The sequence below is a fragment of the Demetria terragena DSM 11295 genome (assembly GCF_000376825.1).
Classification (GTDB): Bacteria; Actinomycetota; Actinomycetes; order Actinomycetales; family Dermatophilaceae; genus Demetria; species Demetria terragena.
On the sequence record NZ_AQXW01000003.1, the window covers coordinates 1 to 56,356 of the forward strand.

59 protein-coding genes (1 of these 59 cut by a window edge) are annotated in these 56,356 nt (G+C 65.4%); 36 read left to right on the top strand and 23 right to left on the bottom strand.

The annotated features are described in order from the left end of the window. On the top strand, nt 1-582 hold a 582-nt coding region (locus F562_RS20695; RefSeq protein ID WP_026180925.1), incomplete at its 5' end, for an Ig-like domain-containing protein. Nucleotides 583-671: 89 nt separating this feature from the next. On the opposite strand, the gene F562_RS0101865 is transcribed toward F562_RS20695, so the two are convergent. Next, on the bottom strand, nt 672-1,814 hold the full coding sequence (locus F562_RS0101865; RefSeq protein WP_040385173.1) for a glycosyltransferase family 4 protein: 1,143 nt from the start codon (nt 1,812-1,814) through the stop codon (nt 672-674). A 94-nt stretch (nt 1,815-1,908) separates the two neighbouring features. Here F562_RS0101865 and F562_RS0101870 point away from each other — a divergent pair, with 94 nt between their 5' ends. Beyond that, on the top strand, nt 1,909-3,012 hold the full coding sequence (locus tag F562_RS0101870; RefSeq protein ID WP_040385158.1) for a mannose-1-phosphate guanylyltransferase: 1,104 nt from the start codon (nt 1,909-1,911) through the stop codon (nt 3,010-3,012). Nucleotides 3,013-3,070: 58 nt separating this feature from the next. On the opposite strand, the gene F562_RS17695 is transcribed toward F562_RS0101870, so the two are convergent. Next, nucleotides 3,071-4,150 (bottom strand): hypothetical protein, encoded by a 1,080-nt coding sequence (locus F562_RS17695; protein WP_018155218.1) that lies wholly within the window; start codon nt 4,148-4,150, stop codon nt 3,071-3,073. Between the two features lie 79 nt (nt 4,151-4,229). Between F562_RS17695 and F562_RS0101880 the strand changes: the two genes are divergently transcribed. The 9 genes from F562_RS0101880 (at nt 4,230) to F562_RS17710 (ending at nt 13,053) form a co-directional block, all read left to right on the top strand. Next, entirely contained in the window at nt 4,230-5,333 is a 1,104-nt protein-coding gene (locus F562_RS0101880) for a quinone-dependent dihydroorotate dehydrogenase (RefSeq protein ID WP_018155219.1), read from the top strand. Further along, complete coding sequence (locus tag F562_RS0101885; RefSeq protein ID WP_018155220.1) at nt 5,330-5,770, top strand: guanyl-specific ribonuclease; 441 nt, start codon at nt 5,330-5,332, stop codon at nt 5,768-5,770. Before F562_RS0101880 ends, F562_RS0101885 begins: the two co-directional genes overlap by 4 nt. Continuing rightward, entirely contained in the window at nt 5,767-6,072 is a 306-nt protein-coding gene (locus tag F562_RS19985; RefSeq protein ID WP_018155221.1) for a barstar family protein, read from the top strand. Before F562_RS0101885 ends, F562_RS19985 begins: the two co-directional genes overlap by 4 nt. 42 nt (nt 6,073-6,114) lie before the next feature. Then, entirely contained in the window at nt 6,115-7,362 is a 1,248-nt protein-coding gene (locus F562_RS0101895; protein WP_018155222.1) for an amidohydrolase, read from the top strand. A gap of 151 nt (nt 7,363-7,513) precedes the next feature. Next, nucleotides 7,514-8,560 carry a BMP family lipoprotein gene (locus F562_RS0101900; RefSeq protein WP_026180927.1) on the top strand — a complete coding sequence of 349 codons (1,047 nt, stop codon included), beginning with the start codon at nt 7,514-7,516 and terminating at the stop codon, nt 8,558-8,560. Between the two features lie 200 nt (nt 8,561-8,760). Next, entirely contained in the window at nt 8,761-10,230 is a 1,470-nt protein-coding gene (locus tag F562_RS17705; protein ID WP_281164087.1) for an ABC transporter ATP-binding protein, read from the top strand. Next, on the top strand, nt 10,227-11,360 hold the full coding sequence (locus F562_RS0101910) for an ABC transporter permease (protein WP_018155225.1): 1,134 nt from the start codon (nt 10,227-10,229) through the stop codon (nt 11,358-11,360). The genes F562_RS17705 and F562_RS0101910 overlap by 4 nt, the downstream gene beginning before the upstream one ends. After that, the gene (locus tag F562_RS0101915) at nt 11,357-12,628 is read left to right on the top strand and encodes an ABC transporter permease (protein WP_018155226.1); all 1,272 of its coding nucleotides are present in this window, start codon (nt 11,357-11,359) and stop codon (nt 12,626-12,628) included. The genes F562_RS0101910 and F562_RS0101915 overlap by 4 nt, the downstream gene beginning before the upstream one ends. Nucleotides 12,629-12,657: 29 nt before the next feature. Further along, complete coding sequence (locus tag F562_RS17710; RefSeq protein ID WP_342661911.1) at nt 12,658-13,053, top strand: cytidine deaminase; 396 nt, start codon at nt 12,658-12,660, stop codon at nt 13,051-13,053. 9 nt (nt 13,054-13,062) lie between these two features. Here F562_RS17710 and F562_RS0101925 read toward each other — a convergent pair whose 3' ends face one another. After that, entirely contained in the window at nt 13,063-13,638 is a 576-nt protein-coding gene (locus tag F562_RS0101925; protein ID WP_156822476.1) for a hypothetical protein, read from the bottom strand. Nucleotides 13,639-13,770: 132 nt separating this feature from the next. On the opposite strand from F562_RS0101925, the gene F562_RS0101930 reads away from it, so the two are divergent. The 4 genes from F562_RS0101930 to F562_RS0101945 are packed head-to-tail and all read left to right on the top strand — an operon-like array spanning nt 13,771 to nt 17,082. Then, a complete protein-coding gene (locus F562_RS0101930; RefSeq protein WP_026180928.1) occupies nt 13,771-15,069 on the top strand; it encodes a thymidine phosphorylase in 1,299 nt (432 codons plus the stop codon). 47 nt (nt 15,070-15,116) lie between these two features. Beyond that, nucleotides 15,117-15,473, top strand: a complete 357-nt coding sequence (locus F562_RS0101935) for a cupin domain-containing protein (RefSeq protein WP_018155230.1) — start codon at nt 15,117-15,119, stop codon at nt 15,471-15,473. A 2-nt stretch (nt 15,474-15,475) separates the two neighbouring features. Continuing rightward, nucleotides 15,476-16,597 carry an adenosine deaminase gene (locus tag F562_RS0101940; RefSeq protein ID WP_018155231.1) on the top strand — a complete coding sequence of 374 codons (1,122 nt, stop codon included), beginning with the start codon at nt 15,476-15,478 and terminating at the stop codon, nt 16,595-16,597. Further along, on the top strand, nt 16,594-17,082 hold the full coding sequence (locus F562_RS0101945; RefSeq protein ID WP_018155232.1) for a MarR family winged helix-turn-helix transcriptional regulator: 489 nt from the start codon (nt 16,594-16,596) through the stop codon (nt 17,080-17,082). The genes F562_RS0101940 and F562_RS0101945 overlap by 4 nt, the downstream gene beginning before the upstream one ends. Nucleotides 17,083-17,095: 13 nt before the next feature. Here the strand turns inward: F562_RS0101945 and F562_RS0101950 are convergent, their stop codons facing one another. After that, nucleotides 17,096-17,953 carry an RDD family protein gene (locus F562_RS0101950; protein ID WP_018155233.1) on the bottom strand — a complete coding sequence of 286 codons (858 nt, stop codon included), beginning with the start codon at nt 17,951-17,953 and terminating at the stop codon, nt 17,096-17,098. Nucleotides 17,954-17,975: 22 nt separating this feature from the next. On the opposite strand from F562_RS0101950, the gene F562_RS0101955 reads away from it, so the two are divergent. Further along, nucleotides 17,976-18,971, top strand: coding sequence for a stage II sporulation protein M (locus tag F562_RS0101955; RefSeq protein WP_018155234.1), 996 nt, complete (start codon nt 17,976-17,978; stop codon nt 18,969-18,971). Nucleotides 18,972-18,988: 17 nt separating this feature from the next. Here F562_RS0101955 and F562_RS0101960 read toward each other — a convergent pair whose 3' ends face one another. The 9 genes from F562_RS0101960 to deoC all read right to left on the bottom strand — a co-directional run bounded on the left by F562_RS0101960 (nt 18,989) and on the right by deoC (nt 28,402). Next, nucleotides 18,989-20,284: a DUF58 domain-containing protein gene (locus F562_RS0101960; RefSeq protein ID WP_018155235.1), complete on the bottom strand. Its 1,296-nt coding sequence runs from the start codon at nt 20,282-20,284 to the stop codon at nt 18,989-18,991. 49 nt (nt 20,285-20,333) lie between these two features. Next, nucleotides 20,334-21,377, bottom strand: a complete 1,044-nt coding sequence (locus F562_RS0101965; protein WP_018155236.1) for an AAA family ATPase — start codon at nt 21,375-21,377, stop codon at nt 20,334-20,336. Further along, the gene (locus F562_RS0101970) at nt 21,374-22,552 is read right to left on the bottom strand and encodes a DUF4350 domain-containing protein (RefSeq protein WP_156822477.1); all 1,179 of its coding nucleotides are present in this window, start codon (nt 22,550-22,552) and stop codon (nt 21,374-21,376) included. The genes F562_RS0101965 and F562_RS0101970 overlap by 4 nt, the downstream gene beginning before the upstream one ends. Further along, the gene (locus F562_RS19990) at nt 22,549-23,232 is read right to left on the bottom strand and encodes a DUF4129 domain-containing protein (RefSeq protein ID WP_018155238.1); all 684 of its coding nucleotides are present in this window, start codon (nt 23,230-23,232) and stop codon (nt 22,549-22,551) included. The genes F562_RS0101970 and F562_RS19990 overlap by 4 nt, the downstream gene beginning before the upstream one ends. 18 nt (nt 23,233-23,250) lie before the next feature. Next, nucleotides 23,251-24,168, bottom strand: coding sequence for a DUF7847 domain-containing protein (locus F562_RS0101980; protein WP_018155239.1), 918 nt, complete (start codon nt 24,166-24,168; stop codon nt 23,251-23,253). A gap of 282 nt (nt 24,169-24,450) precedes the next feature. Then, nucleotides 24,451-25,044: a uridine kinase family protein gene (locus tag F562_RS0101985; protein WP_018155240.1), complete on the bottom strand. Its 594-nt coding sequence runs from the start codon at nt 25,042-25,044 to the stop codon at nt 24,451-24,453. A 22-nt stretch (nt 25,045-25,066) separates the two neighbouring features. Next, a complete protein-coding gene (locus F562_RS0101990; protein WP_018155241.1) occupies nt 25,067-25,957 on the bottom strand; it encodes an aldehyde dehydrogenase family protein in 891 nt (296 codons plus the stop codon). Continuing rightward, nucleotides 25,954-27,417: an aldehyde dehydrogenase family protein gene (locus F562_RS0101995; protein WP_018155242.1), complete on the bottom strand. Its 1,464-nt coding sequence runs from the start codon at nt 27,415-27,417 to the stop codon at nt 25,954-25,956. Before F562_RS0101995 ends, F562_RS0101990 begins: the two co-directional genes overlap by 4 nt. A gap of 19 nt (nt 27,418-27,436) precedes the next feature. Beyond that, a complete protein-coding gene (deoC, locus tag F562_RS0102000) occupies nt 27,437-28,402 on the bottom strand; it encodes a deoxyribose-phosphate aldolase (RefSeq protein WP_018155243.1) in 966 nt (321 codons plus the stop codon). 18 nt (nt 28,403-28,420) lie between these two features. Between deoC and F562_RS0102005 the strand changes: the two genes are divergently transcribed. The 6 genes from F562_RS0102005 (at nt 28,421) to F562_RS0102030 (ending at nt 33,739) form a co-directional block, all read left to right on the top strand. Next, entirely contained in the window at nt 28,421-29,059 is a 639-nt protein-coding gene (locus F562_RS0102005; RefSeq protein WP_018155244.1) for a PH domain-containing protein, read from the top strand. A 93-nt stretch (nt 29,060-29,152) separates the two neighbouring features. Further along, the gene (locus tag F562_RS0102010; RefSeq protein WP_040385160.1) at nt 29,153-30,151 is read left to right on the top strand and encodes a sugar ABC transporter substrate-binding protein; all 999 of its coding nucleotides are present in this window, start codon (nt 29,153-29,155) and stop codon (nt 30,149-30,151) included. Beyond that, nucleotides 30,148-31,179, top strand: a complete 1,032-nt coding sequence (locus F562_RS0102015) for an ABC transporter permease (RefSeq protein WP_018155246.1) — start codon at nt 30,148-30,150, stop codon at nt 31,177-31,179. The genes F562_RS0102010 and F562_RS0102015 overlap by 4 nt, the downstream gene beginning before the upstream one ends. Then, nucleotides 31,176-32,009: an ATP-binding cassette domain-containing protein gene (locus tag F562_RS0102020; protein ID WP_018155247.1), complete on the top strand. Its 834-nt coding sequence runs from the start codon at nt 31,176-31,178 to the stop codon at nt 32,007-32,009. Before F562_RS0102015 ends, F562_RS0102020 begins: the two co-directional genes overlap by 4 nt. 66 nt (nt 32,010-32,075) lie before the next feature. Then, nucleotides 32,076-33,041: a hypothetical protein gene (locus F562_RS0102025; RefSeq protein ID WP_156822479.1), complete on the top strand. Its 966-nt coding sequence runs from the start codon at nt 32,076-32,078 to the stop codon at nt 33,039-33,041. Further along, nucleotides 33,038-33,739 carry a hypothetical protein gene (locus F562_RS0102030; protein ID WP_018155249.1) on the top strand — a complete coding sequence of 234 codons (702 nt, stop codon included), beginning with the start codon at nt 33,038-33,040 and terminating at the stop codon, nt 33,737-33,739. The genes F562_RS0102025 and F562_RS0102030 overlap by 4 nt, the downstream gene beginning before the upstream one ends. Here F562_RS0102030 and F562_RS17720 read toward each other — a convergent pair. After that, nucleotides 33,720-34,265 (bottom strand): TetR family transcriptional regulator, encoded by a 546-nt coding sequence (locus F562_RS17720; protein WP_018155250.1) that lies wholly within the window; start codon nt 34,263-34,265, stop codon nt 33,720-33,722. The two genes, F562_RS0102030 and F562_RS17720, sit on opposite strands and share 20 nt — an antisense overlap. 88 nt (nt 34,266-34,353) lie before the next feature. On the opposite strand from F562_RS17720, the gene F562_RS0102040 reads away from it, so the two are divergent. The 4 genes from F562_RS0102040 to F562_RS0102055 are packed head-to-tail and all read left to right on the top strand — an operon-like array spanning nt 34,354 to nt 36,569. Then, the gene (locus tag F562_RS0102040; RefSeq protein ID WP_040385183.1) at nt 34,354-34,944 is read left to right on the top strand and encodes a biotin transporter BioY; all 591 of its coding nucleotides are present in this window, start codon (nt 34,354-34,356) and stop codon (nt 34,942-34,944) included. Continuing rightward, nucleotides 34,941-35,624, top strand: coding sequence for an energy-coupling factor ABC transporter ATP-binding protein (locus tag F562_RS0102045; protein WP_018155252.1), 684 nt, complete (start codon nt 34,941-34,943; stop codon nt 35,622-35,624). The genes F562_RS0102040 and F562_RS0102045 overlap by 4 nt, the downstream gene beginning before the upstream one ends. Continuing rightward, nucleotides 35,621-36,211 (top strand): energy-coupling factor transporter transmembrane component T family protein, encoded by a 591-nt coding sequence (locus F562_RS0102050; protein ID WP_018155253.1) that lies wholly within the window; start codon nt 35,621-35,623, stop codon nt 36,209-36,211. The genes F562_RS0102045 and F562_RS0102050 overlap by 4 nt, the downstream gene beginning before the upstream one ends. Before the next feature lie 22 nt (nt 36,212-36,233). After that, nucleotides 36,234-36,569, top strand: coding sequence for a YnfA family protein (locus tag F562_RS0102055; protein WP_018155254.1), 336 nt, complete (start codon nt 36,234-36,236; stop codon nt 36,567-36,569). On the opposite strand, the gene F562_RS0102060 is transcribed toward F562_RS0102055, so the two are convergent. After that, on the bottom strand, nt 36,566-38,230 hold the full coding sequence (locus F562_RS0102060; protein ID WP_018155255.1) for a phospho-sugar mutase: 1,665 nt from the start codon (nt 38,228-38,230) through the stop codon (nt 36,566-36,568). The genes F562_RS0102055 and F562_RS0102060 overlap by 4 nt on opposite strands. After that, nucleotides 38,230-39,063, bottom strand: a complete 834-nt coding sequence (locus F562_RS20700) for a purine-nucleoside phosphorylase (RefSeq protein WP_026180931.1) — start codon at nt 39,061-39,063, stop codon at nt 38,230-38,232. The genes F562_RS0102060 and F562_RS20700 overlap by 1 nt, the downstream gene beginning before the upstream one ends. Nucleotides 39,064-39,093: 30 nt before the next feature. Between F562_RS20700 and F562_RS0102070 the strand changes: the two genes are divergently transcribed. After that, a complete protein-coding gene (locus F562_RS0102070) occupies nt 39,094-40,506 on the top strand; it encodes an NAD(P)H-quinone dehydrogenase (RefSeq protein WP_169333354.1) in 1,413 nt (470 codons plus the stop codon). Nucleotides 40,507-40,533: 27 nt separating this feature from the next. Here the strand turns inward: F562_RS0102070 and F562_RS20705 are convergent, their stop codons facing one another. After that, the gene (locus F562_RS20705; RefSeq protein ID WP_018155258.1) at nt 40,534-40,698 is read right to left on the bottom strand and encodes a hypothetical protein; all 165 of its coding nucleotides are present in this window, start codon (nt 40,696-40,698) and stop codon (nt 40,534-40,536) included. 117 nt (nt 40,699-40,815) lie between these two features. Here F562_RS20705 and F562_RS17725 point away from each other — a divergent pair, with 117 nt between their 5' ends. After that, nucleotides 40,816-41,115: an antitoxin gene (locus tag F562_RS17725; RefSeq protein ID WP_018155259.1), complete on the top strand. Its 300-nt coding sequence runs from the start codon at nt 40,816-40,818 to the stop codon at nt 41,113-41,115. 7 nt (nt 41,116-41,122) lie between these two features. Here F562_RS17725 and F562_RS0102085 read toward each other — a convergent pair whose 3' ends face one another. Next, nucleotides 41,123-42,895: an acetyl/propionyl/methylcrotonyl-CoA carboxylase subunit alpha gene (locus tag F562_RS0102085; RefSeq protein WP_018155260.1), complete on the bottom strand. Its 1,773-nt coding sequence runs from the start codon at nt 42,893-42,895 to the stop codon at nt 41,123-41,125. Between the two features lie 105 nt (nt 42,896-43,000). Here F562_RS0102085 and F562_RS0102090 point away from each other — a divergent pair, with 105 nt between their 5' ends. The 3 genes from F562_RS0102090 to F562_RS0102100 all read left to right on the top strand — a co-directional run bounded on the left by F562_RS0102090 (nt 43,001) and on the right by F562_RS0102100 (nt 46,682). Further along, entirely contained in the window at nt 43,001-43,849 is an 849-nt protein-coding gene (locus F562_RS0102090) for an aldo/keto reductase (protein WP_018155261.1), read from the top strand. Between the two features lie 179 nt (nt 43,850-44,028). Then, a complete protein-coding gene (locus tag F562_RS19995; protein WP_083915456.1) occupies nt 44,029-45,207 on the top strand; it encodes a serine/threonine-protein kinase in 1,179 nt (392 codons plus the stop codon). Nucleotides 45,208-45,302: 95 nt separating this feature from the next. Next, nucleotides 45,303-46,682, top strand: coding sequence for an NAD-dependent succinate-semialdehyde dehydrogenase (locus F562_RS0102100; protein ID WP_018155262.1), 1,380 nt, complete (start codon nt 45,303-45,305; stop codon nt 46,680-46,682). 68 nt (nt 46,683-46,750) lie between these two features. On the opposite strand, the gene F562_RS0102105 is transcribed toward F562_RS0102100, so the two are convergent. From F562_RS0102105 to F562_RS0102120, 4 genes are all read right to left on the bottom strand, one after another. Further along, nucleotides 46,751-48,016 carry a hypothetical protein gene (locus tag F562_RS0102105; RefSeq protein WP_018155263.1) on the bottom strand — a complete coding sequence of 422 codons (1,266 nt, stop codon included), beginning with the start codon at nt 48,014-48,016 and terminating at the stop codon, nt 46,751-46,753. A gap of 107 nt (nt 48,017-48,123) precedes the next feature. Further along, nucleotides 48,124-49,569 (bottom strand): VWA domain-containing protein, encoded by a 1,446-nt coding sequence (locus F562_RS0102110; protein WP_018155264.1) that lies wholly within the window; start codon nt 49,567-49,569, stop codon nt 48,124-48,126. Then, entirely contained in the window at nt 49,562-50,434 is an 873-nt protein-coding gene (locus F562_RS0102115; protein WP_018155265.1) for an AAA family ATPase, read from the bottom strand. Before F562_RS0102115 ends, F562_RS0102110 begins: the two co-directional genes overlap by 8 nt. A gap of 26 nt (nt 50,435-50,460) precedes the next feature. Beyond that, nucleotides 50,461-51,174 carry a GAP family protein gene (locus F562_RS0102120; RefSeq protein WP_018155266.1) on the bottom strand — a complete coding sequence of 238 codons (714 nt, stop codon included), beginning with the start codon at nt 51,172-51,174 and terminating at the stop codon, nt 50,461-50,463. A 54-nt stretch (nt 51,175-51,228) separates the two neighbouring features. Here F562_RS0102120 and F562_RS17735 point away from each other — a divergent pair, with 54 nt between their 5' ends. Genes F562_RS17735 through F562_RS0102140 form a run of 4 tightly spaced genes read left to right on the top strand, consistent with a single transcriptional unit; the run spans nt 51,229 to nt 55,149 of the window. Next, a complete protein-coding gene (locus tag F562_RS17735; RefSeq protein WP_083915430.1) occupies nt 51,229-52,425 on the top strand; it encodes a sensor histidine kinase in 1,197 nt (398 codons plus the stop codon). Beyond that, entirely contained in the window at nt 52,425-53,078 is a 654-nt protein-coding gene (locus F562_RS0102130) for a response regulator (RefSeq protein WP_018155268.1), read from the top strand. Before F562_RS17735 ends, F562_RS0102130 begins: the two co-directional genes overlap by 1 nt. A 60-nt stretch (nt 53,079-53,138) precedes the next feature. Continuing rightward, nucleotides 53,139-54,680: an alkaline phosphatase D family protein gene (locus F562_RS0102135; RefSeq protein ID WP_026180934.1), complete on the top strand. Its 1,542-nt coding sequence runs from the start codon at nt 53,139-53,141 to the stop codon at nt 54,678-54,680. Between the two features lie 58 nt (nt 54,681-54,738). After that, nucleotides 54,739-55,149, top strand: coding sequence for a VOC family protein (locus F562_RS0102140; RefSeq protein ID WP_018155270.1), 411 nt, complete (start codon nt 54,739-54,741; stop codon nt 55,147-55,149). Here the strand turns inward: F562_RS0102140 and F562_RS0102145 are convergent. Next, a complete protein-coding gene (locus F562_RS0102145) occupies nt 55,134-55,568 on the bottom strand; it encodes a MerR family transcriptional regulator (RefSeq protein WP_040385161.1) in 435 nt (144 codons plus the stop codon). The two genes, F562_RS0102140 and F562_RS0102145, sit on opposite strands and share 16 nt — an antisense overlap. A gap of 71 nt (nt 55,569-55,639) precedes the next feature. Here F562_RS0102145 and F562_RS0102150 point away from each other — a divergent pair, with 71 nt between their 5' ends. After that, on the top strand, nt 55,640-56,356 hold the 5' portion of the coding sequence (locus tag F562_RS0102150) for an acyl-CoA dehydrogenase family protein (protein ID WP_026180935.1). It continues 465 nt past the right edge of the window; the window shows 717 of its 1,182 coding nt (coding positions 1-717); the start codon lies at nt 55,640-55,642; its stop codon lies off the right edge, out of view.

Below are 56,356 nucleotides of genomic sequence, written 5' to 3' on the forward strand. Positions count from 1 at the left end.
GATGAGGATGGCGATTCGGCTGATTCGACGATCACGGTGACGGTGGAGCCTGGTGCTGATCCGGTGCCGCCGGTGGCGAACCCGGATGAGGAGACGACACCGTTGGATACTCCGGTGACGTTTGACCCGACCGAGAACGACACTCCTGGTGACACGCCGATTGTTCCTGGTGAGACCACGTTGTTGGATGAGGACGGTAATCCCACCGATGAGGTGACCATCCCGGATGTGGGCACGTTCACTGTTGAAGACAACGGTGAGATCACCTTCACGCCGGAGGATGGGTTCACGGGTACGACACCGCCGGTGGATTACCGGGTCTTTGATGAGGATGGCGACTCAGCTGACTCCACGATCACGGTGACGGTGGCCGACCCGGGTGGACCTGGTGACCCGGGCGATCCCGGTGACCCGGGCAATCCCGGTAACCCGGGCGGACCTGGTGACCCGGACAACCCGCAGGTTCCGACGGGCGACCCGGTGGCCCAAGGGCCGAACACCGGTCTGATCGCGGCTGGCCTGCTGGCTGTCCTGTTCGGATTGGTTGGCGGAGGTGTGGCTATCCGCCGATTCCGCGGATAGGAACGACAGTGGCTGTTGAAAACGGTCACTGAAGTGGGGCAGGAAACGCAGCGCGTTTCCTGCCCCACTTTCAATGCCAGGGGGTGGTCTTAGGCCACGCGGAGGCGGGCGCGTCGTGGCCGGGCTGACCTCAGCACCGAGTCGTAGTGCCCGAGCAGTTCGTCGGTCAGCGCTGACCAGGTCCGAGACTCCACGCGACGACGCCCGGAGGCGCCCATGCGTTCCCGGGCGGCCGGGTCGGCCACGAGGCCACCGACAGCTTGCCGCAGGGCGCCGTGACGGGTGGGATCAAAGAGGAAGCCGGTGACGCCGGGGCGCACGATGTCCAAGGGGCCGCCCACTGCGGGAGCGACCACGGGAAGCCCGCTGGCCATGGCCTCTTGGAGAGTCTGTCCGAAGGTCTCGTGGGTGCCGGAGTGCGCGAAAATATCAAGTGCGGCATAGGCCCGCGCCAGTTCATCGCCGGTGCGCATGCCCAGGAAGGACGCCTTGGGTAGGAGTTGTTCGAGGGAGCCCCGCGTTGGGCCATCGCCGATGATGGCCAGGCTGACACCGGGCATCGCTTCGATCGCCGCAAGCCGGTGGCAGTCCTTCTCTGGTGCCAGGCGTCCGACGTAGCCGGCGATGGTCTCGCCGTGGGGGGCGAGCATGGACCGCAAGTCTGCGACGTCGGCTTCGTCGCGTCGCCCGGGCCGGAACAGCTCGGTGTCGACTCCGCGCCGCCAGAGGGCCGTACGCGGAATGTCGTGCTCATCGAGTTGGCTCAGCGCGTGGGTGCTCGGCGCCAACGTCAGGTCAGCCAAGGAGTGGAACCGGCGTACCCAGTGCCAGGCCGTGGTCTCCACCTGGGGTGCAAGGGCGCCCGCGTGCTGAGCGAGGTAGCGAGGCATGTCGGTCTGGTAGACGGCAACGGTCGGGATGCCCAGGTTGTGCGCAGCGCTGAGACCCCGGGCGCCGAGCCCGAACGGCGACGCGGCGTGGACGACATCGGGGGCGAACTCGCGCAGGGTGCGCTCAAGGTCGGGGGAGGGCAACCCCACGCGGAATTTGCGGAGGGTGACGCCGCGGACGGCGTGGACCCGAAAGCCGGCGTACGTCGACGGCGCGGGAGCTGGTGCGATCACCAGCGCTTCGTGTCCGGCGGCGGCGAGGCACTCCAGGACGCGGCAGACACTGGTAGTCACGCCGTTGAGTGTGGGAAGGAACGACTCGGTGACGATCGCAATGCGCATGACTTCAGCGTGAGGGCTGGCTGTGGCGCCACGGAGTCCCTCATCTGATGACAGGGTGAGCGGCAGGTTAACGATGTGGACTACCGTCGCGTACATGTCGAACGTGGACGGGGAAATCGACGGCTTCTGGGCGGTCGTGCCCGCAGGTGGCTCAGGGACCCGATTGTGGCCGCTGTCACGCGCTGGCTCACCCAAATTCTTGTATGACTTCACCGGCTCTGGTCGCTCACTGCTGCAGGGCACGGTCGACCGGCTGGAGCCGTTGTGCACCAGCCGAGTCATGGTGGTGACGGGAGGCAGGCACGCCGAGGCGGCCCGCGAGCAGTTGCCCAATCTTCCCGACGATGGGCTGGTCGTCGAGCCATCCCCGCGTGACTCGATGCCAGCAATCGGGCTGGCAGCGGCGATCTTGGAGCGTCGCGATCCGGACGCGGTGCTGGGCTCGTTCGCCGCGGATCACCACATCACTGATGACGAGAGTTTCAGGGAGTGCGTACGCGAGGCCGTAGAGGTGGCGCGCACCGGTCGCCTCGTCACGCTTGGCATCGAGCCAACCCATGCCGCCACGGGCTTTGGCTACATCCACATGGGCGAGCCGCTCGAGGTTGACGGTGCGCCGCACGCCTGTGGGGTGCAATCTTTCGTTGAGAAGCCTGACGGTGTGACGGCGCAGCAGTACCTCGCGAGCGGTGAATATCGTTGGAACGCAGGAATGTTCGTCGTGAAAGCGACGGTGTTGCTGGACCTTCTGGCGACGTACCAGCCGGTGATGGCCACCCACCTGCGCGCGATCGCTGAGAACCCGATCCGGTTGGGGGAGCTATGGCCCCGGCTGACCAAGATCGCGATCGATCCGGCGGTCGCCGAGCCTGCTGCGGTGGACGACCGCGTGGCGGTCATCCCCGGTCGGTTCGGATGGGATGACGTTGGCGACTATGCCTCTCTCGCTTCGGTGCTCGGCGACTCACCCGACGTGCCGGGGGTCAAGATTCTTGGCGAGCGGGACCTGGTCGTCATGCAGGACGCCACCGGATTCGTTGCGCCCCAGTCGGGTCGCACGATCGTGGCGCTCGGCCTGGAGGACATCGTGGTGGTGGACACCCACGATGCCGTCATGGTGACGACCCGTGAGCGCGCCCAGGACGTGAAGCAGATCGTGGAACGCCTCAAGTTGGCCGGTCGCGAAGACCTGACCTGACGCACGACGGGACATAAGGATGCTGCCCAGCCGCACCAGGTGAGGCTGAACGGCATCCTTAAGCCGCGCGGGTTCGTCGAAACACCGCTGGGGCGCGGCACCCAGGCCGGCACTCAGTCGGTTCGCCACCCCACCCATCAGCCGCGAGTAGTGCGCTGATCTTGCCGGCCGTGAGGCACGGTCGATCGAAGACCTGCGCCCACCCGATGCGCGTACTGGCTAGACCGGCGAGTGAGGCATCAAGATCGCGCTCTAGGTCATGGTCGCGCCGGTCAGCGCCTTGATGAAATGCGCGGCCATCAAGTTCGATCGCCCGCCGGTCGGGGTAGAGCGCGTCACGCACTGCGACGCGCGGCCCGGTGGTGTCGGTGACCTGGCGAAGCGCTCGCGGAAGTCCGTGCGCGCGTTCGACTCGGTGGAGGTACCCGTGCTCGAGGACGGATGCGGCGCCGGTTGCGATGTCCTTGACTACCTCGGTGATCCAGCGGCGGTGGGCAAGACGTGCTCGCGTGTCGATTTCGTTCAGCATGCGCTCAGCGGTCGTTCGGCGCCCCTGCAACGGCTCGGCCAGGGCGGCGACTGCCTGCAGGTGGGCGTCATGGGCGCCGGAGCGCAGATGTGCCACGGCCACATCGATGGCGGCTGGTTCGGGTCGTTGCCGAGGTGGCGAACTCGCCCACAGCACTGCGCTCTCCAGCCTGGTGCATCGATGGAGGACGATCCATGGCGGCGCCACCAGGGCGCGCCCCGGGCCTACGAGTAGATGAACAGTGCCGTCGTCTCCCCACTTCCCCGGAAGTCGGGTGGGCTGACCGCTAGCGGCTCGTACGGCCGAAGTCCAGGCCAGTGCAGCGGGCGCGGCAAACAACACGGCTGCCCAGTCGCGCTGCAGGCGAGTCGGAGCACCGGTGTGGTTGGCGTATACCGATGGCAGGACCCTAGCCAGCTCCTTGCGCCGAAGCCATCGATCAATATCGTGACGCTGCGCTCCTGCGTCCAGCAGTTGGCTGCAGGCGATGACGATGACGCCCGATTGCCTCCCCAGGTCGGGCGTCACGGTGCTCAGATCCATCGGGTCAGCATCGCCTGCCGGAGCCAATTCGTGCCGAGTCGCCTGTGGATAGCGATGCACGTGCATTGATGGATGCTGTCCAGCCGCACGAGGTAAGGCTGAGGAGAACTCTTGGGCGCCGGTGGCCGCCGGGTAGGGTCACGGCGTGGTTCCTCGTCCTCGCCTTCGTACCCGCGCTCTCGATCTGGGTTATCGCGCTGTTGCGCGTCCGATCCTGTTCCGCAGCGGTGGCGGTGACGCCGAGTACGCCCACCACGAGACCTTGCGCCGCCTCCAGGAGGCAGGAGAGGACCCGCGGCGCCTCGCGCTGCTGTCGCGGCTGACGGATGTATGCGGCAGCGAACCGGTCGATGTTGCCGGTATCCAGTTTCCGCACCGTGTCGGCCTGGCGGCGGGTGTCGACAAGGACGGTATGGGCCTGCGCGCCTGGCCGGCGCTAGGCCTCGGGCACGTAGAACTAGGAACCGTGACGGGCGAACCGCAGCCCGGTAATCCCACGCCGAGGCTTTTTCGGCTCCGCTCCAGCCAGGCGATCATCAACCGGATGGGCTTCAACAACGCCGGGTCGCGGGCCTTGGCTGAGCGCCTTCGTGCGGTTGGCTCGGTCGGTATCCCAGTGGGCGTGAGTATCGGTAAGACCAAAGCCGTTCCGGTGGAGGAGGCCATCGCGGATTATCTTGCGAGTGTTCGCCACCTCGACGGGCTCGCCGACTATCTCGCGGTCAACGTGTCCAGCCCCAACACCCCGGGGTTGCGAAGCCTGCAAGACCGGGAGCCGCTGCGGGAACTGCTGGCCGCCATCACCTCGGAGGCCGCGACGCTGGCCCGTCAGCGCGGTGGGTCTCCGGTGCCGATCTTCGTCAAGGTCGCGCCCGACCTCAGCGACGCCGCGTTGCACGAGGTGATGGGCGTGGCCCAGGAAACGGATGTTTCTGGGTTGATCGCCACCAACACGACCGTGTCCCGGGATCGCATCGCGGATGCGGACCTGCCCCTGGCGAAGGAGGCCGGCGGTTTGTCTGGTGCGCCTTTGACGCGTCGGGCACGCCAGGTGGTCGGGTTGTTGGCAGGGGCCAGCGACCTGCCCGTCATTGGTGTCGGCGGCGTCATGAGCGCCGACGATGGCCGAGCGTTGGTGGATGCAGGCGCCTCGCTGGTCCAGATCTATACCGGGTTCATTTATCGCGGCCCCGCCTTGGTGCAGGAGCTCGTGCGGGCCTTGGACGTGGAGCCGCAGGAGGCTGCGTGAACGACCTCATCTCGACGCTGCGGCGGCGCTGGCCGGCCGTCGCTGTTGGCGTCATTGCCGCGATCCTGCTGATCGCGTTAGGCGTACAGAACAACCCGTCGTCGGACCGTACGGTGAACCCGAGTGGTTCCGCAGCCACGAGCGGGCAGACCTCCGGGGGCCTGCCACAGGTGGCGATTCAGGACCTCCCGCCAGAGGCGCGCACCACTATCGAGTTGATCGACCAGGGCGGCCCGTACCCCTATGACGAGGACGACTCGGACTTCCAGAATCGGGAAGGTCATCTGCCGCAGGCGCCCAGCGGCACCTATCGCGAATACACGGTGCGCACACCTGGCGAGTCCGATCGCGGCGCCCGACGCATCGTGAAGGCACGCGACGGAACGCTCTACTACACCGACGATCACTACGAATCGTTCACGCAGGTCAAGAGATGACTGAGGGCCAGCCAGACTCGACGCCGTGGTCGCGGATTGACCTCGACACCAGGGGCGTACGCGACAAGACGGAGTTGATGGATCGACTCACGGTCGCGCTAGACCTGCCGACCTGGTTCGGACGCAACTGGGACGCCTTGGCCGACTGCCTGCGCGAGGTGCGCGGCGAGCCGGGCGTCGAGTTCGTCTGGCGAGGCGAGCAGGACCTTCCCGAAGGTTTGCGCGAGACGCTGCACGACGTCCTGGACGAACGAGCCGAGGCGGGGCCGACACCCTGGCGCACCATCCGCGTCGAGGAGTAAACCTCGGCCCGACGTCAGCGTCCACGTGCCGGAATCTAGACTGTGGCAATTGTGAGCATCCCCCTCCCGACCGAGCACCTCGGCAGTGATCTGACCGAGCACGTCCGGGACCGTGTGCAGGCGCTCGAGCCGCTCCTGATCGAGATCCGACGCGACCTGCACGCCCATCCGGAGTTGTCGTGGAAGGAACACCGGACCACCGAGGCGGTGCACGAGCATCTCGACCGCGCAGGCATTTCTTACCGGCGCTTGCCTGGAACCGGTCTGGTCGCTGATCTGGGTGCGCCGAACCCCACCCGCCGCGTCGCCCTGCGTGCCGACCTGGACGCGCTCCCACTTCAGGACCGCTCCGGTGTGGAATTCTCGTCCGTCGTCGATGGTGTGGCGCATGCGTGCGGCCACGATGTGCACACGACCGCGTTGCTCGGCGCTGGCCTGGCGTTGCACGAGTTCCACGATGAACTCGTCGCCGCGGGCAGGGGAGTCCGGCTGCTGTTCCAACCCGCCGAAGAGCAGGTTCCGGGTGGCGCGCACCACGTCATGGACCACGGCGGGCTCGAAGGTGTGGACGAAGTCTTCGCGCTGCACTGCGACCCGAGCATCGACGTCGGGCAGGTGGGCTTGGTGTCTGGGCCGATTACCTCAGCGTGTGATGGGCTGACGGTCAATCTTTCTGGACGGGGTGGGCATACCTCGCGGCCGCATCTCACCCAAGATCTGGTCTACGCGCTGGGCAAGATCGTGACTGAGGTCCCGGCCGCGCTGACCCGACGGCTCGACCCGCGTGCGGGCGCCGCGCTCGTCTGGGGCCAGGTTCAGGCGGGGAATGCTCAGAACGTCATCCCTGCCGCGGGCTCGGTCTCCGGCACGTTGCGCGTCTTGGACGTCGGCTCATGGCGTACCGCTGCCGACCTCATCGAGAAGCTCGTCCATGAGGTCGCGGCACCGTACGACGTCACCGTCGACCTGGACTATGTCCGCGGCGTGCCGCCGGTGGTCAACCAACCGGCATCCGTGCTCGCGCTGAGTCGCGCCGCGACGACCACTATCGGGGCTGGAGCGGTGGTTCCGACGCAGCAGTCTCTTGGCGGCGAAGACTTCTCCTGGTACCTCACCGACCTCCCCGGCGCGATGGCTCGCCTGGGCACCCGCGCCCCCGGCGGCAAGACCTACGAACTGCATCAGGGCGACCTCGTCGTCGACGAGCGCGCGATCGGCTACGGCGCCATGGTTCTTGCCGGCGCCGCGCTGTACCACGGGTCTGGAGAGGGCACTTCTCCCGTTCGGTAACGGTTGGGTCACTACCCCTTCAGATGGCCTCGCGCTCGTACTTGGGAGTAGGTAGAGTTCGTTCGATTCGGGCCACTGTGGCCGACCGTTCGTCAGGGGCCTTTTCCTCTGCAACACCCCGTGAACGACCCTGCAAAATAAGGAGAACCCTGTGCGTCGAGCGCTCACAATGACGGCCGCGATGACCACCCTGGCCCTCGGTATGACGGCCTGCGGGTCAAGCGAGTCCACCGGTGGCGATGAGAAAGCCAAGACGACCGACCTGAAGGTCGGGATGGCTTACGACGTCGGTGGCCGCGGAGACCAGTCGTTCAACGACTCGGCCGCTAAAGGCTTGGACCGCGCCAAGGACAAACTAGGCGCCAAGATCAAAGATTCCTCGGCTCGTACCGGGGAGTCGGAGTCCGCCCGCGAGCAGCGACTACAGAGCCTGGTCGACGGTGGGTTCACCACGGTCATTGCCGTTGGGTACGCCTACGCCGAGGCAGTCGGCAAGGTCGCGAAGGCCAACCCGGACGTCAACTTCGCCATCATCGATGACGCGTCGAAGGCTTCGGCCGGCACCAACGTCGCCCAGATTACCTTCGCCGAGCATGAGGGCTCCTACCTCGCCGGTGCGGCTGCGGTCATGAAGTCGAAGAAGAAGCACCTTGGTTTCGTGGGTGGTGTGGAGACCCCCCTGATCAAGAAGTTTGAGGCCGGCTTCGTCGCAGGTGCCAAGAAGGCTGACCCGAAGGCCAAGGTCGAGGTCAACTACCTCACCCAGCCACCGGACTTCAGCGGCTTCGCCGACCCCTCGAAGGGCAAGACCGCGGCGCAGGGCATGTACCAAAAGGGCGCTGACATCGTCTACCACGCGGCGGGCGGCTCCGGCGCTGGTGTGTTTGATGCGACGGCCTCGGCCGGTAAGGGCAACTGGGCCATCGGTGTTGACTCCGACCAGGCCAAGACGGCCAAGGCCAGCGTCCGGCCGCTGATCCTGACTTCCGTGGTGAAGAACGTCGACGTGGGTGTCTACGACTTCATCAAGTCGGTTCAGGTCGGCTCGTTCAAGGGCGGCGCCAAGGAGTTCACGCTCAAGGATGGCGGCGTCAGCCTCGCCACCACCGGCGGCAACATCAAGGACATCCAGCCTGAGTTGGACAAGTTGAAGAAGCAGATCACCAACGGTGACATCAAGGTGCCGACCAGTCCCTGATCGTGACTGACCGGGCGCGTTAGGCGCGCCCAACCCATCTGACCTGGACGGCGCGCTACCGTGCCGTCCAGGTCGATGGTTTCTCAAGCCCCACGACAAGGCCCTGATCAGGAGCGTGTGTTATCAGCCAGACAGCAGCCGTTGAGCTCCACGGCATCACCAAGCGATTTCCCGGAGTCGTCGCCAACAAGGACATCGAGATTTCGGTCCGCCCTGGCACGGTGCACGCCCTCGTCGGAGAGAACGGCGCCGGCAAATCGACGCTGATGAAGATCCTCTATGGCGTCCAGCGCCCGGACGAGGGGACCATCACCATTAACGGGACGCAGGTGGAGCTACACAGCCCCACCGACGCCATCCAGGCCGGCATCGGCATGGTGTTCCAGCACTTCATGCTGGCCGACAATCTCACCGTCCTCGAAAACGTCGTCCTGGGCGCGGAGTCGATGCACGGCATCGGTGCCAACGCTCGACGAGAGATCGAGCGCATTAGCCAGGCCTACGGCTTGGGGATCCGGCCCGACGCGCTGGTCGCGAACCTCGGGGTCGGCGCCCGGCAGCGTGTCGAGATCCTCAAGGTGCTCTATCGAGGGGCCAAGATCTTGATCCTCGATGAGCCGACCGCCGTGCTGGTTCCGCAAGAGGTGGACGAACTCTTCGGCAACCTGGCCGAGTTGAAGTCCGAGAACCTCACGATCATCTTCATCTCGCACAAACTCGATGAAGTGCTGCAGGTCGCCGACGAGATCACCGTCATCCGGCGCGGCACCACGATCGACACAGTCGATCCCGCAGCGGTGACCGCACGCCAGTTGGCTGAATTGATGGTCGGCTCTGAGTTACCCACTCCCGACACCGAGGAGTCGACGGTCACCGACCGCGTCCTGCTGGAACTCACCGACTTGACCCTCCGCTCTGGCGAAGGACCAGCCCTTCTGAACGACATCGACCTTACGGTGCATGCCGGTGAGGTCGTGGGAATCGCTGGTGTCGAAGGCAATGGGCAAGAAGAGCTCATCGACATCATCATGGGGATGTCAGACCCTGACGAAGGACGCGTCACGTTCCTCGGCGAGGACATCACCGACTGGCATACCCGCAAGATCCGCGAGGCCGGAGTCGGCTACGTCCCCGCTGACCGGCACCGTCACGGTCTGCTGTTGGAGGCGCCGCTGTGGGAGAACCGCATCCTTGGCCACCAGACCCAGGCGCCCAACGTCAAAGGCCAGCGCATCGATGCCAAAGCCGCCCAGGCCGACACCGAGCGGATCGTCGAGACCTATGACGTACGTACCCCTGGCATTCATGTCACGGCCGGATCGCTGTCCGGTGGGAACCAGCAGAAACTGATCATTGGTCGGGAGATGAGCCACGCACCCCGGGTGCTGGTGGCAGCACACCCAACTCGCGGCGTCGATGTCGGCGCCCAGTCGGCCATCTGGGACCACCTACGCGAGGCCCGCCGCGAAGGCCTGGGAGTGCTCCTCATTTCGGCCGATCTTGACGAGCTGATCGGGCTGTCCGACACCATCCGGGTGATCCTGCGCGGTGCGTTGGTCGGCGAGTTTGACCCAGACACGGTGACGGCGCAGCAGTTGGGCTCTGCCATGACCGGTGCGGGCGACGAAAGCCCGGATGCCCGCCTCGACGAGCAGGAGCCGCAGGCATGAAGTCGACGCTCAAACTTGACCCCCGCGCGATCGGATTGGCCCTCGCTGCACCGGTTCTCGCGCTCCTGGTGGCCGTGCTGGTCACCTCCGCGCTTCTGCTGATCACCGGCGACCCCGTGGGCGAGGTGTGGCAGCAGATGCTGAAGGCGCCGCAACCCTCCCAGATGGTCGACATGATCAACTCGGCCACGGTGCTGTTTTTCTCCGCGGTCGCGGTGGCTATCGGCTTCCGCATGAAACTGTTCAACATCGGCGTGGACGGCCAGTACCGCGTCGCGGCGTTCGCTGCGGCAGCCGTTGGTGGTGAGGCCTGGCTCCCCGGCCCGCTCAACATCGTGCTGATCCTGTTGACCGCGATGGCGTGTGGCGCGTTCTGGGCAGGCATCGCGGGCTGGCTTAAAGTCACCCGCGGGGTCAGCGAGGTGATCTCCACGATCATGCTGAACGCCATCGCCACCGGAGTCGTGGCGTGGCTCCTGGCGAGGGTGGCGGCCGATCAGGCCGAAGGTTCCAACGAGATTGGCACCAAGGAACTGCCCGAGTCGTCGCAGATTCCCGGACTGAAGGTGTTCGCCTCGACCGAGAAGCGGGTCTACGCCCTGGTCATCCTGGCGATCATCGTCGGCGTGCTCTATTGGTACGTCATCAACAAGACCCGCTTCGGCTTCGACCTGCGGGCCACCGGCGAATCGGAGTCGGCGGCCGTGGCAAGCGGCGTTGACGTCAAGAAGATGGTTTTCGTCTCGATGCTGCTGTCCGGTGCCGTCGCCGGCCTAGTCGGTATGCCGCTGTTGTTGGGGGAGAGCTTCAACTACGGCACCGACTTCCAGGCAGGACTTGGCTTCTCCGGGATCGCGATCGCCCTGCTCGGCCGAAATACGGCTGGTGGCATGGCGCTCGGCGCGCTGCTGTGGGCCTACCTCGAGCGACAAGCAGTCACGCTACCGATCACCACCGACGTCGATGACTCCATCGTCGAGATCATCCAGGGCGTCATGGTGCTCGCCGTGGTGATCGCCTACGAAGTGGTGCGCAGAATGCGTCTGCGGTTGGAGCAGCAAGAAGTCACCAAGGAGTTGACCGCCAAGGACACATCACCTGAGGCAGCGACGAGCGGAGGCGACCGATGAGCGTCACGATGACGGGCAAGGTCGAGCAGCCGCATACCCCCGTGCAAGACATGGCCCGAGCGCGGAAGTGGCAGCTCATCTCGCTGGCGGTCTTCAGCGTCGTGGTGATGCTGTCGGCCCTGCGCGTAGTGACCGGAGCCGATGACATCGACTCTGCTGGTCTGATCAGCGCAGCGTTGGCCAGCGCGGTCCCGATCGGCTTGGCCGCGCTGGGTGGGCTGTGGTCCGAACGCGCCGGCGTCATCAATATCGGCCTCGAAGGCATGATGATCCTGGGGACCTGGGGCGCGGCCTACGCCACCCTCACCTGGGGGCCATGGATCGGACTCCTCGGTGGGATCGTTGCCGGGCTGTTGGGTGCGGTGATCCATGCGCTCGCAACCGTGGTGTTCGGCGTCGATCACATCGTCTCCGGTGTCGCGATCAACGTCATTGCGCCGGGCGCTGCGGCCTATCTCGCGTCGCGCACCTTCGCGACCATGGAGGGTGGCGGACCGACCCAGTCCCCGCCGCTTGAGCAGGTGTCGCGGCTGAGCGTTCCCGGCATCGGTGAGCCACTAGCGGACCTTGAGAAGCAAGACATCTTCTTTGTGTCCGATCTCGCGGGCATCCTGCGTGGCCTGCTCACCAACTTGTCGGCCGTCACCGTGATCGCCGTGCTGCTCGTGGTCGGATCCTGGTGGGTGCTGTGGCGAACGCCATTCGGGCTGCGCCTGCGCGCCTGTGGTGAGGGCCCCGTCGCAGCGGAGACCCTTGGCGTCAACGTGGCGCGATACAAGATCATCGCGGTCCTGATCTCCGGCGGAATGGCCGGTCTGGGCGGGGCGTTCTTGGCTCAGATTGCGGCGGCTGCCTATCGCGAGGGACAGACCGGTGGACGCGGGTATATCGGTCTCGCCGCCATGATCTTCGGCAACTGGCGACCCGGTGGCCTGGCCGGTGGGGCACTCCTGTTTGGCTACACCGATGCTGCGCGGCTGCGGGACGCCGGAAACAACATCCACGCGCTCATGTTGCTGGCAGTGCTGTTGTTGTTTGCGGTGGGTGTCTGGCAGCTGGTCCGCAAGGGCAAGAAACTCCAGGGCATCCTCGCCATCGCCTTCGCTGGTCTCGCGCTGGTCCTCTACCTGACCACCGACAAGGTGAGCAGTGAGTTGGCGAGCACCACGCCGTACGTCGTCACCTTGTTGGTGATGGGCCTGGCCTCGCAGCGGCTTCGTCCACCAGCGGCCATCGGAAAGATCTATCGCAAGGGCGAAGGACACTGAGCGCGAAACCTTCGCCGGACTGGGTCGCGCTGCGCAGCGCGGCCCAGGAGGCGATGGCGTCCGCCTACGCGCCCTACTCCGGGTTCCCGGTCGGTGTGGCTGGGCTCGTGGACGACGGGCGTGTGGTCAGCGGCTGCAATGTGGAGAACGCCTCGTACGGCGTTGGCCTGTGCGCTGAATGCGGAATGGTGTCGGAACTTCATCGCACCGGGGGTGGACGCTTGGTCGCGGTCGCCTGCGTCGATGCCGATGGCGGCTTGCTGATGCCCTGCGGGCGATGTCGCCAACTGCTCTGGGAGCACGGCGGACCCGACTGCCTCATCCTGACGCCGCAGGGAGCGCTGCCCATGCAAGAGGTCCTGCCCCAGGCGTTCGGGGGCCAGGACCTCGAGCGAGTGGGCCGGCGAACCAAGCCCTCGAGCTGATCTGTTCGATCAGGTGCTGGGCGCCGTCGGGAACTTCGAGGGAATGTCCTTGGGGAGGGTCGGGATGCTGCTGCGGAAGTCAGTCGGAATCGCCGTGGGGAACTCCGAGGGAATCGACGGCAGTGAGGGCTGCCCAGAGGGTGCGGCCTGACCCATGCAGGCGATGCTGATGCCCGTGAACGCTCCGGAGTCGGACCGATCCAGCTTGCTGGGGTCTCCGTCCTTCATCGCGTTGAGGGACGTGGCACTCAACGTGTCGTAGCTTTTGTCAGCGATGCAGTTGGCCATCTTGTCGTGGTTGAACGTGTTGGCTTTGTCGGTGCGGTCGTAGAACGACTTGAGGCCGCCGGCCACGTCCGCCTTAGACGGGCGGGTTTGCTGGCCCTCGCTCGAGCTCTGCTCGCTGCCGGATGGCGCCGGTGTGGATGATGCTGCGCTGCCGGGTGTGCTGGGTGAGTTCGCGGCTGAGGATGGGGACCCGCCGCCTTCGTCGTCACCGAGGAGACCACAGCCAGTGAGGGTCACAGCGGCTGACAGGCCCAACGCGAGGGCGGCCGCTGGGCGGTACGTAGAGATGTGCAGCATGGGGGTCTCCCTGAGGGCCGAGCAGTGGGTGAGATCGGACGCCGACATGAGTCGGTACTCCTCAGACGCATGGACCAGTGGCGGGGTTCCATCCGCCGGAGATTTTCTTTCGGCGGTGACATCATGGTCACCATGAGCGAACCTTTCGATGCTGTTGACCTCATCCGCGCCAAGCGTGATCGGCGCGCGCTATCCGGTGAGGAGATCGATTGGCTCGTTGATGCCTATACCCGCGGTGCGGTCGCGGATGAGCAGATGTCCGCGCTGGCGATGGCCATTCTCCTCAATGGCATGCAGCGCAAGGAGATCGCGCGGTGGACCGGGGCCATGATCGCCTCGGGTGAGCGGATGGAGTTCTCCTCGCTGGCCCAGCCCACGGCTGACAAGCACTCCACCGGCGGTGTCGGAGACAAGATCACGCTGCCGCTGGCGCCCTTGGTGGCGGCCTGCGGGGTCGCCGTGCCACAACTATCCGGCCGGGGACTGGGGCACACCGGCGGCACGCTCGACAAACTCGAGTCGATCCCAGGCTGGCAGGCAGCTCTGTCTAACGCGGACATGCTGGCGCAACTGGACGAAGTCGGAGCGGTGATCTGCGCGGCGGGTGATGGGTTAGCCCCCGCCGACAAGAAGTTGTATGCCCTGCGTGATGTCACCGGAACTGTGGAGGCGATTCCGTTGATTGCCTCCTCGATCATGAGCAAGAAGATTGCCGAGGGCACCGGGGCACTCGTGCTCGACGTCAAGGTCGGCTCTGGTGCCTTCATGAAGGACGTGGCGCAAGCCCGCGAGTTGGCCGAGACGATGGTCGCGCTCGGCACCGATGCTGGCGTACGCACTTCAGCCCTGCTGACCGACATGTCGACTCCACTCGGCTTGACCGCGGGCAACGCGATGGAGGTCAGGGAATCCGTCGAGGTGCTCGCAGGCGGTGGGCCAGCCGATGTGGTCGAACTGACGGTTGCGCTGGCGCAGGAGATGCTGGACGCAGCCGGAGTTGAGGCAGACCCGGCGCAGGCCTTGCGTGACGGCCGCGCGATGGACGTCTGGCGTCGGATGATCGCCGCGCAGGGTGGCGACCCCGACGCCGAGCTGCCAGTCGCCCGCGAGACCCAGACCATCACCGCCGAGCGTGATGGCGTCCTCACCCGACTGGATGCGTTGCAGGTCGGGGTGGCTGCGTGGCGCCTGGGCGCGGGCCGCGCCCGCAAGGAAGACCCGGTGCAGGCCGGGGCTGGCGTTCAGTTGCACGCCAAGCCGGGGGATCCGATCCGCGCCGGCCAAACCTTGCTGACCTTGCACACCGACACCCCGGAGCGCTTCGCGCGGGCGCAGGAGGCGCTGGTCGGGTCGTACGACATCGCTGAGGCCGCAGGCGAGTCCACGCCCTTGGTGTTGGACCGGATCGGGAGCGCCCAGGGTGGAAGTTGACCCCGATCAGTGAGCGCGAGCGGCCGACGCACCCTTAGAGTCGGGTTGTGCCTGAACTCAACGTAGAACCCGTCCAGATTCCCGTTCCTGGTGGCAAGATCATCTCCGAACACGTCGGAGCCGCCAGCACCGGACACGCTGCTGTCTCGGTGGCACACATGAAGGCGCCGCCTGGGTGGGACGAGCCGTTCCAGACGCCGGAGTTCGACGAGATCACCGTGGTGTTGACCGGCACGGTGCTCGTGGATCACGACGGTGGCCAGCTGGAGGTGTCGGCCGGGCAGTCGGTCGTGACGCGCGCGGGGGAGCGGATTCGCTACTCCTGCGGTCCAGCTGGAGCCGACTATGTTGCTGTATGCCTGCCGGCGTTCACGCCGGACACGGTGAATCGTGAAGGAGAGTGACGATGCGTCCCGAGATCGTGGCCCTGCCCAAGGTCCTGTTGCACGACCACCTTGATGGTGGACTACGCCCGCAGACGATCGTCGAGCTGGCCGCGGAGACTGGCTATGACCGGCTGCCGGCTCATAATGCCGATGAGTTGGGGGTGTGGTTTCAAGAGAGCGCCGATTCCGGATCGTTGGTGCGCTACCTGGAGACCTTCGAGCACACCGTAGGCGTCATGCAGACCGAAGCCGCGCTGCATCGAGTCGCCTCGGAGTGCGCGCAAGACCTGGCTGCCGACGGAGTGATCTACGCCGAAGTCCGTTATGCGCCAGAGCAGCACCTGTCTGCAGGGTTGTCCCTGGAGCAGGTCGTGGAGGCTGTCAACAGTGGATTCCGGGAGGGGGAGCAGAAGGCAGCACAAGCCGATCACCCGATCACCGTGGTCGCGCTGCTGACCGCCATGCGGCACGCAGCAAAATCGACCGAGATCGCTGAGCTCGCGGTGCGCTATCGGGACCAGGGCGTCGGCGGCTTCGACATCGCGGGCGCCGAAGCCGGACACCCGCCCACCCGACACCTGGACGCCTTCGAGTATCTGCGGCGCGAGAATGCCCACTTCACCATTCACGCTGGCGAGGCCTTTGGGCTGCCGTCCATCTGGGAAGCCATTCAGTGGTGTGGCGCCGACCGACTCGGCCACGGCGTACGCATCATCGACGACATGATGCTGGGCGAGGAGTCGCTCGCAAGCGTAAACGCTCCAGGAGCGCTCGATCCGTCCGATGTTCGCCTGGGGCGGTTGGCGTCGTATGTGCGGGACCGGCGGATCCCACTGGAGATGTGCCCATCCTCCAATTTGCAAACGGGAGCTGCGGATTCCATTGCAGGACACCCCATTTCGCTCCTTAAGCGAATGCGATTCCGGGTGACCATCAACACCGACAACCGACTCATGAGTGGTACCTCGATGAGCAAGGAGTTCCAATTGCTGATCGATGAGGCGGGTTGGAGCATTGAGGATCTGCGGTGGGCGACGATCAACGCGATGAAGTCGGCCTTCCTGCCGTTCGAGCATCGGTTGGCGATCATCGATGAAGTCATCAAGCCCGGCTATGCGGCGCAGGAGGGGAGAGCCGGGTGACGGCAAAGAGCGTCGAGGTTCGCAGGGCCGAGACCCCGCAGTGGTTAGCGCAGGCGCCGGGTTTCGTCGTTCGCAAGTTGTACCAGTCCTACACCGCAGCCTGGTGGCGCAGCGTCGGTACGGGCCTCACGGGTCCGCAGTACGCCGTCCTGGCCGTGTTGGAAGAGCACAACGGCTCCGACCAGATCTCGGTGGGTGCGGCGGCGGCACTCGACGCCTCCACGATGGTCGATGTGGCGCGGCGCTTGGAGGGACGTTCACTGATCGTTCGGTCCCGTTCGCCCATCGACGCGCGCCGTAAGGTCGTGCAGATCACCGCGCTGGGAGAGGCTGCGTTGGCCAAGACCCGAGAACAGGTGCGACCACTCGATCGGGAACTATTCGCGCACGCACCTCGCCGTCGGGCTGAGATCATGGCCGACTTGGACGCGTTGAGTGAACGCTGGGCCGATCTGGTGACAGAACTCGGATCCGCGCAGGACTGAGTCGCGGCTGAGGCTAGAGCCGGTCGGCCGGCAGGAACCGGTTCCGGATCTCATGCTCGCTCTGCAGGCGTTGCTCGTCCCGGCGACGTCGTTCCGCCAGGATCGCGGCCAGGACGGCATCGGCGGGTGCGCTGTGGGGTGGGGCTGGCGAGACCAGGGGGAGAGTCCTGTTCAGCAAGTCCTGGGTGACAGCCGTCCGCGCCGTGGGACTCAAGGTCGACTGGCGTTCCAGCACCTGGCGGATAGCCAGCGCGAGACCGTCGGGCAGCGGAGCCATATCAGCACCGGTCGCCCAGCGCTCTAGTCCCGGTGGCATGGTCGCTGGGAGCTGCAACTTAATGTGTGTTGCCTCCCGGACGACATAAGTGCCGGCGGCAAGGTCGCCAATGCGACGTCCCTTGCTTGTGCTCATGGCCGACACCAAGGCCGGAACACCACTGAGCGCATAGATCTCGACATAACCGACCAGTCCTCGGACGAGTGCGTGCCGAAAGACGATGGGTCCGCCGTCGTCGCGGACCGTCCGCGTCTTGGTGATCAGGTGGCCCAGGCTCAACCCCCGCGTGGCGGTCTGAATGGCCACGGGGAGACCGACGAACCAGAAGACGGTGGCGAGCAGAATCAGGGTGCCGATCAAAATCTCCGACGGAGCAATACCGGTGGTGCCAAAGGCATTGGCCATGAGCCACAACGAGCCCCAAAACCCGACATAGCCCTGAATGAGGTCGACCAGGCCGGAGCCGATGCGCTGCGGGAGCGAGGCCGGTGGAATGTCCAGGAGCACGGCTTCACCGGTGACGAGTTCTTCGCGCTCGGCGCCACGCAGCGGGCGGAATTCCTCCGCCGGCGCCTCGCTCGGTGCATTGCTCATAGGGAGAGCCTAAGGTGAAGGCGTGGACTTGGACGCATACATCGGGGCACACCGGGCTGAGTGGGAACGGCTTGATGAACTGTCCCGTCGCCGGAAGCTCTCGGGGTCTGAGGGCGATGAGTTGCTGGACCTGTACCAGCGCGTCGCCACCCACCTCTCGCAGATCCGTTCCAGTGCCCCGGACCCCTCCGTCGTGCAATATCTCTCGACCGTGCTTGCCCGGGCCCGCAATAAGGCGACGGGCGCGCGTACCAACTCGTGGCAGGATGTCGCGCTGTTCTTTACCGAGCGCTTCCCCGCGGCGCTCTATCACGCTCGGTGGTGGTGGGGGATCACCCTGGTGGTCAACCTGGTGGTTGCCTTCGCGGTCGGCTGGTATGTCATGCGTAACCCGGCGGTGCAGTCGGCCTGGGTCCCCGCTTCTCAGGTCGACCAGCTGGTCAATAGCGACTTTGAGAGCTACTACTCCGAAAATGCCGCGCAGGACTTCGCCCTACGCGTGTGGACCAATAACGCCTGGATCGCAGCGATCTGCGTTGCGGCCGGTCCGCTGGGCTTCCCGGTGCTGTACATCCTCTGGGAGAACATCGTCAACATTGGCGTGATGGGCGGCATCATGGCCGCCAATGGCAAAGCATCCCTCTTCTTCGGGCTGATCCTGCCGCACGGTCTCCTCGAACTCACTGCGGTATTCGTGGCCGCAGGTGTGGGTTTGCGGGTGTTTTGGTCCTGGGTCGAGCCCGGCCAGCTGACTCGTGCGCAGAGCCTGGCGGCGGCCGCTCGCTCCAGCATGATGATCGCTCTGGGCATGATTGTCGTGCTGCTCATCAGCGGCATCATCGAAGCGTTCGTGACACCGTCACCCTTGCCCACCTGGGCCCGCATCAGCATCGGAGTGCTCGCCGAGGCGGCATTTTTCGCGTACGTCTTCATCCTCGGTCGGACAGCGGCGCTAGCGGGTGTCACCGGCGAACTCGAGAAGCAAGACCAGTCAGCCGCGCTTCCCGCCGCGGCCTGAGCGGGACGGCTCGGAGGTCAGAGCAGGCCCTGACGTTTGAGGAGCAGGTAATGGTCGGCGAGTTGGACCGGGAGGTTCTCGGGGTCGGCATCCAAGACGGTGACCCCCAATCGCGCGAAGGCCTCGGCAGTGCGCCCCTTGAGGGCCAGGGTGCGTTCGGCGGCTGCGGCGTCGTAGGACTCGGGGCCGTCCTCGCGCTGCTGTGCCATGGAGGTGACCGATGGGTCAGCGACGGAGGCGATGACGACCCGGTGGTGCTGAGCGAGCACCGGCAGGTGGGGGAGTAGCCCCTCCTCCAGTGCGGCAGGCTCTAGCGGGGTCAACAGAATCACCAAGGCCCGACGCCGGGACGCCGCGGTGACGGCTCCGGCCAACGTGGACCAATTTGCCTCGACCAGGGCCGGTTCCAGGGGTGCCATCGCGGTGACAAGTTGGTGCAGCAACTCGTGGCGATTGGAGCCACTGGAGACGCGGGCCCGGATCTGGCGGTCACCAGCAATGAGCTGAATGCGATCTCCGGCGCGGGAGGCCAGCGCTGCCAGCAGCAAGGCGGCGTCCATCGCTGCGTCCAGGCGCGGGATGTCGTCGACTCGTCCAGCGGAGGTACGCGAGGTGTCGAGAACCAGGACGATGCGTCGGTCGCGTTCGGGCTGCCAGGTGCGCACGACGAGGTGCTGGCGCCGGGCGGTGGCCCTCCAGTCGAGCGAGCGTACGTCGTCACCTTCGACGTAGTCGCGCAGCGAGTCGAACTCAGTGCCTTGTCCCCGGGTGCGCACGGCCGATCGCCCGTCGATCTGGCGGAGCGCTGCGAGCCGGCTGGGGAGGTGCTTGCGCGAGTGGAAGGGCGGGAGCGAGCGGATAGTGCCTGGCACCGAGCGCGAATGTTGTCGTCCCGCAACACGCAGGGGGCCAAGGCTGCGCAGCGTGACGGCGGACGCTTTGCGGTCGCCACGACGGGTGGGGCGCAGGGTGGTGGTGAGACGGCGCTGTTCCCCGCCCGGAAGGTCGAGCCGGTGGCGGTCGTCTGCGGCACCTGCCGAGGGCTGCCAGGCATCGCGCAGGACACCACGCATACGTCGACGGCCAGGGTTGCGCACCAGCAGGGTGGTCGATCCAGCTTCGCCGAGTCGTACCTGGCCGTCTGGGTCCCGGCCGATCAGCGCAGTACGCGGGCTCGCCGCGAGCACCAGGTCGATCACGACTGCCACGAGCACCAGAAGCGTCCACCAGGCAACCGTGGCCGCCGAAGGCCACACCACGACAGGGAGGATGCCAAGCGCCATGAGCGCGGCCGCACGCCAGGTCAGTGCCATGGGCTCTCCTGCGTTGCGGATCCGCGAGTCAGCGGTGCTGGGCGCGACCTCATCGGGGTACCGGCACCGACCCAATCGCGGAATCCAGAATCGATCCGACGCCGACGCCTTCGAGTTCGGCTTCCGGTTTGAGCGAGAGCCGGTGGGCCAGGGTCGCCTGGGCGAGGGCCTTGACGTCGTCGGGGGTGACGTAGGCGCGGCCACTGAGCCACGCCCACGCGCGCGACGTGGCCAAGAGGGCCGTCGCGCCGCGCGGGGAGACGCCAAGCGCAAGGGAGGGTGAGTGGCGCGTCGCACGGGCAATGTCGACGATGTAGGCGCCGATCTCAGGTGCGACTTGCACCTGTTTCACGGCGTGGGCGCCCGCAGCGAGTTCGGCGGGCCCAGCCACCGCGGTGATGCCGGCTGCGGCGAGATGACGAGGGTCGAACCCGCTCGCATGCCGCTGGAGAACCTGAAGTTCTTGATCGCGCTCGGGCAGGGGAAGCACAATTTTGAGCTGGAACCGGTCTAGTTGCGCCTCGGGAAGCGGGTAGGTGCCTTCGTACTCGACGGGGTTCTGGGTCGCCGCGACCATGAACGGATCCGGTAGGGCGCGCGGCTCGCCATCCACAGACACCTGACGCTCTTCCATCGCCTCCAACAAGGACGACTGTGTTTTGGGCGGCGTCCGGTTGATCTCGTCGGCAAGGAGCAGGTTGGTGAACACCGGGCCCGGTCGGAACTGGAAGTCGGAGGTCCGGTTGTCGTAGACCAGAGAGCCGGTGATGTCGCCCGGCATGAGGTCCGGAGTGAACTGCACTCGCTTGGTTTCGATCGACAGCGCTGCCGCCAGGCTGCGCACCATGAGCGTTTTCGCGACGCCGGGCACGCCTTCGAGCAGGACGTGTCCGCGGGTCAGGAGACCGATGATCATCCCAGTGACGGCCGCGTCCTGGCCGATGACCGCTTTCCCGACCTCGCGTCGGACGGCCAAGAGTGCCTCGCGTGCCTGTGCTGAGCTGTCCGGATGCGCGACGGGTGTCGCCTGCGGCAACCGCGTGTCGGGACGTGGCTGGGTCGGGCCGTTGGCCGGTGGCTGGTGGTCGGTCATCGTGGTCGAATCTCTCTCTCGAGGTCGTGCAACTGGCGCGCCAGAGTGGACAGTTCGGACTCCGAAGTGGGTGGGCGACCCCGGAGCAGATGGTTGATCTCGCCTTCGTCACGATGAGCAGCGATGGCAACCGCTGAGATGAGTTCTTCCCGGTCGCGGTTCACCCGAAGGTAGGTCGCCAACCGCCTCGTGGTCGCCGAGCGAAGCACGATGCTGGCGCGTTCTAGGTCACCGGCCCGCCGGTAAATCTGTCCGCGGGCCCGCGTGGTTTCGTCGGCGCGGACTACGACCGGAAGGGGTTCGGTGACGAGTTTTCCGAGACGGCGACCGCGAGCGATCATCATGAGCGCTATCGCCATCAGGGCGATGCCCCATGCCGGCGCGACCCATTCTGGGAAGCGTGCAGGTGGGGCCTTGGCGTAGTCGATGTCGGCGACCCCGACATTCCACCAGATGAGCCGGTCGTGGCCGCCGAGTGCTCGCAGGCCCAGTGCGGCGTTGTCGCCCTCTTCAACGGCACTGTTCATGATGACGTCGGTAGAACCGATGGCGATCACTTCGGGACGATCATCTGTTGCGGGCGCGTGCAGCAGCGTCCCGGATCGGTCTCCTCCGGTCACGGAGCCGGAGCTTTCGGGGAAGCAGACGGTCAGATCGGAGGACGCGCCGCGGGGCGCGTAGCGGCGGCCGCCGGCTTCGAGGCTCAGGCCACGCGCGAGGGGTAGATCGCATGACGCTGGCGAGGCGAACCCGAGACCACTGCCTCGAATATCTGCCTCGATGCCGAACGGCGCCAAGGCGCTGGTGTCCGGGCGGATCAGGACGATCCGGTCGACCTCGTCGGTGGCGGTTCGGAATCGTTCCCAGCCCGAGGACCCTAGGCGGTTGGGGTTGGTGACGACCACCGTCGTGCCGGACGTCAAGGACTCCTCGTCCAGGGCATCGGCGGTCGTGGGCGTGCGTACGGTCACCCCTTGTTGTTCGAGGACCCTGGCCATTGCTTGCGCGCCTTCGGGCTGCGCATTGCGCGGGCTGAGTGGGTCCTCGCTGGAGGCATTGCGCATGTTCAGGAAGGTCAGGATCGCCAAGACGACAACGATCGGGACCACCCACCACAGGAGACGTTTGGAGGGGAGTCGACGTGGTGGCGCCGGAGCGAGGGCTGTGCTCGTCATGGCGCCCACCGCCCTGGGGCGACCAACTGAATTTCGTCGTCGTCATCGCCGTGCACCGGACGTGCCTGGCTAATTCGTCCGTCGAGTTCGCGCACGGTGGTGCTGTGCCCGGCTCCCACCTTCCGCCCGCCATAGCGGACCTCATCGAAGACGGTGGCAGCCTGCCGCAGTGCTTCCCGTTCGTGAGGGAATCGGGGCGACAGCACGCGAACGAATTCGTGAGCGGTCCGTCCGGGGGAATCACCGAGCAGCGCCCGTTCATCACCCGAACGGATGATGGCCCGAAACCAGTCCAGGAGCGCCGCGCTGTGCTCGTTGCGGGACTCGGCTTCCCGTGCCCGCTGCCGGTACTCAGCGGCCGAGAGGTCGGCGTCATCGAAGACCGCGTCCGCCTCGTCTGCGCCACGGCGGACTCTGCGGCTCGATCGAATTCGCGTCGTGGCGTAGACGATTGCCGCGAGCAGGGCCAACACGGCCAGGACCAGGATCACCGTGGCAAGGGGGCCGGCACCCTCTCCCGCAACTCCCTCGAGTCGTTCGGTCAGCCAGCCCAGAACGGTGTCGATCAGCGACTTCTTTTCCAGGTACGGCAGTTTGGCCAACTCATCACCCAGGAGTCGACGTCCCTGCTCACCAGTGGGGTCAAGGGGTGGGTCGGCGGGGTGCATCACGGGCAACATCACGGTCAATGCTGAGGACTAAGTCGTCGGAGTCTGTTGTGCGGCGGCCATCAGGGTGACGTCGAGTGCTTCCTTGCGGATGCGCTGGTCGATGTACATCAGGCCGGTGACGGAGGACATGAACGAGGAGGTCAGCATCATGAGCAGAAGGAAGAACGCGGCGGCCAGGGCGATCAGGATGACGGCCAAGACCACGAGTGCCGCTCCGCCCCCGTCGGCAGCTAGCACGCCACCCACGCCGATGATGCCCGCGATGATCATCAAGACGGTGAAAATCACCTGAACCACAAATTGGGTCAGAAGAATGATGCCGAAGGTTCGCCACCACTGTGCGCGGGTCAGGGCCCAGGAGCGTTTGAGACTCGCGATCGGATTCACTCGCTCAAGGACGGTCGCGGGCGCGGCGAAAAGGGTCTTGATGTAGAGATACAGGATCCCCAGGAGCCCCGCGATCACGCCAATCGTTGCAAGTGACCCGCCACCTACGCCGCCGATCGCTTCGCCGACCACGACGGCCATGACGATCAGGAGGAAGGGGATGGCCAGGACGAGCGCCGTCAACAGGCCGACGCCGAGTAACGCCCAGATGCGTCCCTTGATCTTGCGCCACACCTGGCCGATCGTGGCTCGGTGGCCCAGCACCGCTTCGGACACCACGACCGTGACCATTCCGGACAGGAGCAGCGATCCCAGGCTGAGGACTAAAAAGGTGCTGTCGGAGCTGTACTGCAACATGGTGCGAACGACGCCGTCACCAGGGTCGAAACTCTCTAGCGCGATCGCCAGCGCGACGATCGGTAGGGCCAGGATGAGGTTGACCAGCAAAGACAGCCCGAGCGTCGCCCCCGGGTTGCCACGGATCGTGCGCATGGCGCCGGACATGATGTCGCCAACGGTCAGTGCCCGCAGCGGGATGACCCCCGGTTGCGGCGCCATGGGGAGCGGGGCGGCGGGGTAGTACTGCTGTTGTGGATATGGCTGTTGTGGATATGGCTGTTGGGGGTATGGCTGGCCGTAGGGGGGCGGGTAACCCTGTTGGGGGTACTGCGGTTGGGGGTACTGCGGTTGGGGATGCGGAGGTGACCCTTGGGCGGAAGATTGCTCGCCACCAGGGGTAGCCCAGTCTTGCGGTCCTTGTGCTGGATCGCCGTATCGTCGGGGGTCCTGCCCGCTCGGATTTGTCACCCTCGCCATTCCTTCCGTCTCCTACGGATGACCCTAGCCGCCACGCAGCCAAACCTCGGCTTCACCGGGCCGCGCGGGTCGAGCGCCAAGGGTGGACTGGGCCTGGACGATGCCCGCCTCGGCAGCGCGTAGGCGAAGGCCTCGGCGCAGCAGAACGGGCGGGGGCTTGCGTCGCTCGGCAAGGTCCCGCAGCAGCCGGCGACCGAAGGTCACCCACGGGTCTTGGCGAATGCAGTAGGCGGCGTGTAGCACTCCCCGCTGCTCCAGAGGGGCAATGGCGTGCGCGGCGAAGATTCCCTCGGCTAGCACGTGAGGTGAGCGAGACGCGTCGATGTGCGCCGTGCCGACCACGGCGGAGGTGCTGATGGCGTACTGGGGAACGGTCGTGTGCCCCTGTGCGCACAGCGTGGCGAGCGCATCGACCGCGGTGTCCAGGTCGAAGGAACGCAGGTCGTCCCAGTCGGGAACGCCCATGTCGGTCATCGGCAGACTTGGATCCCCGGCCTCCTTGTAGAAGTCATCAAGGCGAACGATCGGCCACCCGTGCTCCTGGCTGAGGCGTTGGGCAAGCCGAGACTTGCCCGCTCCGCTGGGACCGCTCAACAAGACCACCGTGCGCCCGGTCACGAGGTGCCTCCCTGATGGGCGATCAACGACCCTTGGGGTGCCAGACCGTCTTCGTCTCCACGAAGCTGCGGATCCGGCCCAGGTCGGGTGCTGCCGTCCAGTCTGGCTCGCGCGCGGTGGCGCCCTCGCCTGCAGGGCGTACGACTCGGGTCAGGGTCTCGGCAGCAGCGGCCTCTAAGTCACCCCAGGCGATGCCGGCGGCGTCGGCCGCGCCGGTGAGGTCGATCGCGTTGACGTCGCGGTGGGATGCCAGCCAGGGCGCCATTTCTGCGGTGCGACCGGAGATGATGTTGACCACGCCGCCGGGCACGTCCGAGGTGGCAAGAACCTCAGCCAGTGAAATTGCTGGGGTGGGGCGGTCTTCACTGGTGATGACCACCACGGTGTTGCCCGTCACGACGGCGGGCGCCACGACTGAAACCAGTCCGAGCAGCGAACTGGCTTGTGGCGCAAGGATTCCCACGACTCCGGTTGGTTCTGGTGCAGAGATATCGAAGTACGGTCCCGCGACCGGGTTGAGGCCACCGAGCACTTGGGCGACTTTGTCTGACCAACCGGCGTACCAAACCCACCGATCGATCGCGGCGTCGACGGTGGCCCGTGCGCGAGCGGCGGTGAGGCCCTCGGCGGCCTGGACCTCGGCCACGAACTGGTCGCGGCGCCCTTCGAGGACTTCGCCGACGCGGTAGAGCACTTGTCCGCGGTTGTATGCCGTCGCGCCGGCCCAGCCTGTCTGGGCCCCTCGAGCCTTGGTCACCGCATCGCGGATGTCTTTGCGTGATCCCATGGCTGCGTTAGCCAAGAAGTTCCCCTTGGCATCCACAACCTCATAGGAGCGCCCCGACTCGCTGCGTGGGAACGCGCCGCCGATGTAGAGCTTGTAGGTCTTTCGCACATCGAGTCGCGGGCTCATGCCGCACCTCCCTCGTGGTCTGAATCGCGCAGATAAGCAGCCAATCCGTGCTTTCCGCCCTCGCGTCCATAGCCGCTCTCTTTATAACCGCCGAACGGGGACGTCGGATCGAAGCGGTTGAAGGTGTTGGCCCACACCACGCCGGCTCGGAGTTGGTCGGCCATCCAGAGGATCCGCGACCCCTTCTCCGACCAGATACCCGCCGAGAGGCCGTACGGCGTGTTGTTGGCTTTGGCCACGGCCTCCTGTGGCGTACGGAAGGTGAGGACGGACAGCACCGGTCCGAAGATCTCCTCGGTCGCGATGCGGTGAGCCTGCGACACATCGGTGAAAACCGTTGGTGCAAACCAGAACCCGCGGTCGGGGAGTTCGCACGGGGCGGACCATCGGGTAGCCCCTTCTGCTTCGCCAGCAGCGGACAACTCGGTGATCTTGTCGAGCTGGGCACGGGAGTTGATGGCGCCGACGTCGGTGTTCTTGTCGAGAGGGTCGCCGACCCGCAGCGTGCCCATGCGGCGCTGCAATCGGCGAATGACCTCATCGGCTACCGATTCCTGCACCAAGAGCCGAGAGCCGGCGCAGCAGACCTGACCCTGGTTGAAAAAGATCCCGTTCACGATGCCTTCGACCGCTTGGTCCAAAGGTGCGTCGTCGAACACGATGTTGGCGGCCTTGCCACCGAGTTCGAGGGTGACCCGCTTGCGGGTGCCAGCCACCGTCTTGGCGATCTGGCGGCCCACCCCGGTCGACCCGGTGAAGGCGATCTTGTCGATGCCGTCGTGCTCCACGATCTGACGGCCGGTGTCGCCCGCTCCGGTCACAATGTTGACGACGCCCGGGGGGAGTTCGGCCTGCTGGCATATCTCGGCAAACAACAGGGCGGTCAGTGGCGTGGTCTCGGCAGGCTTGAGGACCACGGTATTTCCCGTGGCCAGCGCCGGAGCGATCTTCCACGCGAGCATGAGGAAGGGGAAGTTCCACGGGATGACCTGGCCCACCACGCCCAGGGACTTCGGGACGCCGTGAGTGCTGACCCCGGCGTACTCCAACTTGTCCGCCCAACCGGCGTGATAGAAGAAGTGCGCCGCGGCGGTCGGGATGTCGACGTCACGCGCCTCTTTGATGGGCTTGCCGTTGTCGAGGGTTTCCAGGACAGCCAACTCGCGGGCGCGTTCCTGAATGATGCGGGCAATGCGGTAGATGTACTTTCCCCGCTCGCTACCGGACATCCGGCTCCACACCCGCGTGTAGGCAGTGCGGGCCGCTTTGACGGCGGCGTCGACATCGCTGGCGTCCGCGCACGCTACCTCGGCGAGGTTTTCCTCGGTTGCCGGACTGATCGTCTTGAACGGCTCGCCATGTCCGTCCACGAATTCACCGCCGATGAACAAGCCGTACGACGACTTGAGCGAGACGATGGCTGTTGACTCCGGCGCGGGAGCGTAATCAAATTTCGGCATAGTCAATCGTGCTTTCCGGCTAGTCGATCGTCACGTAGTCAGGACCGGAGTAGGCGCCGGTCGCCAGCTTTTGCCGCTGGAGTTGCAGGTCGCCCAGCAAACTTGAGGCGCCGAACCGGAACCAGTCCGGGCTCATCCAGTCATCGCCGAGGATTTCCTGCACCATGACGAGGTACTTGAAGGCGTCCTTGGTGGTGCGAATGCCACCGGCGGGTTTGACGCCGATTTGCTCCTCCGTCAGGTCGCGCCAGTCGCGTACGGCCTCGAGCATGATGAGGGTGACTGGCAAGGTCGCTGCCGGCGAGATTTTGCCCGTCGAGGTTTTGATGAAGTCCCCACCGGCGAGCATGGCGAGCCAGGACGCACGGCGAACGTTGTCGTAGGTCACGAGCTCACCGGTCTCCAGGATGACCTTGAGGTGCGCATCACCGCAGGCTTCCTTCACCGCGACAATCTCGTCGTAGACATCGCGATAGCGTCCGGCCAAGAAGGCACCCCGGTCGATGACCATGTCGATTTCGTTGGCGCCGGCCTCCACCGCATCGCGGGTGTCGAGCAGTTTGACTGGCAGGCTGGCGCGTCCCGAGGGGAAGGCTGTTGCCACCGCAGCCACGTGAATGGCGCTGTCACCCAGGGCGTCCCGGGCGATGCCCACCATGTCGTTGTAGACACAGACGGCAGCGACGGGTGGCACGTCGGGGTCGCCCGAGTCTGGATGCATCGCCTTGGCGACCAGCGAGCGCACTTTGCCGGGTGTGTCCGCACCCTCCAAGGTGGTCAGGTCGATCATGGAGATGGCCGTATCGATCGCCCAGGCCTTACTGGTTGTCTTGATCGATCGGGTGCCGAGCGAGGCGGCCCGCGCCTCGCATCCGACCTGGTCGACGCCTGGCAATCCATGGAGCCAGCGGGTCAGCGCGGTGTTGGTCAGGGCCGAGACCCCGAGGAGGTCTCGCGCCCGCGACGTTGCAGTTGAAGCACTCACCGGTGCAGCCTATCCGGCATGGCCCCCTCTGAACCGCAGGATCCCCGACCGCGCGCTCGCACCTTCCGACAGAGTTCGGCGACGGTCTCTGGCATCGTGATCTTCACGGTCTGCGCGATCTTTGCCATCTCGGCAGTTCCGCCATTTTTTGACGGGACGGGAGGAGCCGGATCGGTGCTGCTCCCGTTGGGGGTGGCGTGCCTGGTTTGGGTGGTCCTGCTGCGACCCTGCGTGAAGCTGAACGCCGAAGGCGTGGAGCTGCGCAATGTCGTCCGCAATGTTCTGGTCTCCTGGTCGGCGGTCGATCTGGTGGAGGCGCGCTGGACTCTTGCGGTGGTGACCAAGGAGGGCCGGGAGTTCAAGTCCTTCGCCATCAGCGCTCAGCGACCGAAGCGAGGGCAGGTGCCGGATGCGGGGGTGGGGACCAAGGTCCTGGGCTCGTTCACGCCGGCCTCGCCTGATCATCTCGACCATCGCTCGGGTTCAGCGGGCGCGGTGGCCGAGCGGCTGCGCTCCCTGATTGAGCAGTATGACCGGGGTGTGAAGGACGGCGTCGTGGAGCAGGTCGAGCCACGAACCGAGGTCCGACCGGCTTACCTGGCCATCGCGGTGAGCGTCGCGGCGGTCGCACTGATCGTGGTGTCCATCGTGCTCTGAGGGCAGCCAATTCCTGCCGCCTCCCACACGATCGTGCCTTCACCCCGCAGACTGTGGCCTAGGACGGACGGGTACCGCGAGAGGACAGAATCGATGAGTCAACGCAGGCAACGGCAGGTCATGGTCATGGTGACCGCTAGTGCACTTGCCCTGGGGCTGGCAGCCTGCAGTGCAACCGGTGGCCGTAAGGCGCTGGAGGAGCGGGAAAACGCTTCTGTCGGTTCGGCGGGAACTCCCACGATGACCGTAGCGATGGTGACCCATTCGGCGCCTGGCGACACTTTCTGGGACATCGTGCGCAAGGGCTCGGAGGATGCGGCCAAGAAGAGCAACGTCAAACTTGAATACACGGCCGACCCCGAAGGCGGGAAGCAAGCCAATCTCGTACAGCAAGCCATCGACAAGAAGGTCGACGGAATTGCCATCACGCTGGCCAAGCCCGAGGCGATGGCAAGCGTCGTCCGCAAGGCTACGGCGGCGGGTATTCCGGTCGTGGCGATGAACGGTGGCATGGACAAATACGCCGACCTCGGGGTGCTGTCGTTCTTCGGACAAGACGAGCGGGTGGCAGGCGAGGCCGCAGGGAACCGGGCCAAGAAGGAAGGCTCGAAGAAACCCCTCTGCGTGATTCACGAACAAGGCAACGTGGGCCACGAAGAGAGGTGCGCCGGCGTCAAGGCGAAGATTCCCCAGACCCAGATCGTTTACGTCAACGGCAAGTCCTCCTCCTCCATGCAGTCCGGGATCACGTCCAAACTGCAACAGGACAAGTCGATCGACTACGTGATCACCTTGGGTGGCCCTATCGCCCTGGTCGCGGTGAAGGCCAAGAGCGCGGCAGGGAGCAAGAGCAAAATCGTCACCTTCGACACCAGTGCAGACGTCATTGACGGCATCAAGAACAACGACATTCAGTGGGCCGTCGACCAGCAGCCGTACCTGCAGGGCTATCTCGCTGTCGACCAGCTGTGGCTCTACAAGAACAACGGAAACATCGTCGGCGGCGGCAAGCCGGTGCTCACCGGACCCGCGTTCGTGGACACCAAGAACGCGGCGTCGGTGGAGAAGTTCGCGGCGAGCGGTCGGCGATGAGTACGGCCAGCGCCGCCGAGCATCGCGTCACCGAGCGATCACTGGCCATCCGTGTGCTGCGGCGGCCCGAGGTGGGGTCGTTGATCGGCGCGGTGATCGTGGCGATTTTCTTCCTCATCGTGGCGCCAGCGTTCCGCAACCTCGACAACCTAGGAACCGTGCTCTACGGGGCCTCGATGATCGGGATCATGGCAGTTCCGGTCGCGTTATTGATGATTGGCGGCGAGTTCGACCTCTCGACGGGCGTTGCGGTCACGTCCTCGGGCCTGTCGGCAGCACTCCTGGGCTGGTACTTCAACTTCCATGTCTGGGCGGCGGTGTTGCTGGCGCTGTTGGTCTCCCTCGCCGTCGGGGCGTTCAACGGCACGATGCTTAATCGCACTCGATTGCCCTCGTTCCTGGTGACGTTGGGCACCTATTTCATGCTGCAAGGCATCAACCTGGGTATGACCCGTTTGGTCACGGGAAACGTTGCCTCCAACAGCATCAGCGACATGGCCGGATATGACTCGGCGAAGGCCTTCTTCGCCTGGGAGCTCCAGCTCGGGTCGGTGACGATCCGCGCGACGGTCTTGTATTGGTTGTTGCTCACCGCGATCGCGTCGGTCGTGCTGCTCAAGACCCGCTTCGGCAACTGGGTGTTCGCTGTCGGTGGAGATGCCGAAGCGGCCCGTGCCGTGGGCGTACCGGTCAACCGCGTCCGGATCATCCTGTACATGTTTGTGGGGTTCTGCGCGTGGGTCGCAGGTATGCACACACTCTTCCAATTCGGACGCGTGCAATCCGGTGAGGGCATTGGCCTGGAGTTCATCTACATCATCGCCGCGGTCGTCGGCGGATGCTTGCTCACCGGTGGCTATGGCTCAGTGGTCGGGGCCTCGGTCGGCGCGCTGATCTTTGCGATGACCGAACTCGGGATCAATTACGCCGGATGGAACCCGGACTGGTACCGCACCTTCCTCGGCGTCATGTTGGTGTTGGCGACCCTGGCCAATGTGTGGGTCAAGCGGAAGGCGGACGCGCGATGAATGCCCCCAAGGAAGCCACCACAGCGCCGACTCATGAGAGCGGCCCGACGACGTCCATCCTGCAGTTGCGGGACGTGGGCAAGGCCTACGGCAATATCAACGCGTTGGAGGGCATCAACCTGACGGTGCAGCAGGGGGAGGTGACCTGCGTTCTGGGTGACAACGGTGCGGGCAAGTCAACGTTGATCAAGATCATGGCGGGCCTGCATGACTATGACGCGGGTCAGATGCATGTCGGCGGCGAGCTACGGCATTTTGATTCACCGCGCGACTCGCTCGACTCGGGCATCGCGACGGTTTACCAGGATCTTGCGCTCGCTCCACTGATGTCCGTGTGGCGAAACTTCTTCCTCGGCAACGAAATTCGCAAGGGGCCGCTGCGCCTGCTTGACGCGCGGCAGATGGCCAGGATCGCTGGAGAAGAGCTGTCCAAGATGGGCATCGACATCCCGGATTTGGACCGACCAGTGGCCTCGCTGTCCGGAGGCCAGCGCCAGTGTGTGGCGATTGCCCGAGCGATCTACTTCGGCGCCAAGGTGATTATTCTCGACGAGCCCACGGCAGCCCTAGGAGTCAAACAGTCTGGCGTCGTCCTGAAGTACATCGTGAAGGCTCGCGATGCTGGGCTTGGCGTCGTCTTCATCACCCATAACCCGCATCACGCCTTTTTGGTGGGCAACCATTTCGCGGTCCTCAAGCTCGGCCGCTTGGTGCTGGACGAGGAGCGTAAGAACCTTACGCTCGATGAGTTGACATCGCAGATGGCCGGCGGTGACGAGTTGACCGCTTTGACTCACGAGATCCGAGAGATCGACGGCGAACCAGCCTGAAACTCTCGTGAGCCTCCCGTGAGGGCGCGGTGTCGTGAGGCGGCCGTCGCCGTTACGGTGGCGTACGTGCGAAGGAAGTCATCCCAAGTCACGCCGACCGCAGCCGTGGACTCCGCCGAGGCGACGCGGGTCCGGCGCCGCGTGCAGCGTCTGGTCGATATCAGTGCGCGGGTGGGTACCTACCGCGACGGGTTGGACGACGCCTCGCAGAAGCTGTCGGACCACGAGGCCACGATCATTGGCGACCTCGAGCGTTATGGGCTGGATTTGCTGCAGTTGGAGGAACTTCTGCGCGGTGGACATGTCCTGGTCGACGCGCCAGATCTGTATGAAAAATGGCGTTTCCCCAAGTCGCGAGAGCGGTTGTCCAGCCATCACAAGACCATCGACAAGGCCGAATTTCCTGACCTGGGGTTCAAGGGTCCACTGGTCCGCGAGAAGTTGCACGGCCGGACGGCAACCGGGACCTGGGTTCAACTGGAGAAGACGCCAGCGGCGATGGGTCACGGCTTCAAGCTGCCGACCTACCACGACGTGCTCCACCTGTGGGACTTCATCGTCTATCGGGTGACCAAGAGCAACGTGGGGCCATGGGGTCTGTCGAAACAAACCGAGCGTCGGCCGATGTATCTCGCGCCGTCGATGGTTGCCACGGTGCCGGTGCCTGCTCGTGCGCAGGCGGAACTGCTAGGCGCCTTGGAGGCCATCGAAGACGCCGACGATCAGACCTCGGCCGCACCCGACCTGGCTCATAGGTTCCCCGCACCCGAGCGCAAGGACACCTTGGCGGAGCTGCAATTCCTCCCGGGCAACAGAAACGGTCGGGGATTGTTCGGCGCGTCCGAGGTCCACATCAAAGCGGCGCCTCGAACATCGGCGCACGACGCGCTGGACGCTGCACATCGTGTGCTGCCGCAGTGGGAACTTCCCGATGCCGGGACGTATGAGCCGATCACCGTGACGGCCGGTCGGCGTGAAATCAGGACTGTTGTCAGGCGACTGGCTGCCAGCGAGCAGCAGGAGGACACATGACCAACGCTCAGACCGATGAGATCCCGCAAGAGACTCTCGACGCTTTGGTCGAACTCGTCGGCACCGGGCCGGTCCCGCTCGGCGGCTACACCCTGGCAGAGATCGATGCCGTTGGTGGCATCCGGCATTTGCTGGAAGAGCAACCGGCCGACGCGCTCATCGCCGAGGCCGTACGCTCGCTCGCCGCGCGCAACATCATCAGTACAGATGAAGGCTCGGATCAGTTGAAGATTCGTGGCGACCTTGGCATCGCCACAGCCTTCCAGCACCGCTCACGCGTCACGGTTGACGCACGGGTCACTGGATCCGAGCCGGACCGGCCCTGGCGGTTTGTCCTGATGCCGCAACCGGAGGGGATCACCCTGGAGGTGCTGATCGATGCGCTCGGAATCCACTTCTATTCCCTGCGCGAGACGACGGACGCGCTCGATCGGCTTTGGGAGCGGTTGCCGTCGGGTGATCGCGGCGACACATCGAGCCAGGCGGATGAGGTCTTAGCGGCGAGCCCGCGGACGGCCTTGATCAGCGTCAACCGGTGGGATGGGCAGGGAGACTTGGGCACTCACGATGTGGTGCTGGCTCAGGATGACGACACCTGTCACGTCTTCGTGCGTGACCCGGAGTCTCCAAAGAGCCTGGTTGCGGCGGGTCTAGACAACGATGAATGGCGCCAGCTCGTTACTGACAGACTCCCCTGACGATGAGGGTCAGTGCCGCTTCGTACGCCTGATCGGCGTTGCCGATCCGCGCGGGGACAGCCCCGTGTTCAGCCATGGTGGCGTGTGTTTGTTCTTCGAGCGTGAAGCCAATCACGAAGTGCAGCAAGGCATCTCGGGCGGCATGAGCATGCGCTTGGGGGTGATTCGCACTCTCTACGATCTCCACAACCCGTTTGCCCAGGTCGCTCGTGTCAAGCATCGCGGCTCGGCCAGCGCTGACCAGTTCCGCGCCATCGCGTTGCGCGAGAAGGGTGTTGCGCAGGTCGAGGCCAAGGCGGTGCAGTTGCCGGTCCCAGCGCAGCCGGCGGTCCGGCAGGGGAACTTCGGCGAGAAGATCATCGGCGAGTTCGGCCAGGAGCGCCTGCTTATGCGGAACGTGCCAGTAAATCGCACCCGGAGCCACGCCCAGTTCTTTGGCTAGGCGCCGCATCGTCAGGTCGCCGAGTCCAAATTCGCGGACAATGCCCCGCGCCGCGTGCAGGACGTCGCGACGCTGGAGAGGCATGCCGATACTCTACGCAGGTGCTCTCTTGAACGCTGTTCAATTCGGAGCATCTTTTCCTCGTGTTCGCTCAACGTCATTCGGAGTCCTCGTGCCACGTTTCTCGCCCCGCGACCTCGCCCTCGCTGCGATGTTTGCCGCGCTCATCGCGGTACTCGGTATGCCTGGGGGGCTGACCTTTTTCGGCGCCGTACCGATCACGCTGCAGAGCTTCGGCTACATGCTGGCTGGTTGTTTGCTCGGACCGTGGCGTGCTGCCTTGGCGATGGTCATCTTCAACCTGCTCCTCATCGCCGGTATGCCCATTGCCGCAGGTGGGCGGGGCGGCATCGGAGTCCTCGCCGGTGCCAGCGGCGGCTATCTGATCGGCGCGATCTTCGGCATGTTCGTGACCGGGCTACTGGCCCAGCAGGTGCATCGGCGCAAACTCACCGGTGCGGCCCAACTTGCCGGGCTCATGGTGGCGTGTGTCGTCGGCTGCATGGGCGTCGTCTACCTTGTGGGGATTCCGTGGTCAGCGTGGCGCTTGGACTCGGGACTCCTTGGGGTCGCGCAGGCAGCAGTGCAGTTCTTGCCCGGTGACCTTGTCAAGGCTGGCTTGGCGAGTGTTGTCACCGTTGCGGTGGTGCGCGCATACCCACCGATCGTGGCCGACCGCACGACATCGAAAGTCGTTGCGTGATCGAGCTCGACGCGGTCTCCCACCGGCTGGGGGAGCGTGCTGTCCTGCGCGACGTGTCCCTGCAGTTGGACGAGGATCGCATCGGGGTCATCGGAGCCAACGGCTCCGGAAAATCGACCTTGGCCCGTACCTTCAACGCCTTGGTCGTCCCCGATGAGGGGGAGGTCCGGGTCAACGGTCTCGATGTTCGCAAGCGGGCCCGGGACGTACGCCGTCAGGTGGGCTTTATGTTCACCGATGCCGGGTCGCAGATCCTCATGCCCACGGTTGCCGAGGACATTCAGCTGTCATTGCGCGACCTTCCAATGTCTAAGGCGCAGAAGGACGCTCGTAGCCGGGAGGTGCTCGACAGATTTGGCCTGCAGGACCACGCCGATCACCCCGCTCAGTTGTTGAGCGGGGGGCAGAAACAGTTGCTGGCTTTTGCCAGCGTGCTGGTGCGTGACCCGCAGATCCTGGTCTGCGATGAACCCTCCACCTTGCTTGATCTCGCCAATGTGCTGCACTTGCAACACACGCTCGCGGACCTGCCGATGCAGGTCATCCTGCTGACTCACCACCTCGAACTGCTCGATGACTTTGATCGAGTCGTCGTGCTCGACGAAGGCCAGGTCGTGGCCGACGGGAAGCCCGCGCACGCGGTCACCTTCTATCGCGACCTCATGGCATCACGAACATGATCGGCAACTACGTCCCCGGTTCCAGTCTGTTGCACCGCGTCGGCGCAGGCGGCAAGATCCTCGCGACCTTGGCGTTGATGACCGTGCTGGGGATCTATCCGCGATGGTGGCTGGTGACAGCTGCCGTAGCCCTCCTGGTGGTGGCCTACCCCTTGGCGCGACTCCCGTTGCGCGCCTTGGTGCGGACGCTCCGCGTGGTCCTCATTTTCGCGGTGGTCCTCGCTGCCGTTCAGGTCTGGTGGCAAGGTCCGGCCCGCGCGGTGGAGATCGTGGGACAACTCGTGGTGGCCGTACTCGCGGGCAACCTGGTCATGATGACGACCAAGGTCAGCGACATGGTGCGAACCATCTCCGTCGTGGCGGTTCCGCTGCAGCGGTGGGGAGTCCGGCGCGACCAGGTTGAGCTGGTCCTCTCGCTGACAATCGGCTGCATTCCGCGGGTGGCGCGAGCGATGACCACCGCCCGGGAAGCCGCCCGCGCTCGCGGGGTCAAACCTCGCCTTCGGGTGATCGTGCCGAGCGTCGTGGTCGCCCTCGTCCGGGAGGCGGATCAGATCGGCGAGGCGATCGTGGCGCGCGGCCTCTGACCGCCGGTGCGATGATCGACCCATGGTTGTCGCCCGATCCCTGATCCTGTTTGGCCTCGCTGCCGTCGCCGAGATCGGTGGGGCCTGGTTGGTATGGCAAGGGGTGCGTGAGCATCGCGGCTGGCTGTGGATCGGCGTGGGCGTGATTGCGCTCGGGATCTATGGATTCGTCGCAACACTCCAACCAGATGCCAACTTCGGACGGATCCTCGCGGCGTACGGCGGTGTCTTTGTTGCGGGTTCGCTGATGTGGGGCATGGCCGTGGACGGTTTCAAGCCAGACCGCTATGACGTCATCGGCGCCTTGATCTGCCTGGTCGGCGTCGCCGTCATCATGTATGCCCCACGGCCTGGCTAGATCGCCGTGAGTTGGCCCATGGCCGAACGCACCGCGGCTAGTCGGCGGCGCGCCTCGAGCCGTGCCGCCGTGAGGTCTTCGCCAACCTCCACGACCGCTTCCAGGTAGACCTTTAGCTTGGGTTCGGTGCCGCTGGGTCGAGCGATGATGCGGGAACCATCGGCGAGGTACCAGCGCATGCCCTCGGTCGGAGGGAGCCCGCCGTCGCCGAGCGCGAGGTCATCGGTCCGGTTAATGGCTTGCCCGGCAAGGGTGGTCGGCATCTGCGAGCGCAGCCGTTCCATGATGCGCCCGATCAAGGAGAGATCTTCGACACGCACCGAGAACGCATCAGTGGCGTGCACGCCGTGGTCGCGGGCGATGTCGTCGAGAACGTCCAACAGTGTGCGACCTGAGGCCTTCAATCGAGCGGCCATGGCGGCGATCAGCAAAGCGGCGCTGATGCCGTCCTTGTCGCGGACCAGATCCGGCGCCACGCAATATCCCAGTGCTTCTTCGTACCCGTAGGCCAATCCTGGGACGCGACTGATCCATTTAAAGCCAGTCAAGGTTTCTTCGTGGCGCAGGCCTGCCGCGGCTGCCATGGCGCCAAGCACCTGTGAGGAGACAATGGAGCAGGCGAGCACGCTGTCCGGCGGGGTGTCTCCGGCGCTCAGTCGGGCGATCACTTCGTGGCCGAGCAGCGCGCCAACTTCGTCCCCGCGCAACATGCGCCAGCCGCTGCCAGGGTCATCGACCGCCACCGCGCAACGATCGGCGTCGGGATCATTGGCAATCACCAGGTCCGGCTTGGTCGTGCGCGCTAGGTCGAGCGCTGCGTCAATCGCGCCGGGCTCCTCGGGGTTGGGAAAGGAGACTGTCGGGAACTCCGGATCCGGATCTGCTTGGCTTGGAACCCCTCGTGGCGCAGGGAATCCCGCGCGATGGAATGCTTCCTGCACCGTGTCGTGACCCACGCCGTGGAGAGAGGTATGAACGATGTTGACGTCCCGCGGGGCGTCGGCTGGCACGACCGAGGCGACAGCCTCCACGTAGGCATCGGTGAGGTCGTCCCCCAGTGTCTGCCAACCATCGTCAGCGATACGAACGGAGGCCGCCGTGGGGAATCGCTCGATCGCGGCGGCGATCTGGGAGTCAGTCGGAGAGACGATCTGTGATCCGTCCCCGAGGTACACCTTGTAGCCGTTGTCCTGCGGCGGGTTGTGCGACGCGGTCACCATGACTCCGGCATCGCAGCCGAGGTGGCGAATAGCGAACGCCAGCACGGGAGTTGGCAGTGGCCTTGGTAGCACCACGGCGCGGCCACCCGCAGCGACCACGACGCCCGCGGTGTCGCGCGCGAAGACATCCGAGTTGTGGCGTGCGTCGAACCCGATCACGACGCTCACGTCGCTTCGCCCCAGTGATTCCTGAAGGTAGGCGGTCAGTCCAGCGGCGGCACGGCGTACGACGACCCGGTTCATGCGGTGTGGGCCAGCACCGAGGGCGCCTCGCAACCCGGCGGTTCCGAATTCCAGCATGCCTTGGAAGCGGTCCTGCAGATCCGCAACGGCGCGCGCATCACCCGACTCGGCCGCGGTCAGGACCGAATCCAACTCAGCGCGGGTCTGGGGGTCCGGGTCATCGGCCAGCCAGGCGCGCGCGGCGGCGAAAACGTCCATCAGATCTTCGCCACCACCGCGGCCAGCAAGGTGCCGCAGCGCTCGGCGGCCGCCTGGCCAGCGTCGATCACCTCTTGGTGAGAGAGCGGTGCGTCAGAGATTCCGGCCGCCAGATTGGTCATGAGCGACAGGCCCAAGATGTCCATGCCCGCCTGCCGCGCGGCGATGGCCTCCAGAGTGGTGGACATGCCGACCAGATCGCCCCCGAGCGTCTTCACCATCTGCACCTCCGCGGGTGTCTCGTAGTGCGGTCCGGGGAGCTGCACGTAGACCCCCTCGTCCAGATCCGGGTCCACGGTCTTGGCTAGTTCGCGTAGCCGCGGGGTGTAGAGGTCGGTGAGGTCAATGAACGTGGCGCCCTCAAGGGGCGAGACCGCGGTGAGGTTGAGGTGGTCTCGGATGAGGACCGGAGTGCCGGGCGTCCACGCCGGATTGAGTCCTCCTGCGCCGTTGGTGAGCACGATCGTCGAGCAGCCAGCGGCGGCGGCGGTGCGTACCCCATGCACGACGGCACGAATGCCCTTGCCTTCGTAGTAATGAGTGCGCGTTCCGAAGACGAGGGCGCGCCGGTCGGTATCGCCGATCCGAATCGATCGCATGACACCCGAGTGACCTTCGACGGCAGCCTTGCCAAAGCCGGGCACGTCGGCATTGTCGATCTCCTCGACGGTCTCACCGATGAGATCGGCGCTCTGATTCCAGCCGGATCCAAGGACGAGCGCGACGTCGTGCTTCGCGGTGCCGGTGCGATTCGCGATGACCTCAGCAGCGGCCTTGGCAACATCGAATGGGTCGGTCTGGGGGTCGGCGAAAACGCCCGAATGGGTACTCACCAGACACACCGTAGTCACCAGAATGGTTGGATGGGACCCGTGAGTTCCCGCAAGCAGTCCATCGTGTTCATCGGCGGAGGGCCCGGCGGCTACGAATCCGCACTGGTCGCGGCCCAACTCGGCGCAGATGTCACGGTGGTTGACCGTGATGGTCTCGGCGGGGCTGCGGTCCTGACGGACTGCGTCCCGAGCAAGGCGCTCATCGCGACCTCCGACTTCATGAGCCGCTTCAAGGCGGCGGGCCGCCTGGGCGTCGGGTTCGAGGGGACCGGCGATGACCAGCACGCGGAGGCCCACCTCAGCGCGGTTAACCGGCGCATTCTCACGTTGGCCAAGGCCCAGAGCCGGGACATCCAAGCCCAGGTAGAGAGTGTCGGTGGCCGGGTCATCCAAGGGACGGGGCGGATCAGTGGTCCACGTGAGGTTGAGGTCACTCCCGACGATGGGGAGGCCCGGACGCTGAAGGCCGACATGGTGCTGGTCTCGGTGGGCTGTACGCCGCGTGTGTTGCCTAGCGCCATGCCCGACGGCGAGCGCATTCTGACCTGGCAGCAAATCTATGACCTGCAAGAACTTCCCGAGCACCTGATCGTGGTCGGGTCCGGTGTCACCGGCGCCGAATTGGCACATGCCTACCTCGGCCTGGGATGCGAGGTGACGTTGGTGTCATCGCGCGACCGGGTCCTCCCGGGTGAGGACGCCGATGCGGCAACCGTGATCGAGAACGTCTTCCGTCGCCGCGGTATGAAGGTGCTCAATCGCTCCCGAGCCTCCGGCGCGCGGCGCGATGGCGACGGTGTCGTGGTCAGCCTGGAAGATGGCCGTGAGGTGCACGGTTCCCATGTGCTCTTGGCTGTCGGTGGCATACCGCAGACGTCGGGACTGGGACTGGAAGAGGCCGGTGTTGAGGTCAACGATGGCGGCTACATCCAGGTCGATCGGGTGTCTCGGACGGCCGCGCCCGGAATTTACGCGGCGGGGGACTGCACCGGAATCTTGCCGCTGGCATCCGTGGCAGCCATGCAGGGGCGTACCGCCGTTGCGCACTTCCTTGGCGACCACGTGGCACCGCTGAACCTGCGGGGCGTCTGCGCCAACATCTTCACCGACCCCGAGATCGCGACGGTCGGCTACTCACAGGCCGATATCGAGAGCGGAAAGGCCGACGGCCGGATCGTCACCCTGCCGCTGTCGACTAACCCGCGCGCCAAGATGCGCAACATCAATGATGGTTTCGTCAAACTCTTCGCTCGACCTGGCAGCAATACCGTGATCGGAGGCGTCGTGGTGGCCCCGCAAGCCTCGGAGATGATTTATCCGATCGGGGTCGCGGTACAGAACCGGCTCACGGCCGAGCAACTTGCCAGCACCTTCTCGGTGTATCCGTCGATGAGCGGGTCGATCGGTGAGGCAGCACGCCGCTTGCACTCGCTCGAAAGCTGAACCCCCACAGCCGATCTCACCCACCGACTACTGCGAGTCGCGCTCATCCCGATGCCGGGCGGGATCTACCTGCTCAGGCAGCAATCCGGCTCGTCGCCACGCTTCGTGGCGCTGCTGACGCAGTCGTGGCCGCAGTTTCACGAAGGCGACGATCATCAGCACGATCAGGATGAGTATCGCGACCTTCATCATGGGGTGAAGGGTACGCCGGGTCGGACGCGGTGGCTGATGGCGATGGACTCAACGAGCTGATCACAGGTGGGATGACTACTGTGAGCCGCAGATTCTGACCGACTCCGAGGAGAACCAATGGCACTCAGCAAGTGGATCAACAAGGCCAAGGCCTACGCGCAACAGAACCCCGACAAGGCCAAGCAGGCGATCGACAAGATCGGCACCACGGTCGACAAACAGACCGGTGGCAAGTACCGCGACAAGATCAACAAGGCCAGCGACTCCGTCGGCGGCGCGCTGGGTGTCGACAAGCAGCCGGGTCAGGTCGACGGTCAGCAGCAGGCGCCGAAGCAGGATGGCGGGCAGCAGCCCAAGCAGGATGGCGGGCAGCAGCCGCCGCAGCAGGGCAGCGGAAGCACCCCTCCGGGTCAGTAGTTGGCGGTCAGGCGCCGGAGATCTGCGCGATCACGGCGCCTGCGCTGACGGTCTCTCCGACGGCCAGGGACAAACCCTCGACCACCCCGTCCTTGTGCGAGGTGATGGGCTGTTCCATCTTCATGGCTTCCATGACCACCACGGTGTCGCCCGCTTTGACGGTGGCCCCGTTCTCGACCGCGAGCTTGACGATGGTGCCTTGCATGGGCGCAGTGAGCGAGTCGCCTGAGGCGGCCGCCGTGCCGCCTGCGGCACGCGAGCGCTTGGGCGCCTTCTTGCGTGCCGGCGCGGCGCCGCCACCAAGTTGGAGGTCGCCAGGCAGGGAAACCTCGAGGCGTTTTCCGCTCACCTCGACCACGATGCTCTGCCGCGGTGCTGGGGTTTCGACCTGACCAGGAGCGCCGGCGTACGGCTCGATCTGGTTGTCGAACTCGGTTTCAATCCAGCGGGTATGAATGCTGAACGGAGTCTGGGAGTCGCTCGGGGCGAACGCCGGATCAGCCACGACGGCACGGTGGAACGGCGTGACCGTGGGCATGCCGTCAATCTCCAGTTCGGCGAGAGCCCGCCGCGCGCGCTCTAGTGCCTGCTGGCGGGTCGAACCCGTCACGATGAGTTTGGCAATCATCGAATCGAAGGCGCCCGCAACGGTGTCGCCTTCCACGATGCCCGCGTCCCAGCGGATGCCTGGCCCCTGCGGAACAACCATGCGGGTGACGGTTCCGGGCGCAGGGAGGAAGTTTCGACCGGCATCTTCGCCGTTGATGCGGAACTCCAACGAGTGACCGGAGGGGGCCGGGTCGTCGTAGCCCAGGGCCTCACCGGCCGCGATGCGCAACTGCTCGCGCACCAGGTCGATGCCGGTGACTTCTTCGGAGACAGGATGCTCGACCTGCAGGCGGGTGTTGACCTCAAGGAAGGAGATGTGACCGTCTTGCGCGACGAGGTACTCGCATGTTCCGGCGCCTACATAACCGGCCGCGGTCAGGATCGCCTTTGAGGCGCGTACCAACTCGGCATGTTGGTCGTCGGTGAGGTACGGCGCGGGGGCCTCTTCGACGAGCTTCTGATTGCGTCGCTGCAAGGAACAGTCCCGGGTCGAGACGACGACGACGTTGCCGTGGCTGTCGGCCAAGCACTGGGTCTCCACGTGCCGCGGCTTGTCCAAGAACCGTTCGACAAAGCACTCGCCGCGCCCAAACGCGGTGACGGCCTCGCGGACTGCGGAATCGAACAGTTCGGGGATTTCTTCGAGGGTGCGGGCCACCTTGAGACCGCGCCCGCCGCCCCCGTATGCAGCCTTGATGGCCACGGGGAGACCATGCTCCTGGGCGAACGCGAGAACCTCGTCGGGCCCCGCGACCGGGTCCTTCGTTCCGGGTACGAGCGGCGCCTGAGCCGCCAGCGCGATGTGCCGCGCCTTGACCTTGTCGCCCAGCGAGTCGATGGCTGCGGGGCCGGGGCCGATCCACGTCAGGCCGGCATCGATCACCCGCTGCGCGAACTCTGCGTTCTCGGCCAGGAAGCCGTAGCCCGGGTGCACAGCGTCGGCGCCAGACTGTTGCGCGACCTCAATCAACTTGTCCTGCAATAGGTAGCTGTCTGCGGGTGTCGTGCCGCCGAGGGAGTACGCCTCGTCGGCGACGCGTACGTGCAAGGCGTCGCGGTCGGGGTCGGCGTACACCGCGACCGAGCCGACGCCGTGGTCAGCGCAGGCACGAGCGATGCGGACCGCGATCTCTCCGCGGTTGGCGATGAGGACTTTGCGCAGCGATGGCATGGCTCGCACTCTAACGGCCTCGAGGAGACATAGGTCATACGCCTTGGGGCGGATTGCGATGGTGGTTGTGGGCATAACGAGCGGGCGTTGTTGGTTGCGCGAGGTATGGCTGAAACGAACACGAATGTCCCACTTGTTGACCTCCGTACGGGATCGGGCACCACGCCCTTGCCGCAGTTGGGTTTTGGTGTCTGGCAGGTGCCTGACGAAGGTGCCTCAGACGCGGTACAGGCCGCCCTGACCGCCGGATATCGCAGCATCGACACCGCAGCCATCTACGGCAATGAGGCAGGAGTCGGTGCCGCTCTGGCCGCAACCGACGTGCCACGCGATGAGATTTTCCTGACCACCAAGGTGTGGAACGACAACCAGGGCCGCGAGAAGACTCTCGCCGCCATGGAGACCTCACTGGAAAAGCTCGGCCTTGACCAGGTCGACCTCTACCTCATCCACTGGCCCACCCCCGCCCACGACACCTACGTCGAGACCTGGAAGGCGCTCCTTGAGTTGCGCGACGCAGGCAAGGCTCGCGCGGTCGGCGTCTGTAACTTCGAACCGGAGCACCTGCAGCGCCTGCTCGATGAGACCGGCGAACTTCCGGCGATCAACCAGATCGAGCTGCACCCGCGGTTGCAGCAGCGTGAGCTGCGCGAGTTCCACGCCAAGCACGAAATCCTCACCGAGGCTTGGAGCCCGCTCGGCCAGGGTGGCGACATCCTCAAGGACCCGGTGATCGTCGAGATCGCCGAGCGCGTGGGTCGTACCCCTGCCCAGGTGATCCTGCGGTGGCACCTGCAGATCGGCAACGTCGTCATCCCCAAGTCGGTGACCCCGTCCCGCATTGCGGAGAACTTCGACGTGTTCGACTTTGAGTTGACCGACGCCGACCTCGCAGCGATCGAGCAGTTGGACAGTGGCGACCGCCTCGGCCCGAACCCGAACGAGATGAACTGACGCTCACAGTCCGTCGATAGACCATCGAGTCGGGACGAAATGCTGGTGTTGGACTCTCCACACCGGTGTTTTGTCCCGACTCGATGTATGCGGAGCGTGCGTCGACCTCCCGCCACGGTGAGGCGGGCGCTGCCGCCGCTCGCCTAGTCTTGGTCGAGCAGTCGGAAGGAGAACCGGGCGTGGGCGAGGTCTTTGCAGGTCGCTATGAGCTGATCGACATGATCGGCGAAGGCGGTATGGGCGCGGTCTGGCGGGTGCGGGACCTCAAGCGGGACCGCATCGTGGCGGCCAAGGTTTTGCGTCAGTCGGATGCGGGGTCGCTGCTGCGGTTCATGCGCGAGCAGGGTGTGCGCATCCATCACCCGCATGTTGTGACGCCGCTCGGCTGGGCGGGCGAAGACGATCAGGTGTTGTTCACGATGCCGATCGTCGAGGGCGGCTCGGTCGCGGATCTCCTCAAGACGTCCGTCGTGCTGCCGCCGCGCTATGGGGCCGAGATCTTGCGTCAACTCCTGTCGGCGCTCGATGCCGTCCACAGCGCTGGAGTCGTGCACCGCGATATCAAACCTGCCAACCTCTTGCTGGATGCAACGGGCACCCAGAAGCCTCGCCTGTGGTTAACCGACTTTGGGGTGGCGCTTCCCGTCAACGAGCCCCGACTTACCGCCGTGTCCATGGTGATGGGTACGCCGGGCTACCTCGCGCCGGAGCAGTTGCGGGGTGCTGAACCCGACCCGACCGCCGATCTGTATGCCGCCGGGATGGTCGGCTTGCAACTCGCCACCGGGCATCGTCCGCGTCCGCAGATGCGTACCGAGCGACTCGATTTGCCGCCTGCGCCGCGCGACGTGCCGCGGCCGCTATGGGACCTGCTCATCCGACTCGCGGACCCTGACCCGTCGGGCCGCCCGGCCTCAGCACGCGCTGCCTTGCAGGAGTTGGACGATCCGAACCTGACCTGGCAGGACCAGCAGGCGGTGAACATCTCGCGGCGCATGCCCGACTTGACCGGAGTCTCCGAGGGTGAGTTCCTGCGGCCGGGTGAGGGCGACGGCACGACGCCGCAGTCCTCGGCATCCACAACGGTGTCCCCTCAGGCGGCCACGACTCATCAACCGGTGGGGGCCGCGTCCACCTCGGGAAAGGGCCGACTGCTGGCGCTGGTTGCCGCAGGAGTGATCGCGGTCGGTGCACTCGGTGCGACGTGGTGGCCGCGGTCCGGCGAGAGCCCCGCGCCAGATGTGGCCCAGCAAGGCGGCACGTGTGGTTGGTGGGACGCGGGCGCGACCGCGCGGGACGCCGACGGCACCTCGTTGCGCTGCCGTGCCGAGGGCAGCACCTTCACCTGGCAGGAGTGAGCTCCCCGGCCGATGTCCGATGTGCAGGTCTGACGTTACGGTGGAGGCGTTGATTCACGTCCGGGTCACGACTCAAGCCCCACAGGAGGACGCTCATGTCCATGTACCGCATCGTCAACCCCGCCACCGGCGAGCTCGTCGAGGAGTTTCCCACCGCGACCGATGACCAGATCGTTGACGCCCAGCAGCGCAACCACCAGGCCTTTGCCGAGTGGGCCGCGCGGTCGGTGACGGAACGCGCCGGGGTTCTGACAGCGGTGGCGGACGCCTATGCCGAGCGTGCGGACGAGCTGGCCGAGATCATCAATCTCGAGATGGGCAAGGCGGTCCCCGAGGCCAAGGGTGAGATCAAACTCTCGGAGATGATCTACCGCTACTTCGCCGACCACGCCGAGACCTTCCTCGAGGACGAGCCGCTGCGCGGCACCGAAGGTGAAGACAAGGCGTGGATCCGCCGCAAGCCGGTGGGTTCGATCTTGGGCATCATGCCGTGGAATTTCCCCTACTACCAGGTGGCGCGGTTCGCGGCGCCCAACCTGGCGCTCGGCAACACCATCCTGCTCAAGCACGCCCCGCAGGACCCGAAGTCGGCCGCGGTCATGGAGGAGATCTTCCACGCGGCCGGCGTACCGGTTGACGCCTACATCAACATCTATGCGACCAACGAACAGGTCTCCGACGTCATCCTGCCGTCGCCGCTGAACCAGGGTGTGTCGGTCACCGGGTCCGAGCGCGCTGGGTCTGCGGTGGCCCAGGCCGCCGGCAAGAACCTCAAGAAGGTTGTGCTCGAGCTTGGCGGCTCGGACCCGTACATCCTGCTCGACACCGAAGACGTCAAGAAGACGGCGAAGGTGTTCTTCCGGTCGCGGATGGGCAACGTGGGGCAGGCCTGCAACAGCCCGAAGCGGATGATCGTGATGGACGACGTCTACGACGACTTCGCCGCAGAGTTGACTGACTTGGTCAAGGCGGCCACCCCGAGCGACCCGACCGCCGAAGGCGCAGCCCTCTCGCCGCTGTCGTCGATCGAGGCGCGGGACCGCTTCCTCGACCAGGTTGACGCGGTCGCGGCTGATGGCGCCAAGGTGCTTGCAGGTGGGCAGCGGTATGACAGCGCGAGCGCTCACGTACAGCCGGTCGTGTTCGAGGGCGTCGAGCCAGGAAAGCGCGGCTATCACGAAGAGCTCTTCGGTCCGGCGTTCATGCTCTTCCGCGCTTCGAGCGAAGACGAGGCGATCAAGATCGCCAACGACACCCCGTTCGGGCTGGGCTCGGCGGTGTTCTCCAGCGACATCGAGCGCGCTGAGCGTGTCGGATCGCAGATCGAGGCCGGCATGGTGTTCCTCAATGCGCCCGAGAGCTCGCGAGAGTTCTTGCCCTTCGGTGGCGTGAAGCGCTCCGGTGTGGGGCGTGAGCTCGGCCCGCTGGCCATGGATGAGTTCGTGAACAAGCAGATGGTGTTCAAGAAGGGCTGACCGTCCGCCGCCCCCATAGGCACATCGGGCTCGAGGTCGACACCGACCTCGGGCCCGATCTGTGTCTGTCAGGCCTGGCCGCGCCGGAACCACACCACGACTACACCGAGACCAGCCAGGACGATCAGAGTCACCCCGACCTTGAGCACAAGACCGAGGACGCTGCCCGAGTTCTGGCCCTCCCCGCTGATCTGACCGACCGGCGGAGCCCCGACCTGCTGACCGTCGGAGGTGAAGCTTGGCCCGGCGGTCGCCTGGCCTTCGGTGCGGACGGTCAGCAGCGTCGGCATCGGCTTCGGGTTCTCCGGGAGCTTGCCGTCGGCGACAGAGCTCGGCGCCACCCGCAGGGAGACGACGTACCACCCGGGCTGGGTCGTCCAGACAGCGTTCTCCAGGGCAGTGTCGGTGATGGCGGCGTCGCGGTTAGCCCACCGCACCGGTGCGGTGAACGCCGAGAGCTGCTTCGGGTCGGACTCGCTGGTGCTGGAGACATAGGCCGTGGTTTTCTCGCCAAGCCCGACCGACACACCTTGTGGGCTGACAATGTCGAGGTCGACGTTGAGGTCGACCGGTGGCTGGTATCCGGTGCCGTTGGCGGGGACCTGCGCGGCCACGTCGAGTCGCTGGCCCCAGCCGACGTGCACCTTATAGAACGCACGTGCTCCTGGGACGACCTCGACCTTGGTCCCGGTGTCACCAGACAGGGGTGCCGCGGTGTGCGGGGTGGTCCCGGCCGCAACGTCTTTGTCGTCCTTGACCGGCAGCGGCCTGGCCTTGAGGTCGGACTCCTTGACGGCAGGCCCGAGGTCGCCCTCGGCCTTGGGCTCGCGGCTGTAGGTCAGTTCGACCTTGAGCGGTTCGGACGCTGTGGTCTCATCGTCCGATCCACGAGAGATCTGCAGCAGCAGGTCCTCGGCGGTGCCGCACGAGGCGTTGGTGGGCGGGTAATCGACGCGCTCGCTCTCCTTGCCTTCGAGGACCACCGCTGGGCTTAGACCATCGCCCGGGTTGCTTGCCGTCGCGGAGTCGGAGTCACAGGAGGTCTCGCCGTCGGGAAGCATCAGGTCGAAGGTGAGCGCGTCGCCGACCTTTGGTCCGGAGATGGCATACCCGGTCAAGACGACGCTCTCGCCGAGGGCCCGCGACAGGCGCAGGTAGCGAGCGTCGGTGTCAGCGGGGACCGAGAAGCGGTACTGGCCTGGTTCGATCTTCTCGCCGGACCCGGCTGCCGTCTGCGGCTTAACCTCGGGGGCCTCCGGGCCGGGACCGGCACTCGCCGCGCTGACGCTGACGAGCGTGAGAGCGCAGGCCGCGGCTAGTGCACGGATCTTCACAGGTACTCCTTGGCGGGCGAGGTTCTCCGAGCAGCCACGATACGGCGTACCCGCTACAGGCTGGCGCTGGTGCGGGTGGCCTGGCGGTTCACGCAGCGTCTCGCTCGTTAGACCGCGAGCGTGCGGCCGACGAAGGTACGCAACTGCTCTACGTTTCGGCATTCGTGCATGTCGACGATGCCCGAATACTGCCCTGCAATGGAGTCGCCGGTGTCCCAGGATCGGACCGGTTCCGGATTGAGCCACACCACCTGGCGCGCCTGGTCACGGATGGCTTGCAATGCTGAGTGCCGCGGCAACCCGTAGTTTGACCGCGCATCGCCCAGGATCAGCACCGTCGTCCGTGGGCCGACGGCGTCAAGGTGCCGTTCGGTAAAACTATCTAGGGCTTGCCCATAGGAACTGCCGGCGCCCCAGCCCAAGACCTTGCGGGTACGCAGCGCCGTCGTCACCACGTCGTCGGCGAGTCGGTCGGCATCCAGGACCAGGTCGGTGATCTCGTCGGTCGTGCTGACGAAGGCAAAGACTCGGAGGCGCCGGAACTGGGTAGACAGCGCCTGCATGAGTGCCATGGTGAATGCGGAGAATCCCGCGACCGAGCCGCTGATGTCGCACAGGAGAACCAGGTCTGGGCGGTGTGGGCGGCGGTGCGCATAGGCCGGGTCGATCGGTATGCCGCCGGTGGAGAGCGACCGACGCAGCGTCTTTCGGACGTCGACCTGGCCGCGGCTTTGTGCACGTCGGCGGGAGCTAAGCCGAGCGGCGAGTCGCTTGGCCAACGGGTGGATCGTGGCGCGCAACTCTTCAAGGTCCTTGCTGCCCGAAGAGAGGAAGTCACGGGTCTCCACGGAATTCCGGACCGCATAGTCGGCGATCCGCTCGGTACCGCGGACCTCGGCATTGCGACGTCGCGCCTCGGCCTCTACGCTTCGCCTGAATTCGGCTATAGCAGAACGCAATTCGTCGCGTTCGAAGCGGTCTTCAAAGCGGGGAGAGCCTGAGCCTCCGCCCGATCCCTCAGAACCCCCACCGGACGTGCTCGTGGCACCTCCTTCGCCGTCACCCACGAGGCTGCCCGGAGACCTGCGTTCCAGGGCGTCAGCGATGGCGGTCTGGGGCGCAAGGCGATCCAGCGCCTGCGCGGCCGACCAGCCCGGTTGACGATCCAGCGCGCCGAGGCGTTCAAGCGTCAAGGCGGCGAGCCTATCGAGTGCTTCAGCGTCATGGCGGGCCAGCGCGTCGGCGAGAAGATCGCGAAGCGCGGTGGAGACGTCTCGCTCGTCTCCCTCCGGCAACTCAGGCTGATGGTCTGTACGGGCGCCCAGCGCCGCCGGAAAATAGAGGTCGAAGACCTGGTCGAACACGGCGCGTTCGCCGGAGCGGCGAAGGAGAGCGCTGGCCAGACCGGTGCGCAACCGTTCCCGATCATCCAGCCCGAGGACTCGTACCGCGCGGCCAGCATCCGCAATGTCTGACGTCCCGACGGCGAGGCCGTGCCGACGCAACGCCGCCGACATCGCGACGAGGCGTTCGGTGAGCCCAGTTTCAGGCAAGGACGCGGTCCAGGTCGAGATCCGCGATCACCGTGCTGACGTCTCGTTGGTGCTTCAGGACCACGCCGAGGCTCGATTTGACCGTCTCAGCATCGAGCTCGGAGGCGCCGAGCGCCAGGAGAGTGCGAGCCCAGTCGACCGTCTCGGCGACCGATGGTGATTTGCGCAGGTTCATGTCGCGCAAGGCTCCTACGACGCGAACGATGGAGGCGGTCATGGTCTCGGCGAGGTCGGGCACCTGAAGCTGGACGATCTTTCGCTCCAGGTCGGGGGTGGGGTAGTCGACGTGCAGGAAAAGGCAGCGACGCCGCAGGGCTTCAGAGAGCTCACGGGTGGCATTTGAGGTGAGAACGACCAGAGGGTGCGTTCGCGCGGTGACCGTTCCCAACTCAGGGACGGTCACCTGGAAGTCGGAGAGAATCTCCAGGAGTAGCCCTTCCATCTCCTCGTCGGCTTTGTCCAATTCGTCGACGAGAAGCACGACGGGCTGCTCGCTTTGGATCGCTGCGAGGAGCGGGCGAGGGAGGAGAAACTCCTCGCTGAAGATGTCCGAACGCACACTGTCCCAACTAGATTCGCGCTCAGCAGTGATGCGCAGGAGTTGCTTGGCGTGATTCCACTCGTAGAGCGCCCGAGATTCGTCAACGCCCTCGTAGCACTGCAATCGGACCAGGTCGCGGCCGGTCGCGCGGGCGAGCGCCTTGGCGAGTTCGGTCTTTCCGACCCCAGCAGGGCCTTCAACCAGGAGCGGTTTGCCCAGGGTTGAGGCCAGATAGACGGTGGTCGCGATGGCATCGGAGGCGAGGTAGTCGGACGCGGCCAACCCATTCCGGGTCGAGTCGACGGAGCTGAATGGGGTGCTCATACCCTCATCCTGCCGTGTGCCGGGGATCAGCCCTGACTCAGGCGCTCAATGAGCGCGGTGAGACCCGCCGGGCCTGCTGCGGAACGAGCGATGAGGAAGCCAGCAATGCCCACGATCCAGGCCGTGGTGTCCGCGCCGTTCTTCTCCATCCACGCAGCGATGCGACGAAGCACTGGTTCGATCATCGACCGCGCGCCAAGCCGGACTGCGAGCAGAGCCAGGGCGGGAAGCACCATGACAAGGCAGTACGCCGCGAGTAGCGCGAGCTGCGTTGGCGTCGCAAGGTCCGCCGTCGCCAGGAGTCCGATCGCCGCGAGATAGGGCAGCATCGTCGCCGCCTCCAGAACGCCCGCGACCAGTGCCAACCCCACCAGGCCCCACGGCCCAGACTCATCGGCCATGATCCGGTCCTGCCCACGAGTCAATCGTCCGGGCCCGGCCGTGTCCCGCTTTCCCATGAAGAACGAGCCGATGAGCATGGCCAGCCCGACGACCAGCAGGATGCGTGCCCCGACGGGGGTTGCGGCTGCCGAGCTGAGGTCGCCCAGCCAGGCACGTCCGCCGAACAGGAGAACAGTTCCGAGGGCGAGGTAGAACGTGGCGATGGTGCCGAGGTAGAGCAGATAGCGCGCGACGCATACCCCGTGAGGGCGCAACAAGAACAACACCGGCAGCAGCAGCGTGCCGATGCTCGTCGAGTCCACGATCGCTAGCACCACCAGGGGGCCAATAAGGGTCATTCCTGAAGCGCATCATGTGGGTACGCGGGTGCGCGTCCGCGAAACGAGTGAGACATGAGCGCACATGTCATTCCAATGGATGACCTACTCACCGCCGCGTGGAGAGAGAATGAGGCCATGGCGGTAGCCCACCCAGACCAGCGAGTAGCGCGTCGTGATGCGCTGACGGCGGGCGCGATCCTGATCGCGGGCCTGGCTGCGATCGCGGTGGGCATCACCGGGGACGTCGCGGTGCTCGGCGCAGCGTCACCGTGGTGGCACGCGATTCCCCTGATCGTGGGCGTCCTCGCGATCGCGGCGCAGCGTCGATGGCCTCGGGTTGCGCTCGCGGTGGGCGTGGCCTGTCTTGGCGTCGACGGCTTGAGCGGTTGGAGCCTCGGGACAGCCTTAGTGGCGTGGGAGGTGCTCTACACCGCGTCGTTGAGGTTCCCGTGGACATGGGTGAATCGACTGCGCCGAGGCGCGATCATCCTGGCCCTAGGTATCACCGTCGCGGTGGCCATCGTGACCCAGGATGTGCGCACGGTCGCCAATGTGGGAGTGGTGGTGTTCGCGGTCCTTGGAACACCGATCTGGTGGGGCGTTGACGTCCGGCGGCAAGCTGATATCGCCACGATGGTTGAGGAGAGAGCCGACCATGAACGCGACGAAGCGGTCCGCGCGGAGCGCGGGAGAATGGCTCGCGACCTCCATGACGCGGTCGCTGGTGACCTGTCCTCGATCTCGTTGCACGCCGAGGCGGCTTTGCGGCAGACCGCACCGGAAGATGCGACATATGAGTCTCTCGCCACGATCCGGCGGTCAGGGGTCCGCGCGATGGGCGAGCTCAGCACCATGATCAGCTTGCTGCGGCGCGACGCGGCCGATGACGTGGTTTCGGCTCCAGGCCTCGACGAACTGGGGAGCCTGGTCGATCATGCGCAAGCTTCTGGCCTACGGGTGCGGGTGAGTCGACATGGCGAGACCCCACTTCCATTGGCCGTCGATCACGCGGCATACCGCATCGTGCAGGAATCTCTGACCAATGCCGTACGCCATGGCGGCCCCGGCGAAGTCGACCTGCGATATGTGGCTGGTCGCGATCTCGAAGTCGAAGTTCTAAGCCCCACGACCCGTGCCGACGCAACGCGCGGGAGCGGATTGGGCCTGGTGACCATGCGCGAGCGGGCAGAGGGCCTTGGTGGTTCTTTCGAGTGCGGCGAGCATCATGGTCGGTGGCGGGTCTACGCGCGAATGCCTCTGCAATCATGATGGATTCACCAGTTCGGGTGCTCATTGCCGACGACCATGAAGCCATCCGCGCGGGACTGCGAGCGATCCTCAGCGCGGAGCCTGACATCGAGATCGTGGGCGAGGCGGCGGACGGCGAGGCGTGCGTACTCAATGCCCGAGCGTTGCGTCCCGATGTGGTGCTCATGGACGTACGCATGCCGCGTCTGGACGGCATTGCTGCCACAGAGCAGATCGTGCGGGAATCACTCGCGCAGGTCCTGGTGCTGACAACCTTCGGTCTGGACGAGTACGTCACCGGCGCGATCGTGGCGGGTGCCGCTGGCTATCTGCTCAAGACGACGGACGGGCCGAGTCTGATCGACGCCGTCCACCGGGTGGCACGCGGTGAAGGAGTCCTTTCGCCCGAGGTGACCCGCCAGGTGATGTCCGCAGCCGCCGCCGTACGTCCGGCCCCGACCCTGGAACCGCCAGCTGAGTTCGGGGAGCTCACCGAACGTGAACGCGAGATCCTTGTGGGTCTTGGCCGCGGACTGTCCAATATCGACCTTGCGCGAGATTTTGGAGTCTCGGAGGCGACCGTGAAGTCACACGTTTCTCGCGTTCTGGCCAAGCTCAACTGCCGCTCGAGAGTGCAGGCCGCGCTGCTGGCACGCGATGCCGGCCTGGTCTGAGTCGATTGCCCGACACCTTGTGGTCGCCGCTTAGTCATACGTTCCGGAAAGGGTGGTGGGATGGTCCAGGTGAATCGCAGAACCGTGATGTCCGGAGCGTTCGTGGCGGCGAGTGCCGGGGTGTGGGGGCCGCGCGCTGCGGCGACTCCACATGTGGTCCGGCGGGGGCGGCCGAGCCTCCCAAACGGAGTGATGTCGGGCGATGTGAGCACTCACACGGGCACCGTGTGGGCGCGGAGTGATCGGCCCGCCAGGCTTTTTGCCCAGGTAGGTCGTGGCCGAGACCGCCACATCATTCGCGGACCGTGGGCGACACCAGCGACTGATCTCACCGCGACGATTGACTTGCGGCGGCTGCGCCCTGGATGTGATCAGGATGTCCAGTTGTGGTTCGAGACTGGCGATGGGCTGCGCGGCGAACGGCAGACCGTGTCGTTTCGCACCGCACCCACTCATCGGGCGAGCCAGAGCTTTGTCTGGTCGGGGGACACCTGTGGCCAGGGATGGGGCATTAATCCGGATGTCGGCGGCATGGTCGGATACCGCGCGATGCTCAATACCCGGCCGGACTTCTTCATCCACTCCGGAGACACGATCTATGCTGACGGGCCCCTGGCTGACAAGGTCGTGGAGCCCGATGGTCAGATCTGGCGCAACATCCTCATCCCTGAGGTCACCAAGGTCGCAGAGACGTTGAGTGAGTACCGCGGTCGCCACCGTTACAACCACCTCGACGACAACCTCCGCACCATGTACGCCCAGGTGCCGGTCCTGGCCCAATGGGACGACCACGAGACGGTCAACAACTGGTACCCGGGCGAGATCCTCGATGATCCGCAGTACACCGAGAGGCGCGTCGATGTCCTCGCCGCTCGTGCTCGCAAGGCATGGTTCGAGTGGCAACCGCTAGGCGACCAAGACCGGCGTGGTCAGCGGACAAGTGATGGGCGAAACCGCATCTACCGCAAGGTTTCTCGCGGCCGAAACCTCGATGTCTTCTGCGTCGACATGCGCACATACAAGAGCACAAACACGAGCAACGTGGAGAAGCACCGGGTTCCGGTCTTCGGACGGGAGCAACTGTCGTGGTTGATCCGGGAGCTTCGCCGATCGCGGGCGACCTGGAAGGTCATCGCAGCGGATCTGCCACTCGGTCTCGTGATTCCCGATGGGGAGACGGCCTTCGAGGGCCTCGCCAACGGCGAACCAGGGGCTCCACTCGGGCGCGAGCACGAGATTGCCTACCTCTTGCGGGAATTGAAGAGACACCAGGTGTCCAACCTGTTGTGGGTGACTGCAGACGTGCACTACTGCGCGGCGCACCATTACGACCCGGCTCGTGCCGCCTTCACCGACTTTGACCCGTTTTGGGAACTCGTTGCGGGCCCGATCTCTGCGGGCGCGTTCGGTCCCAGCGAACTGGACTCGACGTTTGGTCCGACGGCCGTGTTCCGCAAATTCGGGACGACGAACCAATCGCCGCGCAAGGGCGACGCCCACTTCTTTGGGCATGTCGACGTCGCAGATGACGGACTCCTGACCGCGAGTCTTCGAGATATCACCGGTGCGGTGCTGTGGCGCCGGGATCTCCAGCCGGTGTGACGGAGTTCGCACCCTCGTGACTTGCTGGTAGACCCCTGTTTCGTGCTGCACTTGAGGCATGACACCGAGTACGTCGTCGCGACCAAAATGCACCAAGCCGCACCTCAGCGGCTGGATTGGGGTCGTGCTATCTGCCGAGAATGCCCAGGAGTTGGCGCATTTCTATCGGGACATGCTCGGCTGGCCATTGCATGACGATGAGCCGGACTGGTGCACAATGCAGATTCCCGGCGCTGCGGCCAACCTCGCGTTTCAGAGTGAGCCCAACTATCAGCGGCCGGCCTGGCCCGCCACCGGCACTCAGCAGCAGATGATGCTGCATCTCGACATCGGCGCAACCTGTCTGTCAAAGGCCGTGGGCTCCGCCGAAAAGCTTGGTGCGACTCTCGCCGAGTCTCAGCCGCAATCAGACGTTCGGGTGATGTTCGATCCGGCCGGGCACCCATTCTGCCTTTACGAAGACGCCTGAGAATCCGTCGCTTTCGGGGAGTTATCGACGCCTAAGGCGTTGAGGTCCGCGCGACACCGGACGGTCAGTGAGTCGAGTTCGGCGAGGGATTCATCGATGTCCTGGCGGCGCTGCTCGAGTTCTTGGCGACGCTCGGCGATCTGCTCCAACAGGTAGGTGAGTTGTCCCTGCTCGCCGGGTGTCTCGTCGTACATGTCGATGATCCGGCGAATCTCCTCGAGATCGAAGCCGATGCGCTTGCCGCGCAGGATCAGTGCGAGGCGGGTTCGATCGCGCCGGTGGAAGACGCGTACGGTCCCACGTCGTTCGGGTGAGATCAGTCCGATCTGCTCGTAGTGCCTGATGGTTCGATGCGTGACTCCGAATTCGTCCGCTATCTCGCCGATGTTCCAGGTCTGATGTGTCACCCCGCTTGTCATGACGTCGAATCATGCTTTACGTTGACGTCAACGTCAAGCAGGCGGGGATACGTCAGAGAGGTCGGCCAACGGTGTTCGAGCTGAGCAGGGACCACGAGGAATTTCGCCGGGTAGTTCGCGATTTCGCCGAGCGCGAGGTTGGTCCGCACATCGAGCAGTGGGACCGTGATCATCATTTCCCGTCCCATCTGGTGCCCCAGATGGGGGAACTCGGCCTCTTTGGGATGGTCGTGCCCGAGGAGTACGGCGGCGCGGGCCTTGAGGAGGGTGGCTTCACCTACCTGTGCCTGGCCATCGAAGAACTTGGCCGAGTCGACCAGTCCGTGGGGATCACGTTGTCGGCCGGGGTGGGCCTGGGGATCAACCCGATCTTGACCTACGGTAGCCCGGAGCAGAAGCAGCAGTATTTGCCGGACTTAGTCGCAGGGAAGACCCTCGCCGGATTTGGTCTGACCGAGCCGGAGGCTGGCTCGGATGCGGGTGCGACCAAGACCCGTGCCGCGTTGGCGGATGGGCAGTGGACCGTCAATGGTTCAAAGGCCTTCATCACCAACTCGGGTACAGATCGAACCTCAGTGGTCACCGTGACTGCGCGAACAGGCGAGACCGCGGACGGGCGCCCCGAGATTAGCGCCATCATGATTCCTTCTGGCACAGAGGGATTCACCGTCGAACCGGCGTACCGCAAGTTGGGTTGGCATGCCTCCGACACTCACGGATTGACCTTCGAGTCGTGCGCGGTACCCGAGGAGAACCTCCTCGGCGAGCGCGGGTCTGGATTCAAGCAG

Coding starts and splice junctions, on each gene's coding strand:
- F562_RS0101865 (WP_040385173.1), bottom strand. CDS start 1,814: ATGCGCATTGCGATCGTCACCGAGTCGTTCCTTCCCACACTCAACGGC.
- F562_RS0101870 (WP_040385158.1), top strand. CDS start 1,909: ATGTCGAACGTGGACGGGGAAATCGACGGCTTCTGGGCGGTCGTGCCC.
- F562_RS17695 (WP_018155218.1), bottom strand. CDS start 4,150: ATGCACGTGCATCGCTATCCACAGGCGACTCGGCACGAATTGGCTCCG.
- F562_RS19985 (WP_018155221.1), top strand. CDS start 5,767: ATGACTGAGGGCCAGCCAGACTCGACGCCGTGGTCGCGGATTGACCTC.
- F562_RS0101910 (WP_018155225.1), top strand. CDS start 10,227: ATGAAGTCGACGCTCAAACTTGACCCCCGCGCGATCGGATTGGCCCTC.
- F562_RS0101915 (WP_018155226.1), top strand. CDS start 11,357: ATGAGCGTCACGATGACGGGCAAGGTCGAGCAGCCGCATACCCCCGTG.
- F562_RS0101925 (WP_156822476.1), bottom strand. CDS start 13,638: ATGCTGCACATCTCTACGTACCGCCCAGCGGCCGCCCTCGCGTTGGGC.
- F562_RS0101930 (WP_026180928.1), top strand. CDS start 13,771: ATGAGCGAACCTTTCGATGCTGTTGACCTCATCCGCGCCAAGCGTGAT.
- F562_RS0101940 (WP_018155231.1), top strand. CDS start 15,476: ATGCGTCCCGAGATCGTGGCCCTGCCCAAGGTCCTGTTGCACGACCAC.
- F562_RS0101950 (WP_018155233.1), bottom strand. CDS start 17,953: ATGAGCAATGCACCGAGCGAGGCGCCGGCGGAGGAATTCCGCCCGCTG.
- F562_RS0101960 (WP_018155235.1), bottom strand. CDS start 20,284: ATGGCACTGACCTGGCGTGCGGCCGCGCTCATGGCGCTTGGCATCCTC.
- F562_RS0101965 (WP_018155236.1), bottom strand. CDS start 21,377: ATGACCGACCACCAGCCACCGGCCAACGGCCCGACCCAGCCACGTCCC.
- F562_RS0101970 (WP_156822477.1), bottom strand. CDS start 22,552: ATGACGAGCACAGCCCTCGCTCCGGCGCCACCACGTCGACTCCCCTCC.
- F562_RS19990 (WP_018155238.1), bottom strand. CDS start 23,232: ATGTTGCCCGTGATGCACCCCGCCGACCCACCCCTTGACCCCACTGGT.
- F562_RS0101980 (WP_018155239.1), bottom strand. CDS start 24,168: ATGGCGCCGCAACCGGGGGTCATCCCGCTGCGGGCACTGACCGTTGGC.
- F562_RS0101990 (WP_018155241.1), bottom strand. CDS start 25,957: ATGAGCCCGCGACTCGATGTGCGAAAGACCTACAAGCTCTACATCGGC.
- F562_RS0101995 (WP_018155242.1), bottom strand. CDS start 27,417: ATGCCGAAATTTGATTACGCTCCCGCGCCGGAGTCAACAGCCATCGTC.
- F562_RS0102005 (WP_018155244.1), top strand. CDS start 28,421: ATGGCCCCCTCTGAACCGCAGGATCCCCGACCGCGCGCTCGCACCTTC.
- F562_RS0102010 (WP_040385160.1), top strand. CDS start 29,153: ATGAGTCAACGCAGGCAACGGCAGGTCATGGTCATGGTGACCGCTAGT.
- F562_RS0102015 (WP_018155246.1), top strand. CDS start 30,148: ATGAGTACGGCCAGCGCCGCCGAGCATCGCGTCACCGAGCGATCACTG.
- F562_RS0102020 (WP_018155247.1), top strand. CDS start 31,176: ATGAATGCCCCCAAGGAAGCCACCACAGCGCCGACTCATGAGAGCGGC.
- F562_RS0102030 (WP_018155249.1), top strand. CDS start 33,038: ATGACCAACGCTCAGACCGATGAGATCCCGCAAGAGACTCTCGACGCT.
- F562_RS17720 (WP_018155250.1), bottom strand. CDS start 34,265: ATGCCTCTCCAGCGTCGCGACGTCCTGCACGCGGCGCGGGGCATTGTC.
- F562_RS0102050 (WP_018155253.1), top strand. CDS start 35,621: ATGATCGGCAACTACGTCCCCGGTTCCAGTCTGTTGCACCGCGTCGGC.
- F562_RS0102055 (WP_018155254.1), top strand. CDS start 36,234: ATGGTTGTCGCCCGATCCCTGATCCTGTTTGGCCTCGCTGCCGTCGCC.
- F562_RS0102060 (WP_018155255.1), bottom strand. CDS start 38,230: ATGGACGTTTTCGCCGCCGCGCGCGCCTGGCTGGCCGATGACCCGGAC.
- F562_RS0102070 (WP_169333354.1), top strand. CDS start 39,094: ATGGGACCCGTGAGTTCCCGCAAGCAGTCCATCGTGTTCATCGGCGGA.
- F562_RS20705 (WP_018155258.1), bottom strand. CDS start 40,698: ATGATGAAGGTCGCGATACTCATCCTGATCGTGCTGATGATCGTCGCC.
- F562_RS17725 (WP_018155259.1), top strand. CDS start 40,816: ATGGCACTCAGCAAGTGGATCAACAAGGCCAAGGCCTACGCGCAACAG.
- F562_RS0102085 (WP_018155260.1), bottom strand. CDS start 42,895: ATGCCATCGCTGCGCAAAGTCCTCATCGCCAACCGCGGAGAGATCGCG.
- F562_RS0102090 (WP_018155261.1), top strand. CDS start 43,001: ATGGCTGAAACGAACACGAATGTCCCACTTGTTGACCTCCGTACGGGA.
- F562_RS0102100 (WP_018155262.1), top strand. CDS start 45,303: ATGTCCATGTACCGCATCGTCAACCCCGCCACCGGCGAGCTCGTCGAG.
- F562_RS0102115 (WP_018155265.1), bottom strand. CDS start 50,434: ATGAGCACCCCATTCAGCTCCGTCGACTCGACCCGGAATGGGTTGGCC.
- F562_RS0102120 (WP_018155266.1), bottom strand. CDS start 51,174: ATGACCCTTATTGGCCCCCTGGTGGTGCTAGCGATCGTGGACTCGACG.
- F562_RS17735 (WP_083915430.1), top strand. CDS start 51,229: ATGAGCGCACATGTCATTCCAATGGATGACCTACTCACCGCCGCGTGG.
- F562_RS0102130 (WP_018155268.1), top strand. CDS start 52,425: ATGGATTCACCAGTTCGGGTGCTCATTGCCGACGACCATGAAGCCATC.
- F562_RS0102135 (WP_026180934.1), top strand. CDS start 53,139: ATGGTCCAGGTGAATCGCAGAACCGTGATGTCCGGAGCGTTCGTGGCG.
- F562_RS0102140 (WP_018155270.1), top strand. CDS start 54,739: ATGACACCGAGTACGTCGTCGCGACCAAAATGCACCAAGCCGCACCTC.
- F562_RS0102145 (WP_040385161.1), bottom strand. CDS start 55,568: ATGACAAGCGGGGTGACACATCAGACCTGGAACATCGGCGAGATAGCG.